This window comes from Bradyrhizobium sp. HKCCYLRH3059 (genome assembly GCF_051168035.1).
Classification (GTDB): Bacteria; Pseudomonadota; Alphaproteobacteria; order Rhizobiales; family Xanthobacteraceae; genus Bradyrhizobium.
Map to the genome: position 1 here is coordinate 340,135 of NZ_JBNPUF010000005.1, position 55,697 is coordinate 395,831.

Here is a 55,697-nt window from a genome sequence, read left to right on the forward strand (position 1 = left end):
CTTGCCACAAGGTCCCCGCCTGCGCAAGCGCGGCTCGCCCGGTTTTCCGGGAAAGACGTCAGCGTGATGTATCGAAACGGAGCGAAAGACCTCCGAATCGGAGCGAAATCGCCCGTTCGCGGCGGATTTTCGCGGTTGGTCGCCCTTGGCGTCCCCAATGCCCGGGGCGCGGCGGCAACTCCCCATCCGGGCAGGCGACGGCCGGCCGGGCGGAACCTAGCGTCTGCGTCGCCAACGCCTCTTGGCTTTCGCACCTGCGGCCCCAATTGTGCCTCTGGTATGGGGTGACCGGGGGAAGGGATGACGGATAAGACCGGGAAGGCGGCGCCGAAGGGTGCGCGCGAGGAGCGGCTGAAGCAGGCGCTGCGCGAGAACCTGAAGCGGCGCAAGGCGCAGAGCCGCGAGCGCAGCCAGGCGGTGACGGTCGAGAAGGACGGCTTGGACGAGGCCGCTGCCGACGGCCGGGACGATTCGAAGCATTGAGCAGATGGCAGGCGGGGTGGGCGTGATGGCAGCGGATGAAGGGATGACGGCGGATGCGGCGGCACAACGGGCGGAGCTCGCGAAGACGCTGCCGCGCTTCGACCAGACTTTTCCGGAGCTGACGCCCCAGGAGATCGCGCGCCTGCGCGGCTTCGGCGAGATCCAGACCTATCGTGACGGCGAGCTGCTGTTCGAGACCGGCAAGCCCGGCCCCGGCATGTTCGTCATCCTCAAAGGCCATGTCGCGATCACCCAGCGTGACGGCCTCGGTCACGTCACCCCGGTGATCGACCAGGGGCCAGGGCAGTTTCTGGCCGAGATCGCCCAGCTCTCCGGCCGCGTCGCGCTGGTCGATGGCCATGCCGAGGGCGACGTCGAGGTCATCCTGATTCGCCCCGAACGGTTGCGCGCGCTGTTGATCGCCGAGGCCGAGCTCGGTGAGCGCATCATGCGGGCGCTGATCCTGCGCCGTGTGAATCTCATTCAGGGCGGCGCCGGCGGCCCGGTCATGATCGGGCCGCCGCAATCGGCGGCGATCGCGCGGCTGCAGAGCTTCCTCACCCGCAACGGCTTTCCGCACCATCTGCTCGATCCCGCCGTCGATCACGACGCCGCCGACCTGATCGCGCGCTATTCGCCGACCCCGGCCGAGCTGCCGCTGGTGGTGGTGTCCGACGGCAGCGTGCTGCGCAATCCCAGCGAGACCGAGCTGGCGCGTGCCGTCGGGATGATCGGCGGGCCGCGCGGCGAGAAGATCTACGATGTCGCGGTCGTCGGCTGCGGGCCGGCGGGCCTTGCCACGGCGGTGTATGGCGCCTCCGAAGGTCTTTCCGTCGCGGTGCTGGACTCGCGTGCGTTCGGCGGCCAGGCCGGCGCCAGCGCGCGCATCGAGAACTATTTCGGCTTCCCGACCGGCATCACCGGCCTCGCGCTGACCGCGCGCGCCTTCAACCAGGCGCAGAAGTTCGGCGCCGAGATCATGATCCCGGTGTCGGTCAATGCGCTCGACTGCGAGCGCAAGGCCGGCGCCTTCGTGCTGGCGCTCGAGGGCGGCGACGAGGTGCGGGCGCGCTCGGTGGTGGTCGCCAGCGGCGCGCGCTATCGCCGGCCTGATCTTGCCCGGCTCAAGGAGTTCGAGGGGCGCGGCGTGTGGTACTGGGCCTCGCCGATCGAGGCGCGGCTGTGCGCGGGGCAGGAGGTCGCCCTCGTCGGCGGCGGCAATTCCGCGGGGCAGGCCGCGGTGTTTCTGTCGGGGCACGTCAAGAAGGTGCGGATGATCATCCGTGGCGGCGGGTTGGCCGCGTCGATGTCGCGCTATCTCATCGAGCGCATCGAGGCGACGCCGAACATCGAGCTGTTGTTCAACACCGAGGTCGTCGCGCTCGATGGCGGGGCCGACACCGGCCTCGAACGCATCACCTTGAAGAGCCGGCTGTCCGGCGAAGAGACGCCGGCCGACATCAGCAATCTGTTTCTGTTCGTCGGCGCCGATCCCGCCACCGGCTGGCTCGACGGCTGCGGCATCACGCTCGACCGTGCCGGCTTCGTCGTCACCGGCGCGCAGTCGGAGCAGAATGCCGGGCGGATGGTGTCGCCGCTCGAGACCTCGGTGCCCGGCGTCTATGCGGTCGGCGACGTCCGCTCCGGCTCGGTCAAGCGCGTCGGCGGTGCGATCGGCGAGGGGGCCCAGGTCGTCGCCGCGCTGCACGGGTTTCTGGCCGATGCGCTGGTCCCGCCGGTCTGATTCGCGCCTTTCCGCCGCGGGGGCCGTACCGTCAGGGGATGAATTCCCGGCGGCTGCGACCTGCCGTTGCGAACTCATCAAATCGCCGTAATGTCGGTCCTGTTGCGCCGACCTTAGCCCAATTTCCCGGCCAGCCCAGCAGGACCAGCATGGATCGCATTCGCATCGTCGGCGGCAACCCGCTTCACGGCATCATCCCGATTTCGGGCGCGAAGAACGCTGCGCTGCCGCTGATGATCGCGGGTCTTTTGACGCCGGAGACGCTGATCCTGGACAACGTCCCCCGCCTCGCCGACGTCGCGCAGCTGCAGCGCATCCTCGGCAATCACGGCGTGGACATCATGGCCGTCGGCAAGCGTCCCGGTGACGGCCAGTATCAGGGCCAGACGCTGCAGATCTCGGCGGCCAACATCATCGACACCACGGCGCCCTATGAACTGGTGTCGCGGATGCGCGCCAGCTTCTGGGTGATCGCGCCGCTGCTCGCGCGCATGCACGAGGCGCGGGTGTCGTTGCCGGGCGGCTGCGCCATCGGCACGCGGCCGGTCGACCTCCTGATCATGGCACTGGAAAAGCTCGGCGCCAGCATCGAGATCGATGCCGGCTATGTCGTCGCCAAGGCGCCGGGCGGCCTGCGCGGCGGCACGATCGATTTTCCCAAGGTCACCGTCGGCGGCACCCATGTCGCGGTCATGGCCGCGAGCCTCGCCAAGGGCGCGACCGTCATCACCAACGCCGCCTGCGAGCCGGAGATCACCGATCTCGCCGACTGCCTCAACAAGATGGGCGCGCGCATCACCGGCGCCGGCACGCCACGCATCGAGATCGAGGGCGTGGCGTCGCTGCACGGCGCGCGTCACACCGTGCTGCCCGACCGCATCGAGGCCGGCACCTATGCGATCGCCGCGGCGATGACCGGCGGCGATGTCCGGCTCGCCGGCGCGCGGCCGGAGCTGTTGCAGTCCGCGCTCGACGTGCTGACCGAGGCCGGCGCCGAGATCTCGAGCGACGCCGAGGGCATCCGTGTCGTCAGAAACGGCCACGGCATCCGCCCGGTGCAGGTGACGACCGCGCCGTTCCCCGGTTTTCCGACCGACCTGCAGGCCCAGCTGATGGCGCTGATGGTCTGCGCGCAGGGCGCCTCGGCAATCACCGAGACCATCTTCGAGAACCGATTCATGCATGTGCAGGAACTCGCACGGTTCGGCGCGCGTATCAGTCTCGACGGCGAGACCGCGCGGATCGAGGGCACCTCTCATTTGCGCGGCGCGCCCGTGATGGCGACCGATCTGCGCGCCTCGGTGTCGCTGGTCATTGCCGGGCTTGCTGCGGAAGGCGAAACCATGATCAATCGCGTCTACCATCTCGATCGCGGCTTCGAGCGGCTGGAGGACAAGCTGAAGGCCTGCGGCGCCACGATCGAGCGCATCCGCGAGTGAAGGCGCTGCCAAGAGGATGAGACCGTGACCGACCGGCTCAAACTGATCGCGCTCGATGCCGACGATCTCGCCGTCATCTCCGCCCATGTACAGGACGCGCGGGTGCAGGCGGCCGACATCATCTGGCGCCAGGCCGAGAAGCGGCTGGTGATCGGCATGAACCGGCTCGACTGGGATCAGGCCCTGCATGGTGAGAGCGAGCCGCGCCGGCTGCTCGCGGCGTTGCGGTTCGACCGGGTGCTGGCCTGCAAGTCGCGCCGCATCGACCTCGCCGCGCCTGACGCCGTGCTGGAGCTGATCGGCATCGAATTCCATGCCGGCGCCGAGCCGCCCGCCGGCAGCGCGCTGCTGCTGTTCTCCCATGGCGGCGCATTACGGCTCGATGTCGAATGTCTGGAATGCGAGCTGACCGATCTTGGCGAGGACGATCTCGGCACCAGCGATATCGATGGCGGTCCGCCGCTGACCGGGTAGGCGCCGGTTCAAAGGGTTGACGGCCCCGCGCTGCCGCGCCATTGAGCAGGGGGTCGGGGGCAGCCACCCCTTCGGAAAGTGCCAGAGATGCCCATTCGCCTGTCCCGCGCCAGCACCGATTTCGACACTCAGTTTCGGCAGTTTCTCGCCGCCAAGCGCGAGACCTCCGCCGACGTCGAAGCCGCCGCCCGCGCCATCGTCGACGACGTCGCCCGGCGCGGCGATGCGGCGCTGCTCGAGGCGACGCGCAAGTTCGACCGGCTGGAGCTCGATGCCTCCTCGCTGCGCGTGACGGCCGCCGAGATCGAGGCCGCCTTCAAGGCCTGTGACGCCGCGACCTTGGATGCGCTGAAATTCGCCCGCGGCCGCATCGAGGCCTTTCATCTCAAGCAGCTGCCGGCCGACCAGCGCTTCACCGACGAAGCCGGCGTCGAGCTCGGCTGGTGCTGGAGCGCGATCGAATCCGCCGGTCTCTACGTCCCCGGCGGCACCGCGGCCTATCCGTCCTCGGTGCTGATGAATGCCATTCCCGCCAAGGTCGCCGGCGTCGACCGGCTCGTGATGGTGGTGCCGACGCCGGACGGCAAGCTCAATCCGCTGGTGCTGGCCGCCGCCCATCTCGGCGGCGTCTCCGAGATCTACCGCGTCGGCGGCGCCCAGGCCGTGGCCGCGCTGGCGCATGGCACCGCGACGATCGCCCCGGTCGCCAAGATCGTCGGCCCGGGCAACGCCTATGTCGCCGCCGCCAAGCGGCTGGTGTTCGGCAAGGTCGGCATCGACATGATCGCCGGCCCCTCCGAGGTGCTGGTCATCGCCGACGACAGCGGCAATGCCGACTGGATCGCCGCCGATCTGCTCGCCCAGGCCGAGCATGACGCCAGCGCGCAATCGATCCTGATCACCGACAGCCGCCGCCTGGCCGATGATGTCGCCCGCGCCGTCGAGGGCCAGCTCAAGACCCTGCCGCGTGCCGCGATCGCCGGCGCGTCGTGGGCCGATTTCGGCGCCATCATCGAGGTGGATTATCTCGACCAGGCCGTGCCGCTGGCGGACGCCATCGCCGCCGAGCATCTGGAGATCATGACGGCCGATCCCGACGCGTTCGCGGCCCGTGTCCGCAATGCCGGCGCCATCTTCCTGGGCGCGCACACGCCGGAGGCGATCGGCGACTATGTCGGCGGCTCCAATCACGTGCTGCCGACCGCGCGCTCGGCGCGGTTCTCCTCAGGTCTCGGTGTGCTCGACTTCATGAAGCGCACGTCGCTGTTGAAATGCGGTCCCGAGCAGTTGCGCGCGCTGGGGCCAGCGGCAATGACTCTGGGCAAGGCCGAGGGTCTCGACGCCCATTCACGCTCCGTGGGAATACGCCTCAATCTGCCATGACCCAGCACCCGCCAGGCGACGACCGGACCAATCGCATCGTGGCGGTGACGCTCGACGAGGAGTCGATCGGCCGCTCCGGTCCGGACATCGAGCATGAGCGGGCGATCGCGATCTACGACCTGGTCGAGGAGAACCTGTTCGCGCCCGAAGGCGCCGACGGCGCCGGTCCCTTCACCCTGCATCTCGGTATCACCGCCAACCGGCTGATGTTCGACATCCGCAAGGAGGACGGCACGCCGGTGGTGACGCATCTGTTGTCGCTGTCGCCGTTCCGGCGGATCGTGAAGGACTACTTCATGATCTGCGACAGCTACTACCAGGCGATCCGCACCGCGACCCCCGACAAGATCGAGGCCATCGACATGGGCCGGCGCGGCATCCACGACGAGGGCTCGCGCACCTTGCAGGAGCGGCTGAAGGGCAAGGTGCGGGTCGATTTCGAGACCTCGCGCCGGCTGTTCACTTTGATCACGGTGCTGCACTGGAAGGGCGAGGGCCAGTGATGCCGCGGGCCGCCACGCGCGCGTCCCAGCTTTCGGCCAAGGGCGCCTAGGCGCATGGCCGAGGGGCCGCCGCGCGCGCGCCAGCCGCAGGCGGTGCTGTTCGCCTGCGGCCAGAACAGCGTGCGCTCGCCGATGGCCGAGAGCCTGCTGCGCCAGATGTATCCGCAGGCGCTCTATGTCCGCTCCGCCGGCGTCAAGAAGGGTGAGCTCGACCCGTTCGCGGTGTCTGTCATGGCCGAGCTCGGCCAGGACATCTCGCAGCACAAGCCGACCACCTTCGAGGAGCTCGAGGACTGGGAGGGGCTGAATTTCGACCTCATCATCACCCTCTCGCCCGAGGCCCATCACAAGGCCCTGGAGCTGACCCGCACCATCGCCGCCGACGTCGAATACTGGCCGACGCCCGACCCGACCGGCACCGACGGCAATCGCGAGCAGAAGCTCGCGGCCTATCGCGAGGTCTGCGACGGGCTGTTCACGCGGATCCGCAAGCGTTTCGGCAAGCCCGGTCCGGCGGGCCTGTAGGTTCCCGGTTCCACCGCAGGTGTCATCGAACCGAAATACCAACGTCGTCCCCCGCTCAAATTCGCGCCGTAGAGCAGGCCCGTCGCAGCCTTGTCGCAGCCTTCGGGTTGTGGAATGACAGCCCTTCCGATAGGTTCCGCGCGCACGCCCCGCCGCTTCCGAATCCCCCAGCGAAATCAGCATGCTCGGCCGTCCCAAAATCGTTCTTGCATCCGGCTCGCCGCGGCGTCTGGCGCTGCTCAACCAGGCCGGCATCGAGCCCGATGCGCTGCGCCCCGCCGACGTCGACGAGACGCCGAAGCGTGGCGAGCTGCCGCGCGCCTGCGCCAATCGGCTGGCCCGCGCCAAGGCCGATGCCGCGCTCAAATCCGTCCAGCTCGACGACGAGCTGCGCGGCGCCTTCATCATCTCCGCCGACACCGTGGTCGCGGTCGGTCGCCGCATCCTGCCGAAGGCCAATCTGGTCGACGAGGCCTCGCAGTGCCTGCGCCTCCTGTCCGGCCGCAACCACCGCGTCTACACCGCGATCACGCTGGTGACGCCGAAGGAGGCGTTCCGCCAGCGCCTGGTCGAGACCCGCGTCCGCTTCAAGCGGCTCAGCGAGGACGACATCCAGGCCTATATCGGCTCCGGCGAATGGCGGGGGAAGGCCGGCGGCTATGCCGTGCAGGGCATCGCCGGCTCGTTCGTGGTCAAGATGGTCGGCTCCTACACCAACGTCGTCGGCCTGCCGCTCTACGAGACCACGACGCTGCTCGCCGGCGAGGGTTTTCCGATCCGCTTCGGCTGGCTCAACACCGTCGGCGTCTGACGCCATCCTTGAGGAGGTGCATCGCGCGTCGCGGGCGCCTAGATAGCGGCCATGTCCCAAGAATCGACCCGTTCGACCAGCTCCCCATCCGCCGCCTCCGCCAAGCCCGCCGGCCGCTGTCCGATCTGCCGCCGGCCCGCAACCGCGGCCGTCCGCCCATTCTGCTCGCCGCGCTGCCGCGACGTCGACCTGCATCGCTGGCTCAGCGGCTCCTATGTCATCCCGGCCACCGAGGGCGACGAGGACGACGTCGAATAGGGCCGTGTTTTCATGGCTTTGCCCCAGCGCAGCCGGCCGTCCGGCGACGGTCCCGGGGCCTTCCGCGCAACTGCGAAAGGAATGTGAAAACTTCGCCTCAGGGCGGTAGACAGCGCCGCCCGCTCTGACTATAACCCGCCGGCTCGCCGGGCTTTTTTGCCCTTCACGAGACCTGCCCAGGTAGCTCAGTTGGTAGAGCATGCGACTGAAAATCGCAGTGTCGGTGGTTCGATTCCGCCCCTGGGCACCACGCTTCGCCGCTTTGCGGCTACGCGTGGCGCTTCCGAACTACGCTCCATGACCCGCAAAGCGGTGAAGCGTGCCCGGCGAAGCCACTTGGCGAAGCCGGGCGTTTGAGCCCCTTTGCTCGCGCCTGAGCCGCGCCCTCTGATCCCAATCAACCCTGTCAAACAGCCTGCCGCGCGTAGCAGCTCACGCCCATGCGCCCGCAACCTCGCGACCTTTCGGCCCGAGCTCTGTTGCAGTTGGCGTCCTCATCAGATGAGAGGGCGCAGGGAAGGCCGAGTGCCGACTGGCACCCATGGCCCCCGTGCGAAAGAAATGCACGGGGCAGGAACCACAGGCTCAGCCGGAAACAACCCGGCCTTCCCTGCGCGATGGGTTGAACGGCTGCTCCGTGCTCTCCCAGGGGACCGGGCTTGCTTGCCCCCGTCATCGGCATCGTCGCCGACCAAGACACCAGCGTCGGGGTGTCGGGACCACACGGCTTGACCGTCCGCGATACGACGTTCGTCCGCACCTCCATTGAGATGCTGCGTCGGCCCGCGGCCACCACTCCCCGCCGCAACGTCCCGTGACGATCGCGATACGCCCCTCTCAGTGCGGGCGGGATGGCGGGAAATGTGGAGGTGATTTGCCCGACGGCGCAAGGGGAATCAGCACGACGGGCAGTCTGTGCAGAGCTGGGATACGCTGGCCGACATACGAGTTGGCAGAAACAGCGCGAGCAGCTCGGAGACATCGCCATTGTTTGACGTATGTATCATTAAATGATACATACGTTGGCACATGATCAGAAGCTTCCGCGACAAGATCACCGAGGCTGTCTTCGACGGCGAGAACCCGAAGGGCTTTCCGTCGGATCTGTCAAAAGTGGCCCGCCGGAAGCTGCGTTACCTCAACGCTGCAGCCGATCTCCGCGACTTGCGATCGCCTCCGGGCAATCGGCTGGAGGCGCTGACGGGGGATCGTCAGGGGCAGCATTCGATTCGCATCAATGATCAATTTCGGGTGTGCTTCGTTTGGACGGCGGAAGGTCCGGCGGACGTCGAGGTCGTGGACTATCACTAAGAGGCACTGCAATGACCAAGAAGCTGAAACCCATGCATCCCGGTGAGGTTCTGCGGGAGGAGTTCCTCGATCCTCTCGGGATCTCCGCGGGCGCTCTCGCCAAGGTGTGTGGCCTGCCGCGGACACGAATCGAGCGGATCGCGAGCGAGCAGAACGGCATCACCGCCGACACCGCGCTTCGGCTCGCCAAGGCGCTCGACACGACGCCCGAGCTTTGGCTCAACCTGCAGACGGACTATGACGTCCAGATCGCGAAGCGCGACCTCGGCAAGACTCTCGACCGGATCGAGACGGTGAACAAGCCGCGAGCGGCGTGACCGGGCCACGGCCGCCGAGCGGTCGCGCACTGCGGCCCGGAGTTTCATGCAGCGTCACCGTAATGCGCAGCTTGAAACTCGCGAGAGCGCGGGTGCTATCAAAACGAAAATCAAAGACGCAATCTCACCCGAGCATCACGACACGCGAACTGACGAAGATGATTGAGGGAGTTTCGACCGTCACGATGTCAGCAATCAGGTCCAAGTTCAGGGCGGACCTCAAACGACCAAGAGAACGAGGCGTGCCGGTGTGCATGTAACGTCGAATTCGTTACCAAGTGTGCACTCCGGAATCACGGTGATTTCCTGAATGCCCTTCTTTTTTGTTGCATGCACGGCCACACTTTGGACACGGCTCTCCGCACCTTATCTCAGGAAACTCCTTCTTGGTTTGTTTCTTTGCAGTGGAGGCCTTCTTGGTAGCGGAGGTCTTCTTTGTAGCGAGGCCGCGTTTGACGTTCCTTTTGGTTGAATTCTTCATTTCAAATACTCTTCATTATTATCGTTGCAACTTTAAGTTCAATTTTGCATTCGCGTATTGATGTAGGTCAATATTTGTCGGGGCAGGGCTAGACGTCGATGTGATCTTTCTCACAGCCCGCCACGCGATGGCGCGTCAATGTCGTCCCATGTGGTCCTGGCACGCCGAACACGCGAGGTGATGACATGCGCTGGAGTGACTCAGCCAAGGGATTTGCGGTCGTTCTGGTGGTGACCGTCGCGGGGTACGTGTCCACGACCTATGTCGACCACCGGTTTGCCGCGCTTGACGCATCCGCGGATGCGACAACGAACCCGCCTCCGACATCCTCCGCTTGCGTCGGCGAAGATGGGCGCTGGCACAATTGGCCGTGGGCGAACGTGCCGATGCTCTCGCCGGCGTGTCGGCAGAATCGATAGCACGTGGCGGATGAGCGGAGCGTCATCCGCTATGCGGGATCATCGATGTCGGCCTGGACCGTCGGCCGCAAGCTCGATGAGCAACCCCTCGCCGATCAAGCTGGTTCACGGCAGGAACGAGCTTCCGCCAGGAATGAGCGCCGACGACTGTTGGCAAGCAGCGTAAGCTGGCGGATGACGCTTCGCTCATCCGCCCTACGAACTACGAACGGTCGGACTCTTTCTGACTCAAAGTCTCAGGCATCCCACGGCCGACCGCGAATCCGCCTTTGACTCCAGGTTGTCGAAGTGATCATCTTCTCCATTGACGGGAGAGGCGGGCTCCAGCCAATCACACGCACCCAGGGAGGCGATGATGAACGGCAACAACAACAAGCTCGTGGCGGAGGCGATCGGGACGTTCTGGCTGACATTCGGCGGTTGCGGCAGTGCGGTGATCGCGGCCGGCGTGCCGGATGTCGGGATCGGGATGCTCGGCGTGGCGCTGGCGTTCGGGCTCACCGTGGTGACCATGGCCTATGCGATCGGGCACATCTCGGGCTGCCATCTCAATCCGGCTGTCACCGTGGGACTGGCGTGTGGCGGGCGGTTCCCAACCGGGCTGATCGTGCCCTACATCATCGCGCAGGTGGTCGGCGCCATCGTTGGCGCGGCCGTGCTGTATGCGATCGCCAGCGGGGCGCCGGACTTCAGCACGGCGAGCGGCTTTGCCGCCAATGGCTATGCGGAGCATTCGCCCGGCAGATATGGGCTCGGGGCCTGCCTGCTCAGCGAGGTCGTGCTGACGATGATGTTCCTGTTCGTGATCATGGGCGCGACCCATGGCAAGGCGCCGGTGGGATTTGCGCCGCTGGCGATCGGGCTGGCGCTGACGCTCATTCACCTCATCAGCATCCACGTCACCAACACCTCGGTGAACCCGGCGCGCAGCACCGGGCCGGCGCTGTTCGTCGGCGGCTGGGCGCTGGCGCAGCTCTGGCTGTTCTGGGTGGCGCCGCTGCTCGGCGGCGCGGCCGGCGGCTTCATCTATCGCTGGCTGAGCCCGGAGCCGGCCGGCGAGGTGACCGGCGAGCGGACGGGGCAGGGCGCGGTCGCGAAAAGCGCCTAGGAGATCTCCTCACGCAGTTGGATCGGGCCGCGTCACGGCGTGGCCCGTTGCCGCGGTCGCGCCGCTCTTGATCGCCGCCGGCTCTGTTGGATAATGCGCGCCTTGTCAGCGTGCACGATTTTGCAGGTGTCGTGATGAGCCGGAGGAACAACGAGCCGCTGTCCGATCGGGTGGCGAGGGCGGCCGAGGCGCTGCTGGCCGAGGAGCATCATGTCAGCGTCGTCGACCTGTTCTGCGACCTCGGCTGGCTCGATGCGTCGCTGCTGGAGCAGTGGCGGCGCGGGCAGGTTGGGTCGCTGGAGGAGGTCACACGCTCCGGACTCCCGCGCATCAGGGAGGCGATGACGCATGTTCGTGCCTGGGCGCTCGCCAAGGGGCTGAGCCCGAGCGAGACCGCCTATGTCGCACAGACGCCAAGCCGGCAGCCGCTGCGGTTCAGCCGCAGCAATGATCCGGGACTCGAGGCGCTGTTTCGGACGCATTGGGTCTCCTCTCAGCTCTCCGAGAAGAAGTACGCGCGTGTTGCGGCGAAGGCTAGCCGGGCGCCGGAGCTGGTGGCGATCGCGCCGGCGCGGGACGGCTGGAGCTGTCATCGCTGCGGCGGGACCGGCGATGTCCTCATGATGGAGGATGGCGGTCCGGCGTGTCTCTCATGCGTCGGTCTCGGCGATCTCGTGTTTCTGCCCGCCGGCAACGCGCTGCTGTCGCGGAGGGCCAAGGCGAAGAGCAAACGCCATGCGGTCGTGGTGCGCTTCAGCCGGACGCGCGGGCGCTATGAGCGGCAGGGGCTGCTGGTGGAGCCAGGGGTGCTGGCCGAGCTGGGTCAGGACACCGCGTGAGCACGGCGCAGGACGCGCTGTCGGTCGTCTCCATGATCTCGCCGTGCTACGATGCTCGTCGTCCGCAGGGGCATCCGGTCCGCCCGCTCCGGCGTTCTGCAGCGACAGGTGAGGGCCGCAATGTTCGTCGACTTGCCCGGCCACTGGCCGCATGATCCGAAGCCGGAGCCGCCGAAGCGACGGCTGTCGCCGCGGCGTGAAAAGCTGCTGCTCGTGCTGATCGGCTTCAACATGATGCTGCTTATGGTCGCGCCTATTGGCGGTGCCACGCTGATCCACTGGCTAGTCGCCGTATTCTCGCGCTGACGCGGGAGACGCCGGGCTATCGAGGCCGGCCTACACCTTCATGTCGATCACGGTGCGGCTCATCTCGTCGCTCGCCTTCAGCACTTTCGCGTTCGCGGCGAAGCTGTATTTGGCGACGAGCTGGCTGATCATCTCCTGCGCGAGATCGACATTGGGCGCGGCGACGAGGCCATCCTTGTTGGCGAACGGCGCGGTGGGATCGTAGCTCGCGGACGTACCCGAGCTCGAACGCGCGATGGTCGTCTGCGTGCCGCCGCCGGCGACGTCGCTCTGCACCAGCTCGAGCGGGTCGTAGGCCTTCGGCGCGCCGGCCGGCAGCGTGCCGTCGGCATTGGGCAGCGCGCCCGTGCTCCTGGCATTGGCGACGTTCGAGGCGGACACCTCGAGCCGGCGCGAGGCGGCTTGCATGCCGGAGACTGCGATGGTGGCGGTGGGACTCATGGCGGCGCTTGCTGATGATGTGATGCGCCAGCTAAGCCCGCGGCGCACCAAGCAAGTGTCAAGACCGCCGATGAGACTCGAGCGTCCGGCTCAAGGTTTTGTTCACCATCACGAACTCAACGCGGCCGGCTCGGATCGTCGCGCAGCAGCGCCAAGGCGCTGGGCACATCCCCGGCTGCCGAGACGAGCACATATTCGCCGCGTGCCGCGTGGACGCCGCCGGTGACCACGACCGCCCGCTTCGGACAGAGGCCGAAGCAGCTCGTCGCGATGACGCGGGCGGGCTTCTCGCCTGCGCGGTTGCCGGGGCTGTCGTGGGATTCCAGCGCGTGCTTGAGGGCCTTCTTCAAGGCCTTGTTCAATGCTTTGGGGTCATCGCTGCGCTTCAGGCAATTGCGGCAGACGAACATCGGAGCGGCGCGGTGGGGGCGGACGAGAGAGGGGAGGGCCATGCTTCCGAGCTAAGCGGCCAGCCGAGCCGCCGCATCCCTCGGGGATGCGCAGCCGTCGTGCGCCGAGCGAGGATCCGCGACGCTGGGCGCAACCTGCCGAGATTGGGCTATTGCCCACGATCAGAGCATATGATCTGGTCTGGATGACCCTGCCGCGTTCCTCCTGGGGATGGTGGCGCGTCTCGGTTCCCGGCGCCGTGAGCGCCATGGCATAGTGCAGGCCGATCAGCGTCGGGTCGCGCTCGGCCGGGAAGACATGTTCTGAAAGGGAGGCCGGCTCGGCGTCATGGCGGGCGACAGCGACAAATCACGGCTCGACGATGCCGCTCGCGCCGGCTGGCTGTACTTCATCGCCGGCCATACCCAGGACGAGATCGCCCGGATGCTGCAGGTGTCGCGCGCCTCGGCGCAGCGGCTGGTGTCGCTGTGCCTCGCCGAGCGGCTGATCACGTTCCGGCTCGAGCATCCGATCGCCTCGTGCATGGCGCTGGCCGCGCAGCTCAAGGAGCGCTTCGCGCTGGTGCACTGCGAGGTGGTCCCGACCGATCCGGCCGCGCCGGCCGGCGCGGCGGGGATCGCCGAACGCTGCGCCAACCTGCTGGAGACGACGCTGCGCGCCGAGACGCCGGTCATCATCGCGCTCGGCACGGGCCGGGCGGTGCGCGCCGCGGTCGAGCGCGTCTCGCCGGTCGACCGGCCCGAGCACCAGATCGTCTCGCTGGTCGGCAACATCCTGGCCGACGGCTCCGCCAGCTTCTTCGACACCGTCGGCCGGCTCGCCGACCGCACCGGCGCGCGGCACTATCCGATGCCGCTGCCGTTCCTGATGGGCACCGAGGACGAGCGCGACCGCATGGTCCGGCTCGATGCCATCGCCAAGGTCAAGGCGGTCGCCGACAAGGCCGACCTCAAGCTGGTCGGCATCGGCCAGATGGACCAGAAGGCGCAGATGCATGTCGACGGCTTCGTCACCCGCGACGAGCTCACCGAGATGATGCGGCTCGGGGCCATCGGCGAGATCACCGGGTGGGCCTATGACGCCAACGGCAGGGTGATCGCCGGCGGCACCAACCGCAGGCTCACCAGCATTCCGCCCGAGGTGCCGGCCCGCGCGATGACGATCGCGGCGGCGCTGGGACCGGCGAAGATCCCGGCCATCCGCGCCGCGCTGACCGGGCGGCTCATCAACGGCCTGATCACCGACGAAGCCACGGCGCGCGCCATCCTGGCGTGAATGCCCGCGGCGCTGCTGCGCATTGTTCTATCAAAGGTCGGATCCCTGTCGCGTCGCACAACCTGTGGGCGCCGGCGCACGCTTGACAAAGCCCGATCAGTGTTGTGAACATCAGCCCAGCCCGTGAGCATATATTCAATAACCGCGGGAATGGGAGGAGACCGTGAAGACCATCTTCACTCGGACGAGCACGCTTGCAGCCCTGCTGGGCGCCGCCACGCTGCTGACACATGCGCCCGCTCTGGCGGAGACGAGCCTGACGATCGCCACCGTCAACAACGGTGACATGATCCGGATGCAGGGCCTCACCAGCGAGTTCACCAAGGCCAATCCCGACATCTCCGTGAAATGGGTGACGCTGGAAGAGAACGTGCTGCGCCAGCGCGTGACGACGGACATCGCCACCAAGGGCGGCCAGTTCGACATCCTCACCATCGGCACCTATGAGGTGCCGATCTGGGCCAAGAAGAACTGGCTGGTGCCGCTCGACAAGCTCGGCGCCGACTATGACGCGGGCGACATCCTGCCCAAGATCAAGGACGCGGTATCGGTCGACGGCAAGCTCTATGCAGCGCCGTTCTACGGCGAGAGCTCGTTCGTGATGTACCGCACCGACCTGTTCGACAAGGCCGGGCTGAAGATGCCGGAGAGCCCGACCTGGGACTTCGTCGTCGATGCCGCCAAGAAGCTCACCGACAAGCAGGCCGGCGTGTACGGCATCTGCCTGCGCGGCAAGGCCGGCTGGGGCGAGAACATGGCGTTCCTGACCGCGATGTCGAACTCGTTCGGCGCGCGCTGGTTCGACGAGAAATGGCAGCCGCAGTTCAACACGCCGGAATGGAAGAAGACGCTGACGACGTATGTCGAGCTGATGAAGGAGGCCGGCCCTCCCGGCGCCAGTTCGAACGGCTTCAACGAGAACCTCGCGCTGTTCAACTCCGGCAAATGCGCGATGTGGATCGACGCGACCGTGGCGGCCTCGTTCGTGACCAACCCGAAGGAGTCGAAGGTCGCCGACAAGGTCGGCTTCGCGCTGGCGCCGAACACCGGCCTCGGCAAGAACGCCAACTGGCTGTGGGCGTGGAGCCTCGCGGTGCCCGCCGGCTCGCAGAAGGTCGAGGCGGCGGAGAAGTTCATCGCCTGGGCGACCAGCAAGGACTATCTGAAGCTCGTCGCGTCGAAGGACGGCTGGGCCAACGTGCCGCCGGGCACGCGCACCTCGCTCTACAAGAACGAGGAGTACCTGAAGGTCGCGCCGTTCGCCAAGCTGACCCTGGCCTCGATCGATGCCGCCGATCCGAACAAGCCGACGGTCAAGCCGGTGCCTTACGTCGGCGTGCAATACGCCGCGATTCCTGAATTCCAGGGCATTGGCACCGCGGTGGGGCAGCAGTTCTCCGCCGCGCTGGCCGGCTCGATGACCGTCGATGCGGCGCTCGCGGCGGCACAGTCCTCCACCGAACGCGAGATGAAGCGCGCCGGCTACATCAAATAGGCGCGCAAAGTTATCAGCTCGACACGAAACTCCTCCCGAGCTGATCACTGGCGGCCATCCCTCCCCACAGGGATGGCCGCATTTTCTCTCCAACGTTGTTCGAGCTCTTGCCCGGACGACGGTGCGCTCCCTCTCCCCGCTTGCGGGGCGAGGTGCACCGAGCCCGAGGCTTTTATTCTCACGGCGGCGTGGTCATTGCGAGGAGCCGAAGGCGACGAAGCAATCCAGAGTCCCCCGTGATTGTGGATTGCTTCGCTTCGCTCGCAATGACGGCAGTGTTCATCGAGCAAATGGACAGCGGCAATGGCCACCAGGCAGACGCAACTCCTCGCCCGCGCGCTGATGTCGCCGGCGGTCATCCTGCTGTTCATCTGGATGATCGTGCCGCTGGCGCTGACGATCTACTTCTCGACCCTGCATTACAGCCTGCTCGATCCCGGCTCGGAGAGCTTCGTCGGCTTCGAGAACTTCACCTACTTCCTCACCGATCCCGCCTTCCTCGCCTCGCTGCAGAATACGCTGGTGCTGGTCGGCTCGGTGCTGCTGCTGACCATCGGTCTCGGCATTCCCCTCGCGATCCTGCTCGACCAGCCTGTGATTGGCCGCAACATCATCCGCCTGATGGTGATCGCGCCGTTCTTCGTGATGCCGACCGTCAGCGCGCTGGTCTGGAAGAACCTGCTGATGCACCCGGTGTCCGGCCTGTTCGCCTGGATCGCGACCTCGCTGGGGCTGACGCCGATCGACTGGTTCACCGACGCGCCGCTGCTCGCGGTCATCTTCATCGTCGCCTGGCAGTGGCTGCCGTTCGCGACCCTGATCCTCCTGACCGCGCTGCAGTCGCTCGACGAGGAGCAGAAGGAGGCCGCCGAGATGGATGGCGCCGGCGCGCTGTCGCGCTTCATCTATCTGACCGTGCCGCATCTGGCGCGCCCGATCACGGTGGTGATCCTGATCGAGACCATCTTCCTGCTCACGGTGTTCGCCGAGATCTTCGTCACCACCGGCGGCGGGCCGGGGTTGCAGACCACCAACATCGCCTTCCTGGTCTATTCCCAGGCGCTGATCCAGTTCGACGTCGGCACCGCCTCGGCCGGCGGCCTCGTCGCGGTGGTCATCGCCAACATCGTCGCCTTCTTCCTGGTCCGCATCGTCGGCCGCAATCTGGAGGCCTGACCATGGCGCGCAAGGTCACTGGACGTCATGTCGCGATCTCGACCGTGGCCGCTTGGCTGGCCGGCTTCGTGATCTTCTTCCCGATCCTGTGGATGGCGCTGGCGAGCTTCAAGACCGAGCTGGAGGCGTTCGCGACGCCGCCGTCGTTCCTGTTCTTCCACTGGACCACCGAGAACTACGTCACCGTGCAGGAGCGCAGCGACTATCTGCACCACGCGCTGAACTCGCTGATCATCGCCGGCGGTTCGACCCTGATCGCGATGCTGATCGCGATCCCTGCGGCGTGGTCGATGGCGTTTGCGCCGACCAAGCGCACCAAGGACATCCTGCTCTGGATGCTCTCGACCAAGATGATGCCTCCGGTCGGCGTGCTCGTGCCGATCTATCTCATCTACAAGAATTTCGGTCTGCTCGACACCCGCACCGGGCTGGTCTTCATCCTGTGCCTCGGCAATTTGCCGATCGTGATCTGGATGCTGTTCACCTACTTCAAGGAGATCCCGAAGGACATCCTCGAGGCAGCGCGGATGGACGGCGCCACGATCGGGCGCGAGCTGATCTACGTCCTGACGCCGATGGCGATCCCGGGGCTGGCCTCGACCCTTCTCCTGAACCTGATCCTGGCCTGGAACGAGGCGTTCTGGACCTTGAACCTGTCGACCTTGAATGCGGCGCCGCTGACGACCTTCATCGCGTCCTATTCGAGCCCGGAAGGCCTGTTCTGGGCGCGGCTGTCGGCGGCGTCCACGCTCGCGATCGCGCCGATCTTGATCATCGGCTGGTTCAGCCAGAAGCAGCTCGTGCGCGGACTGACCTTCGGCGCAGTGAAGTAACGAAAGGGCTGACCATGGGACGGATCACGCTGGAAGGTGTGCAGAAATCGTTCGGGCCGGTCCACATCATCAAGGGCGCCGATCTCGACATTCCCGACGGTGCCTTCGTGGTGTTCGTCGGCCCCTCCGGCTGCGGCAAGACTACGCTGCTGCGGCTGATCGCGGGACTTGAGGACGTCTCCGGCGGACGGATCCTGATCGACGGCAACAATGTCGTCGATGTGCCACCGGCCAAGCGCGGGCTGTCGATGGTGTTCCAGTCCTACGCGCTGTATCCGCATATGAGCGTGCGCGGCAACATCGCCTTCGGCCTGAAGATGGCCGGGCTGCCCAAGGCCGAGATCAACCAGAAGGTCGAGGCGGCCGCGGCCACCTTGAACCTCACGCCCTATCTCGATCGAAAGCCGCGCGAGCTGTCCGGCGGCCAGCGCCAGCGTGTCGCGATCGGCCGCGCCATCGTGCGCGAGCCCAAAGCGTTCCTGTTCGACGAACCGCTGTCCAATCTCGATGCCGCGCTGCGCGTGCAGATGCGGCTCGAGGTGACGCGGCTGCAGAAGCAGCTCGGCACCACCGCGATCTACGTGACGCACGACCAGGTCGAGGCCATGACCATGGCCGACAAGATCGTGGTGCTGAACGCCGGCCGCATCGAGCAATATGGCTCGCCGATCGAGCTCTATCAGCGCCCCGCCAATCTGTTCGTCGCCAGCTTCATCGGCTCGCCGAAGATGAACCTCATCACCGGCGCGGAAGCGGACAAACACCATGCGACCACGATCGGCGTGCGGCCCGAGCATGTCGCGGTCGTCGACGACGGCGGCGAGGGCTGGCCCGGCAAGGTGGTGATCGCCGAGCATCTCGGCAGCGACACCTTTCTCTACGTCGATGCCGGCGCGCTCGGGACGCTCACCGTGCGCGTCGTCGGCGAGAAACGACTCAGTGCCGGCGACACTGTGACGCTGCGGCCCGAGCCCAGCCGCATCTACCGCTTCGACGAGAGCGGCAATTCGATCTTCGCATGAGAGGTGACGTCCCCTTCGGGCGTCAACGACAACAACGGACCACGACGATGTACCTCGAAAAATTCAAACTGAACGACAAGACCGCGTTGGTCACCGGCGGCGGGCAGGGCATTGGCCTGGCTTGCGTCGAGGCGCTGGCGGAGGCGGGCGCGCATGTCGTGATCGCCGATCGCGACGCCAAGGCGGCGGCGGACGGGCAGGCGGCGATGAAGGCCAAGGGCTATGACACCGAGACCGCGCTGATGGACGTCACCAACTCGGCTCAGGTCAACGAGGTGGCCGACGATCTGGTCGCGCGCTACGGCGGCATCGACATCCTCGTCAACAATGCCGGCATCGCGCGCAGCGAGACGCCGGCCGAGACCGTCACCGACGAGCACTGGCTGAACGTGCTGGACGTCAATCTCAACGGCACCTTCTGGTGCTGCCGCGCCTTCGGCAAGCACATGCTGGCGGCCAACAGTGGCGCCATCGTCAACATCGGCTCGATGTCCGGCTTCATCGTCAACAGGCCGCAGGAGCAGTGCTTCTACAACGCGTCCAAGGCTGCGGTGCACCATCTGACCAAGTCGCTGGCGGCCGAATGGGGCGCGCGGGGCATCCGTGTCAACGCGGTCGCGCCGACCTATATCGAGACTCCGCTGAACGCCTTCGTGAAGAGCAATCCGCGGATGTACGACGCCTGGATCGGTGGAACCCCGATGGCACGGATGGGGCAGGTCGAGGAGATCGCCTCGGTGGTGCTGTTCCTGGCCTCGGAAGCCGCAAGTTTGATGACCGGCAGCGTCGTCGTTGTCGATGGCGGCTACACTTGCTGGTAAGCTCGCGTCAAAATTGACGGGAGCGAAACATGCGGCAGGCGTTCATCGGTGTCGATGTCGGCACAACCAGCACGCGCGCCGGGATTTTTGACGGCAACGGCCGGCTGCTTGCCGCGGCGCGGCATCCGATCCAGACTTGGCACGAGGCCGGCGATGTCGTCGAGCAGTCGTCCGACGACATCTGGCGTGCGTGCTGCGCGTCGGTCAAAGCCGCGCTAGCGGAAGCCGCGATCGCGCCGGAGCTGATCAAGGGGATCGGCTTCGATGCCACCTGCTCGCTGGTGGTGCTGGACCGCCAGGGCGCGCCGGTCACCGTCAGCGGCTCCGGCGACGCCGGCCGCAATGTCATCGTGTGGATGGATCATCGCGCTCTGGCCGAGGCCCGCGACATCAATGCGACCCAAGACGAGGTGCTGCGCTATGTCGGCGGCTCGATCTCGCCGGAGATGGAGATGCCGAAGCTGCTGTGGCTGAAGCGGCATCTGCGCAAGAGTTTCGATGCGGCCGGCCATTTCTTCGATCTCGCCGACTTCCTCACCTGGCGTGCGTCAGGCTCTCTGGCGCGCTCGATGTGCACCGTCACCTGCAAATGGAATTATCTGGCGCACGAGACGCGCTGGAGCGCGGCCTTCTTTCGCCGTATCGGGCTGGAGGATTTCGTCCGCGAGGATTACGCGCGGATCGGCACCGAGATCGTCGCGCCCGGTACGCCGCTCGGCCGTGGGCTGTCGCAGGACGCGGCCGAACAACTCGGGCTCGTCGCGGGTACGCCGGTCGGAGCCGCGCTGATCGATGCCCATGCCGGCGGCATCGGCGCCATCGGTGGCCGCGCGGCTGACGGCGGGGAGGTCGATGTCTGCGACCGGCTCGCCTACATCATGGGGACTTCGGCCTGCATCATGGCGACGACGCGGGTGCCGTCCTTCGTGTCCGGCGTGTGGGGACCGTATTATCAGGGCATGGTGCCTGGGTTCTGGCTCAACGAGGGTGGCCAGTCTGCCGCGGGGGCGGCGATCGATCATCTGCTGCGCTCGCACCCGGCCGCGGCCGAGGCGACCGCTGCGGCGCGCGCGGAAGGGCTCGACCTGATCACCCTGCTCGAAAAACGGATCATGGCGCGGGTGCCGAATGCCGGCAGCGCGGCGCTGCTGGCGCGTGATCTTCACATTCTCCCGGAATTTCTCGGCAACCGCTCGCCCTATGCCGATCCGGACTCGCGCGCCGTCATTGCCGGCCTCGATCTCGATGCCGACGTCTCCGCGATGGAGCGGCTGTTCATGGCCGGGTTGTGCGGGCTCGCCTACGGCCTTGCCGACGTCATCGATGCCTTCGCCGTCAACGGTGTTACCAGCCGGACGCTGGTCATGGCGGGTGGCGCCTCACGCAGCCCGCTGGTACGCCAGATCATGGCCGATACGACGGGATTGACGGTGGCGCTGCCGGGCACCCAGGAGCCGGTGCTGCTCGGTGCGGCCATGCTCGGCGCGGTCGCCAGCGGCGCTTTCCGCTCGATCGGCGATACGATGGCCTCGATGTCCTCGCTCGGACGTCTCAGCGACCCGACCGATCCGAACATCGCGGCCTTCCATCGCCGCAAGCGGCGCATCCACGGCTTGCTGCGAGCGCTTGATCGCGAGAGCCGTTCCGTGATGCATGGTGCCGATGAGGAGGCACGCTGATGATCCTGAGCTGCGGCGACGCGTTGATCGATTTCGTCCCGGCCAGATTGGCCGACGGGCGCGATGCCTTGCGGCCAGTGGTCGGCGGCTCCTGCCTGAACGTCGCCGTCGGCGTGGCGCGGCTCGGCGCGCCCACGGGCTTCGTCGGTGGCATCTCGACCGATCTGTTCGGCACCATGATCGCGGCGCATGCCCAAGGCTCGAACGTCGACCTCGGCTACGCCACGCGCAGCCCGGACCAGACCACGCTCGCTTTCGTGCGCCATGTCGGCAGCGAGGCGCAGTATGCCTTCTACGACGCCGAGACCGCCGCGCGGAAGTGGACGTTCCGGCCGGGCAGTATTGCCTTTGCAGACATCGACGCCATCCATGTCGGATCGACCACGCTGATCCACGATCTCGGTGCCGCGGAGACCCGTGCACTGATCGCCGCCACGCAGGGCGCGGTGACGATCTCCTTCGACCCGAACTGCCGTCCGAATCTGGTGACTGATAAGGCCGGCTATCGCGCTGACATGGATGGGTTCGCCGCGAGCGCCGACCTGATCAAGATGTCGGATGTCGATTTCGACTATCTGCATGGCCACGACGACTACGCTGCGTGGGCGGGCGCGCTGCTGGCGCGCGGCACCAGCCTGGTCGTCGTCACGCGGGGTCCCAAGGGGGCGCTCGGCTGGCATGCGCAGGCCGGCGCGGTCGAGGTTGCGGTCCCCGCGATCGAGGTGGTCGATACGATCGGCGCCGGCGACTCCTTCCAGGCGGGGCTGTTGTTCGCGCTGCGCAAGCTCGGCCGCATCGACCGGGAGGCCCTGAGAGGATTGAGCCAGACCGAAATGCGCAAGGCGCTCGCCTTTGCCGCAGCCTGTGCGGCCGTCACCTGCGCCCGCGAGGGCGCCGACCCGCCGCGCTGGGACGACGTGGCTGCAACCTGGGATCGCCTGGGCTGAAGCTCCCCATTGCACTCGTCATTGGGAACTGGTTGGCTGTTCCCCCGTCATATGTGAGTACCGGACGAGGAAGCGCGATCGCGAGACTCCTCTGCCCGGGCCGCGGAAATCTTGACGCGACAAAGAGTTGCAGGGAGGAGAACCATGGCACCCGCCGCACGGACCGAGCCGCTGTCCCGTCACGCGCTGGCCTTCGTGTTGGCTGGCGGACGCGGCAGCCGGCTGCTGGAGCTGACCGACCGGCGCGCCAAGCCCGCCGTCTATTTCGGCGGCAAGTCGCGCATCATCGATTTCGCGCTGTCGAACGCCGTCAATTCCGGCATCCGGCGCATCGCCGTGGCGACACAGTACAAGGCGCACAGCCTGATCCGGCATCTGCAGATGGGCTGGAACTTCTTCCGCCCCGAGCGCAACGAGAGCTTCGACATCCTGCCGGCGAGCCAGCGCGTCTCCGAGACGATGTGGTACGTCGGCACGGCCGACGCCGTGTACCAGAACATCGACATTCTCGAGACCTACAACACGAAATACATCGTCGTGCTGGCCGGCGACCACATCTACAAGATGGACTACGAGCTGATGCTGCAGCAGCATGTCGACCAGCGCGCCGACGTCACCGTCGGCTGCCTGGAGATGCCGCGCGAGGAATCCTCAGGCTTCGGCGTCATGCACATCAATGAGGACGACACGATCCGCGACTTCATCGAGAAGCCGGCCGATCCGCCGCCGATGCCGGGCAAGCCCGACAAGTCGCTCGCGAGCATGGGCATCTACGTGTTCGACGCCAAATTCCTGTTCGAGGAGCTGAAGCGCGACGCAGCGGACCCGAATTCCAACCATGATTTCGGCCGCGACATCATTCCCTACATCGTCAGGAACGGCCGCGCCGTGGCGCATCAGTTCTCGCGCTCCTGTGTCCGCGCCGCCCACGATCAGGGCAGCTACTGGCGCGATGTCGGAACGGTGGACGCCTATTGGGCGGCCAATCTGGATCTGACGGACGTCGTGCCCGAGCTCGATCTCTACGATCGCTCCTGGCCGCTCTGGACCTATTCTGAGATCACGCCGCCGGCCAAGTTCGTTCACGACACGGACGGCCGCCGCGGCGAGGCGACCTGCTCGCTGGTGTCCGGGGGCTGCATCGTCTCCGGCGCCCAGGTGCAGCGCTCGCTGCTGTTCACGGGAGCGCATCTGCATTCCTACGCCAAGCTGCAGAACGCGGTGCTGTTGCCCTACGTCAACGTCGCGCGCCATGCGCGCCTGACCAACGTGGTGGTCGACCGTGGCGTGCAGATTCCGGAGGGGCTGGTGGTCGGCGAAGATCCGGAGTTCGACGCCAAGCGGTTCAGGACCACGGAGAACGGCGTGACCTTGATTACCCAGCCGATGATCGACGGGCTCAATTCATGACGCCACTGCGCGTTCTGTCGGTTGCCTCCGAGGTCTATCCCATCGTCAAGACGGGCGGCCTCGCCGATGTCGTCGGCGCCCTGCCGTGGGCGCTGATGGCGGAGGACGTCGAGGTCCGCACGCTGATTCCCGGCTATCCCGCGGTCATGAAGGCGCTGGAGCAGGCCAGCGAGATCAGCTCGCTGCCGAACTTCTTCGGCGGCAACGCCCGGCTGCTCGGCGGCAGCCATGGCGCGCTCGATCTGTTCGTGCTCGACGCGCCGCATCTCTACGACCGCGAGGGCAACCCCTATCTGGGGCCCGACGGCAAGGACTGGCCGGACAATGCGTTCCGCTTCGCGGCACTGGCCCGCGCGGCGTCCTATATCGGGCTCGGCGCGGTGCCGGCTTTCGTGCCCGATGTCGTCCACGGCCACGACTGGCAGGCTGGGCTGGTGCCGGCCTATCTGCTGTACAGCCACCGGCCGCATCCCGGCACGGTCGTGACCGTGCACAATCTGGCGTTCCAGGGCCGCTTTCCGCGCCACTTCCTGCCGCCGCTCGGCCTGCCGCCGGAATCCTTCTCGATCTACGGCCTCGAATATTACGGCGACATCAGCTTCCTCAAGGCGGGTCTGCAGTTCGCCGACAAGATCACGACGGTGTCGCCGACCTATGCGCGGGAAATCCAGAGCGACGAGCAGGGCATGGGCCTCGGCGGCCTGCTGCGTCAGCGTGCGTCGGACCTCGTCGGCATCCTCAACGGCATCGACACGGCGGTGTGGGATCCCGGCAGCGATCCGGCGATCGCCTCGCATTTCGGCATCGACCGGATCGAGGCGCGGGCGCCCAACAAGGCCGCGCTGCAGACGCGCATGGGCCTGCAGGTGGCGCCGGAGACGTTCCTGCTCGGCGTCGTCAGCCGGTTGACCTCGCAGAAGGGGCTCGACCTGCTGCTGTCCTGCCTGCCGACCTTGACCAGTAGCGGCATCCAGCTGGCGCTGCTCGGCGACGGCGAGGCCGAGCTGCGCGACGCGTTCCGTGCCGCGGCCGCGAACGATCCCGGAAAGATCGGCGTCGTCATCGGCTACGACGAGGGCTTGGCGCATCTCATCCAGGCCGGCTGCGATGCGCTGGTCGTGCCGTCGCGGTTCGAGCCGTGCGGGCTGACGCAGCTCTGCGCCCTGCGCTACGGCGCGCTGCCGATCGTCACTGCGGTGGGCGGGCTCGCCGACACCGTCATTGACGAGACCGAGGCCGGCGTCGCCGCAACCGGGTTCAAGTGCGCGTCCGTGACAGCGGAGGCGCTCGATCAGACCCTGCGCCGCGCCGCTGCGGCCTTTTACGCCGCGCGCAGCAACGCCTCGAACTGGACCCGCATGCAGCTCAATGCGATGCTGACCGACGTCTCCTGGCGCCACCGCGCCGGCCGTTACGCCGAACTCTACCGGCAGATCGTCGCGCAGCGGCGTCCGGCAGGCTGAGCGCCGCGGCGTACGGGTCGGGAGGCCTATGCCTCGATGAGAACCTTCAACGCATGGGTCTTGGCCGCGGCGCCGAACGTCTCGTAGGCATCGAGGATCTGATCAAGCCTGAAGCGATGGGTGATCAGCCGCTTCGGTTCGAGCTTGCGCGACTGCACCGTCTTCAGCAGCATCGGCGTCGTCACCGTATCGACCAGCCGCGTCGTGATCGCGATGTTGCGGTCCCACAGCTTCTCCAGATGCAGGTCGGCCTTGACCCCATGCACGCCGACATTGGCAATGGTGCCGCCGGGGGCGATGATGTCCCCGCAGGTCACGAACGTGGCGGGCATGCCGACTGCCTCGATCGCCGTGTCGACGCCGCGGCCATTCGTCAGCGCCAGGACCTTCTCGACGGCCTTGCCGTCGGCGTTGTTGACGACGCTGGTGGCGCCGAAGCGGGTGGCGACCTCGAGCCGGTTGTCGTCGAGGTCGATCATGATGATCTCGGCCGGCGAATAGAACTGTGCCGTCAGCAGCGCCGCCAATCCGATCGGGCCGGCGCCGACGATCGCCACCGCCGATCCCGGCTCGACCTTGCCGTTGAACACGCCGCATTCGAAACCGGTCGGCAGGATGTCGCTCAACATCACCAGCGCATCCTCCTCAGTCCCAGGAGGCACGTGGTAGAGGCTGGTGTCGGCGTGAGGCGTGCGAACATACTCCGCCTGCGTGCCGTCGATCTTGTTGCCGAGGATCCAGCCGCCATGGCGGCAATGCGAATACATGCCGCGCCGGCAATAGTCGCAGGTTCCGCAGGCCGAGATGCAGGAGATGATGACGTGGTCGCCCGGCTTGAACGCGCGCACGGCGCTGCCAACCGCGTCGACCACGCCGACGCCCTCGTGGCCGAGAATGCGGCCCGGTGTACATGTCGGCACGTCACCCTTGAGAATGTGAAGGTCGGTGCCGCAGATCGTCGTCTTCAGGATTTTGACCACCGCATCGCCAGGCTCGATGATGGTCGGCTTCGGGCGCTCGTCGAGAGATTTCTGGCCGGGACCATGATAGACCAGGGCTTTCATGACGTACCTCCGCAGGTTGCTTCCCGGAGGATGGATGGCGCCAGAGAGGTCGCGCGCCGTTGAGGCGTATCAATCCTGGCCAGAGTCCCTATCACTATCGTGTGTCCCGGGTGGCCAGGACGAAAGGCGACGGCGGACGCGCGTCGCGCCTCCAATGCAGTCCAGCCCGGCTCGGATCACATGCGCATCGCTCTGGACGCATCGGTGCGGCTCGCGGATAGTCTCCCGGCTTCCTACAATTCCGCGTGAGATTTCATGACCGACAACCAGCCTTCGTCCGAGTCCTTCGACCTGATCATCCGCGGCGGCACCGTCATCGACGGCACGCGTGCGCCACGCTTCGAGGCGGATGTCGGCATCAAGGACGGCCGCATCGTCGCCATCGGCGGGCTTGACGGCCGGCGAGCCAGGCGGGAGATCGACGCCACCGGCCTCATCGTTGCGCCGGGCTTCATCGACTCCCACACCCATGACGACAGCGCCGTGCTGGTCGATCCCGACATGACCTGCAAGGTCTCGCAGGGGGTGACCTCCGTCGTGACCGGCAATTGCGGCGTCAGCATCGCGCCGCTGAAGCCGGGCTCGCCGCGGCCGATGCCGCTCGGCTTGCTATCGCCGAGCGAGGGACAGGTGGTCGAGTATGCCGCGTTCGCCGACTACGTCGCCGCGCTGCGCACGGCGCCCGCGGCGGTCAACGTGGCGCCCATGGTCGGCCACACCGCGCTGCGTGCGTCGGTCGTGAGCGACCTCGGCCGGGCCGCGACGGACGTGGAGATCGCCGAGATGCGCGCGCATGTGCAGGAGGCGCTCGACGCCGGCGCCATCGGCGTCTCGACCGGGACGTTCTATCCGCCGGCGGAGGCGGCGCCGACCGAGGAGATCATCGAGGTGTGCCGTCCGCTCACAGGCAGCGGCGGCGTCTATGCCACGCATATGCGCAACGAGGCGAACGAGGTGATCCAGTCGCTGGAGGAGAGCTTTGCCATCGGCAAGGCGCTCGACGTCCAGGTCGTGATCTCGCATCACAAGGTGGTGGGGCCAGCGAATTTCGGCCGCACCAGGGAGACGCTGCCGCTGATCACGAAGGCGATGAGCTGCCAATGCGTCGCACTCGACTGCTATCCCTACAACGCCTCGTCGACCATGCTGCACACCGACCCGGCCAAGCTGCAGGTCAAGGTCGTCGTCGCGGCCTCCGGACCCCATCCGGAAATGGCGGGTCGGGATCTCGCCGACATCGCCACTGGCTGGGGCGTCGACCGGCTCGAAGCCGCCAAGCGGCTGCAGCCGGCGTCGGCGATCTACTTCGCGATGGACGAGGCCGACGTGCAGACCATCCTCGCCTTCGAGCCCACCATGATCGGCTCCGACGGCCTGCCGTTCGGCGAGCGTCCGCATCCGCGGCTCTGGGGCACGTTCCCGCGCGTGCTCGGCTACTACTGCCGCGAGCTCGAGCTGTTCTCGCTGGAGACCGCGGTGTGGAAGATGAGCGGGCTGACCGCGCAGAATTTCGGCGTCGAGGGACGCGGCACGATCGCGGTCGGCAACCATGCCGACATCACGATCTTCGATGCCGCCAGCGTCCGGGACAGCGCGACCTATGATGCCCCCTGCGTGCCGGCCGCCGGCATCGAGGTCGTCATCGTCAATGGCGCGCTGACCTGGTGGCAGGGCACGCACCAGAAGGCGCGTGCGGGGCAGGTGATCACGCGCGGATCACGGCGGTGATCTAGCTAGATCGTGAACGGGCGCTGGCTGTCGTACTCACGATCTTCCTTGCCGGTCCTGTAATGGTTCGGCGATTGCGTCGGCAGCATCTTGCGCTGAATCTGAAGGTGGAAATCGTTGTAGTTGCCCTTGAATTGACCGTTCGCCCAGACCAGCAGCAGCGCCGCGGTGAAGACGCTGTTGATGGCGCCATCGAATGACACCTGATTGTCCTGGCAGCCCGAGATCAGACGGATGCTGGCCTTGGCGACATCGCTCGACTCCGCACCCGGCGCGCCCTTCGCGGCCCGGCCGATGGCTTCATAAAATGCGCGGTTTTGCTCATACGTACGAAGGGCGATATCCTGCGGCAAGAACTTGGGCGCATAGCTGATCCCTTTCGTCGCGGCCCTGCCGGCCACGGCGATATCCAAATTCCCGGCGAAGCCGGCGGCCTGCGCCATCTCGTAGTAGCTCACCTTGGCCACAGTGCCGCTATGGCAGGAATCGGAGAGAATCAGAACACGAACGCCATCGGCGATCGCGCCGTACACGCGATAGAGTTCATCATCGATCATCTGTCCGTCATAGAGGCACCAGGTCTCATCGAGTGCGTCGATCTCGTCACCATCGAGGTCCGGAACCTGGCTGCCGTGGCCCGAATAGGTCAGCAGCAGAATGTCTCCGCTGTTCAAGTCGCGGGCGGCCATCGTCAGCATGTCGGTCACGGCGCCGCGCGTGGCCTGCTCGCTGAGCAGAATGCCGGTCCGATAGCCCGCCGTCTTCGCAATCGCCTCCATTGCGCGCGCATCATTCTCACAGGCGTTCAGCTTGCCGTCCCACCCAGCATAGTGCTTCGGATCCAGCCGATTGAGACCGATATGCAGCGAAATGCCCTTGGCCATTTCCGTCCCCCTGATGTCTCGGCTCGCAAACATCAAGCCGGCGGTTCGAGCCGATTGCCGCTTTCCGTGACCACCCAGGCGCAGACCGCGCAGATCGCATCGCCGTAGTCGCCGTGCCAACGGCAGTTCGCGCGGATCGAACACCGCGGCAGCGCCACGGTCCGCTCATTCGGCAAGAGCTCCAGCCCGTGCTCGTTCAGGATCTTGGCGACGCCACAGCGCTTACCGTCCCACTTTCCGCAGCCGCGCGCGAGGCACGGCGACGAGAAGCGGAAGCGCTGTTCCGGCGGACGTCCCTGCCGGGCGATCGCGACGAAGGCGGCGTCGACCTCGAAGCGCTCGGGAATGAAATCGATCCGGCCCTCGGCATTGACGATGCCGAGCAGCGTGTTGCCGTCGGCGCAGCGCGAACTCGGGCACATCGGCACCGACTTCGGCTTCACGGATGCTGCATCGGACATCGCCTGAACGCCTCTCGATTAGCTCTCGCCTCGCCCGGCTTGCTTGGTCTGGACATCGCCGTGATCCGAACGTGTGCCGGGCATTCGACCGCACTCAGGGATTATCCAGCTTCGGTCGATAGACAGCTCCGTAAATGTGGGAGCCAGGTCCCGCTCCGAACGCCTTGATCTGCGACAGCGGCGTCGCAACCATGTCGCCGCGCGTATCGAGCTTTGCGATTTCAGCCGTCACCGCCTTCTGAATGGCTTGCTCGATCTCAGACTTCAACTGGCCGGAGAGCGGACCGCCATCGATCTGAGCGACGAAGCGCTCCATCTCCGGCGCCGGCGCCGCCTTGGCGCCTCCACGCTTCGCAATCTCAGCGTCCAAAGCGGCCAGCGCAGCGACAAGATCACCCTGGACGCCGACGATCTGGCGCGCATGGTCGCGCAACGACACCAGATCGTCGATGGATGCGGGCCCTTTGACGGCCGCCGCCAACGCGTTGCCAATGGCAACGCCATAGACCATGATTGCTCCACCGGCGAAGGATGCGATTCCGCCAGCTGTACTCTTCTCGGTCATGATGTCCTCCTCCAGACCTTCAAGGCGCTGACTGAAGATCGATCGTGGCGATCAGACCCGCAGTGGCGCCGCCGTGCGTTCCCCCGAACGATTGGATTTGAGACAACGCCGTGATCTTCAGGTCGCCGCCGCTATCGTGAGCGGCAATGGCAGCCTTCACCGCATTATTCACGGCCTGCTCGATGCTCTGTCTCGCCTGTGGCTCGATCGGAAGGCCGGTGATCTGCACGGTGAAGCGTTCGGATGGCACCACCTCGACAGGCGCCGCGCCCTTGGCGGCCGCCTGTCCGCCGCGCTTGACGATTTCCTTGTCGAGCGCGTTCACCGCAGAAACCAGATCGCCTTGAGCGTCGACGATCGCCTTCGCGTGCGAGCGCAATGTGACCAACTCGTCCAGAGTGATACCGCCACTTGCGAGCGCATTGCCGATCGCAAGGCCGTACAGAGGCACCACTCCGCCTGGAACGCCTTCCTTCGCCAAATTCGCCTCCCTCGTCCTCTATACAATCTAAGGTTAGTATTTTACGATACCAATCGTCAACGATGTCGCGGCAAATTTCATGTTCTCTCGTGTACCCCACGCCGATACCGAGATGCCGGTCCGATCAATCCCTTCCGGCGGCTTGCCTACCGCTCAACCGCGCTATGTGGTCTGGGAGATCACGCTCCTCTGCAACCTGAAGTGCAGCCATTGCGGGTCCCGGGCCGGCGCACCTCGCAATGACGAACTGACCACCGCGGAATGCATCGCTCTGATTGGCGAACTTGCGCGCGCTGGCACCAAGGAGATCGTTCTGATCGGCGGCGAAGCTTACCTCCGCCCCGATTGGCTGGTCCTCGTCGAGGAGATCACTCGCAACGGCATTGTCTGCGGCCTGCAGACCGGCGCCCGGGCACTCACGGAAGCGAAGATCGAAGCAGCCGCGCGCGCCGGACTCAAGACCGTCGGCGTTTCCATCGACGGCCCGGCCGCTACACATGATCGGCTCCGCGGTATCAAGGGCAGCCACGGCCAAGCGGTGGCCGCGATCCGGAACGCGCGAAAGCATGGGCTGATGGCGACCGCCAACTCGCAGGTCAATCGTCTTACCCTGGGCGGCCTGCGCGACATTTTCGATACGATCATCGACGCCGGGGCCTCCGCCTGGCAGATTCAGCTCACCGTGCCCATGGGCAATGCGGCCGATGCTCCATCCTTGCTGCTGCAGCCCTTCGATCTCGCTGCGCTGATGCCGGAGCTGTTTGCACTGTTCGAAGAGGGCCTCGATCGCGGCCTGCAGCTTATGCCCGGTAACAACATCGGGTATTTTGGCCCATACGAAGCGGCTTGGCGCAGTACCTCCGGACGATTCGAATACTACGGCGGCTGCCAGGCCGGACGGGCTGGCCTGGGAATCGAGGCTGACGGCGCCATCAAGGGCTGCCCGTCGCTCCCCACGGCCGCCTATGTCGGCGGCAATATCCGCGATCGATCATTTACCGACATCTGGAACGACAGCGCCGAACTGCGTTTCATGCGCGATCTCGACGAGAGCCGCGGGCGCCGCTGGGGGTTCTGCGCCAAATGCTACTACGGTCCGATGTGCCGCGCCGGGTGCAGTTGGACCACGCACGTGCTGTCGGGACGGCCTGGCAACAATCCGTTCTGCCACTACCGGGTATTGCGGCTGGCCGAACGCGGCTGGCGCGAGGTGATCGTGCAGCGGACGAGGCCATCGGGACGACAGCCGTTCGACCATGGCTGCTTCGACATCATGATCGAGGACGCCCACGGCCGCCGATACGGCCAGGAAGTGTACGCGAGCGACGAGTTCCAGGATCTCGCGCCTGACGCGGCGGCGAGGCTGGACCAGCTGCTGCTCTGCGAGTCCTGCAAGCACTTCTTCTATCAGGGAGAGCCGGAATGCCCGCATTGCCACGCAGGCGCGGACGCAACGAACAGTGCCGATGATCACGTGCGGGTCGTGCAACGCGTCATGCAGCACCACAACGAGATCGAACAAATCCTGCGCCGTATCGCGGCGCCCGCCTGACCGAAGGGCGCCTCCGCAGGTTGAGCGGAGTCGTTCGTCGGTACCTGCGGCCGCGGGAAGGCGCTGGCGAAAGTCGTCTGGTCCAATCAAACCCAACCGAGGAGAGTATCCCATGAATGCAAATGAAGACGTCAGAGCCGCGCTGGCGAACATTCCCGTGTCCTGGCTGCACATGCCGGCTCTGGCGTTCGCTGAAGCAGGAGCAGCGGGCGCGAAGGAATTCGGTCCGAAGATCGCGCCCGCCGTGCTGGCGCTCGGCGCTGCAGCCGCAGGAGCGATCATCGGCGGTGGCCTGCAACTCACGCATCAATACCTTCACGACAGCAAAGCCGGACCTGTATCGTATCAGGGCATCGACAAGGTGATCTGCACGGCGACCTTCGCCGAGATCGAAGCAGCCGCAACGCGCATCTACCAGGAGTCCGCCCAGGCCAAGGACGGCAATGCGCTGCAGCAGATCATCGATACTGCGGCAGGCGCGAAGTTCGTTCCGGCGCTGGCGCCCGTTGCCGGAGCGGCGGCGGCCTTCATTGCCGGTGTCTATGCCGGTGCTGCGGCGGCACGTCACTGATCAACAGTGAAACTGATCAACGCTGAAGGCGGCGCGCGGCTTGCCCGTGCGCCGGTTTCACCGGCGCGGCACCGCATGATGCCGACCGAGTCGACGGGCGGCTTTGGCCCCCCCCGGGCATCGTGGACGGCGCGTGCGCCAGACCCGCCGCTACCAGTGGCGGCAAACCGTTCCGGTCGCAGCATAGCTCAGCGGAATGGCGATGGGCCTGAGTTTTCTTACTCGTTCGTCCATTTGAGCCTTGGCGGATTTGCCGAGTTCAAAATGCCCGCCCCGCGGCGCGCGGTGGCCTATCCATCCAATTGGCGATCCAATTTTGGCGTCGGCACCAGCATGAACAGGCGTAGCCTGGATCGCTAGCTAAGCCGCTGCAGCCATCGCGCGCGCGAATTCCGGATAGCATTCGGCGAGCTCGTCGAGGATCCGGCCGCGGATCAGCTCGACCGTCGCCCGGTCCGGCGCGGGCGTGGGCGGCACGATCTCCGGCACCGTATAATCGAATCCGGTGCGATCGCGCACGTCGTCGGCGGAGTAGCCCGGGTGCACCGAGCGCAGCCGGAAGCTGCCGCGCTCGCGGTCGAAATCGAACAGCGCCAGATTGGTCAGCAGCGCCTGCGGGCCGCCGCGCCGCTTCACCTCCGGCGTGGTCGCGGCGGCGCTGACGAAATCCACCTTCGGCACCAACACGCGCGGCGAATGCTCTTCGCGAAACAGGATCACCCGCGGAATGAGATGGTAGAGATAGGCCGAGCCGAACGAGCCCGGCCAGCGCACATCCATCCGCGGATAGTCGCCGGTGCCGACCAGGTTGATGTTGCCGCTGCCGTCGATCTGACCGCCGCCGAGAAAGAACGCGTCGACGCGGCCCTGCGCGGCGCAGTCGAACAGCTCGACGCCGCCATTGGTGAAGAAATTGTGCCGGCTCGAGCCGAGGATCGAGATGCGGACCGGCGGCTTGCCCGCTTGCGCGTTCCGTGCGCGCAGCAGCATCGCGCCGGCCGCCGGGATCGGCGACGAGGCGCCGACAGCGACATGGCGGATGCCATCGAGCAGGTCGGCGATGGTGGTGATCAGCAGCTCCTTGCGCGCGCGTTCATCGTGCATGGTCATGCCACCTGCTTGCTGCGGGCCAGGAAGGCGGAGAGATAGCTGCGAAAGCCCTCGTTGGTGCGCGCCATCGCGGCGTAGCGCGCCAGCTCGGCGCCATCGGTCTCGTATTCGTCCCACAGCGGCAGCGGCCAGGCCCCGTTCGCGGCCACCGCGATGGCATCGACATACAGCGCCGGCAGCACGCCGGCCGCCGAGTCTTCGGTCGCCATCAAATCGCGATCGACGATGCGCTCGACGGTGACCAGCGTGCGCTTCGCCGCATAGGCCATCGTCGCCAGCTCGCGGTAGCGACCGATGCGGACATTGCCGAAGCGGTCGGCCTCGGGCGCATGAAACAGCGCCACGTCGGGCGTGATCGCCGGCACCACGACCACCTTGCCGGGCTCGCCGACCGGACTGTCGATCACCTTCCAATCGGGGCGGACCTGCAGCAGATCGCTGCCGATGATGCCGGCGATCGGCATGAACGGCACGCCCTTCTGCCCGGCCAGCAGGCCGGCATGGATCGCAGGGCAGGTGGCATCGCGCAGGCGGATGCTGCCGTCGCGCACGGCCGAGACGAAGCGCGGTGCGCCGCCGGCCTCGCCGAGCGAGACGGCGCTGGTTTCCACCACCGCGGCCACGCCGGCGCCGATCAGCAGATCGGCCTGGAGGCCTGATATCGGCACGCAGACGAGATGCAGTCCGGTGAGGCCGGCCTCGATCATGGCCGCCGTCGCCGCCATCGAGACGCCGGCACGGTCGACCGGGATCGCGATCGATTGCCCCGGTGCGATGGATGCGACGAGCGCCCCCAGACCGACCATCTCCGTCATCGGCGTATCCTCCCGTTGTTGCTTTGCCGCGCAGTGTAGCGATGACCCGCGGACCTGTCAGTGCTCGTATGCGATCGTCGAGCCGCGGATGATGAGCTCCGGCGCCAGGACGATGTGGTCGGTCGCTGCCTCGCGCCCGGCAAGGCGGTCGAGCAGCAGCCGCGCCGCGGCTTCCCCCATGTCGCGCTGGGCGATCCGCACCGTGGTCAGCGGCGGCGCGACCATGTCGACGAACGGCATGTCGTTGTGGCCGACCACGGAGATATCACCGGGGCAGGTCAGGCCGCGCGCGGCGATCGCGTCATAGACGCCGAGCGCCAGTAGATCATTGGCGGCGACGATTGCGGTCGGGCGCGTCCGCCGCGCGAGCAGGCGCAGCGCAGCCTCGCGACCCGCCGCCCGCGTATAGGCTTCGACGGCTTCGACCGGCGCATGGCGGGCGGACAGTCCCGCGACCCTGATGCTGGCCTCGAAGCCGGCGCGGCGGTGCGCGCCGGTCGAGACGTGCTGCGGGCCCGCGACGTGACCGATGCGGCGGTGGCCGAGCGCGACGAGATGCTGGACGGCGAGACGCATGCCGGCGGCATCGTCGCTGGCTGCCGAGGGCAGGAGTCCGGCGGCATCGACGCGATTGACCAGCACCACCGGCAGCGCCGCGTCCAGGCAGTGCTTCACGACATCGTCGCGCAAGCTCACCGTCGCCAGCACCAGACCGTCGACGCCGCGGGCAATCAGCCGGTCGACCAGATCCTGCTCCGAGCCCTTGCTGCCGACGTCGACGACGATCGTCGCATAGCCCTCGGCGTTGAGACGATCGGCGATGCCGGACAGCACGGGCGGGAAGCCGGGATCGGCGATATCGGGCGCGAGCACACCGATCAGGCCGCTGCGCCCGGTTCGCAGGCCCTTGGCGGCCATGTTCAGCCGATAGCCGAGCGCGTTGGCGGCGGCCTGGATCCGCTCCACGACATCGCCCGCCACCAGATGCTTCATGGCCGGGCTGAGCGCGCGCGACACCGTGGAGGGATGCACGTCGCAGCGCGCGGCGACGTCCTTGATCGTCGGGCGTGAGGACGCCGTTGCGCGCGGGCTCCTTGTCGATGGCGACGTCCGTTTCATCTCCGCTCCCCGATGCCGCAGCGCAACGACGTTTTGATCGCGCGGTACCTTGACACATTTTGCGTGCGTGCAATAAATCCGGCTCTGCAATCGATTGCAATAGCACAATGGGAAACGCCCACATGACAGCTAGCGCGCTGAAGCCGCATCTGGTCAGCCCGGAGCATCTCGATCCGCATTGGCGCTGGGGGCGGGCGATTCCGTCGCATGGCCATGTCTCGGTGGATTTCGAGCGCCGCGTCGATTTCGACAGGTTGCGGCGCTACCGACTGGCGCGGGCGCGCGTGGCGCTGAAGGCGTCGGGCTATGGTGCGCTGCTGCTGTTCGACGTCAACAACATTCGCTACGTGTCCGGCACCAAGATCGGCGAATGGGAGCGCGACAAGCTGTGCCGTTTCGCGCTGCTGGCCGGCGACGGCGAGCCGATCGTGTGGGATTTCGGTTCGGCAGCCGTCCACCATCGTCTGTTCTGCGACTGGCTGGCGCCGGAGAACTGCCGCGCCGGCATGCTCGGCATGCGCGGCACCGTGCCGCCGGCGGTCGGACTGATGAAGGCGCATGCCGAGGAGGTGATGAGCCTGTTGCGGTCGGCCGGCGTTGCCGACATGCCGGTCGGCGTCGACCTCGCCGAGACCGCGATGTTCTTCGAGCTGCAGAAGGCCGGCATGAAGGTGGTCGACGGCCAGCAGGTCATGCTGGACGCGCGCGAGATCAAGAACATCGACGAGATCATGCTGTTGAATCAGGCCGCGGCCATGGTCGACGGTGTCTATCATTCGATCTACGAACACCTGAAGCCGGGCGTGCGTGAGAACGACATCGTCGCGCTCGCCAACAAGATGCTCTACGAGATGGGGTCCGACGACGTCGAGGCGATCAACGCCATCTCCGGCGAGCGCTGCAATCCGCATCCGCACAATTTCACCGACCGCATCCTGCGCCCGGGCGACCAGGCGTTCTTCGACATCCTGCAGTCCTATCAGGGCTACCGGACCTGCTACTACCGCACCTTCAACGTCGGCCGCGCCACGCCGGCGCAGCACGACGCCTACAAGCAGTGCCGCGAATGGCTCGACAATGCGATCGCGCTGATCAAGCCGGGCGTCTCGACCGACACCGTCGCCAAGGTCTGGCCTAAGGCCGAGGAGTTCGGCTTTCCCTCGGAGATGGCCGCCTTCGGCCTGCAGTTCGGCCACGGCCTCGGGCTCGCGCTGCATGAGCGTCCGATCATCTCGCGGCTGGTCTCGCTGGACAATCCGATGGAGATCAAGACCGGCATGGTGTTCGCGCTCGAGACCTACTGTCCGGCGACCGACGGCTTCTCGGCCGCGCGGATCGAGGAGGAGGTGGTGGTCACCGACAAGGGCTGCCAGGTGATCACGCTGTTCCCGGCCGAGGAACTGCCGATCGCCAACCGCTATTGAGCGAACGGACGGTGCGACAAGGAGAGTGGTCTTCGTGTTTTCGTCATTGCGGGCGAAGCGACTTGTCCGCCGTAGCTCGAAGAGCGAAGGCGGAAGCAATCCAGGGCGGATCCGTGACTCTGGATTGCTTCGTCGCTTCGCTTCTCGCAATGACGGAGACTGTGATCAGTAGGACGAGGAGACGACAATGACCACGACGCATTCGCTCGGCTGGATCGGCATGGGGCGCATGGGCTATCCCATGGCCGAGCGCCTGCTCAAGGCCGGCCACAAGGTGTCGATCTACAATCGCACTCGCGCCAAGGCCGAGCCGCTGGCGGCGAAAGGGGGCGTCATCGTCGATCATCCCCGCGATCTCGCCGCGTGCGACATCGTGTTCACGATGGTGTCGACGGGCAAGGATCTCGAGCAGGTCTATTTCGGCGACAACGGCCTGGTGGCTGCCAGTTCTGGATCGCGTCCCCGGATCCTGGTGGACTGCTCCTCGATCGGCATCGAGCAGTCGGAGGCGATCGCCGCCAGGCTCGTTCGACTGGGCTGTGAGTTCGTGCGCGCGCCGGTGTCCGGCAACGGCAAATGCGTCAAGGCCGGCAAGCTGTCGTCGGTCGTCTCCGGCCCCCGGAGCGCATTCGAGGTGATCGAGCCGTATCTGGCGAAGATCGCCGTCTCCGGCGTGTCCTATGTCGGCGAGGGCGAGCTCGCGCGCATCTGCAAGATCGCGCACAACGTCTTCCTCGGCGTCGTGATCCAGAACCTCGCCGAGATCACCATCCTGGCGCAGAAGGCCGGCGTGCCGCGCCATGCCTTCCTGAACTTCATGAACGCCAGCGTCATGGGCTCGACCTTCACGAAGTACAAGAGCAACGCGCTGGTCAATCTCGACTGGACCACGACCTTCACGCCGCCGCTGTTGCGCAAGGATCTCGATCTCGGCCTGTCGGCGGCGCGCCAGCTCGACGTCGCGATGCCGGTGACGGCCGCGACGCGCGAGGCATTGCAGGCCCATGTCGGCGCGGCCTCGCTGCAGGCCGATCCTGCCGCCTATCTGGAGAAGGATTTTGCAGCGCTGCTGGAGACCGTGGCGCTGGCGGCGGGCGTCAAGCTGGCGCCGGAGAACGTGCCGATGCCGACCGGTCTGGAGACCGAGGGATAATCCGGCTCAGCTCGCGGTCAGCGCCCGCCAGCGGGTGTCGCGCGCGGAGGGGCGGCGGTGCAGGCGGGCATCGAGCAGGTCTCGCGCCTGAGCCAGCGCGCCGCTGCGGATCAGCGCCAGGATGTAGGTGTCCTCGATCACCTCGCGCTGGGCGTGGCTGCCACCGACGCGGGGGAGATCGCCGATGACGGGCGCAAGCTCGCGCGCGCATCCGCGCCAATTGTCATCGGCGAACGCACGCAGCGCCCGCAACATGTGCGGCACGATGCGCCCGGCCGGCAGCCTGCCCTCGGCCTGCCGCCGCTCGATCGCGGCAAGGCGTCCCTTGAGCGCGGCGCTGTCATGCGTCGCTGCCGCGATCATCACCAGATGCATCTCGGCGAAGGCGAGGGTCGAACCCGTGAAGCGCGTGCTCGCATAGGCCGCCGTGTCGGCCCATGCGTTGGGCGGCACCGGTTGCTCGTCAGCCATCAGCCGCCACAGCAGCGAGGCGCAGTCGGACAGGGTGTTGAGCGGCGGCGCCGAGTCCATCGTCGGCACCAGCACGTCGGTATAGACCGCCAGCGCCTTGTCGGCATCGCCCCGGTCCAGCGCGCCGAGCGCCTGGTGCCAGCAGATATGGCCATGCAGCATTCCCGTGCGGTCATAGTCGCCGATCCACCCCTCGACGAGCGCATCGGCCTCGTCCACCGCGCCGTCCTCGAACATCGCATGCAGCAGCGCATGCACGGCATATGCGTTGTGCCGGCGCAGCGCGAAGCTGCGCTCGGTGACGGCGCGGCCCTTCGCCAACTCGCCGGCCTCGGTCAGGGCCCAGCCATGGTTGGACATGAACCACCAGTCCTCGCCATAATCAGCGGCGAAGCGGTCGCAGAGGTCGCGGCGGGCGGCATCGTGATCGGCGCGGCCGGAGAAGGCGAGCAGGCCGAAAGCGCCGAGCGGGAGCGCCATGATCATGGCGTCCCGCGGCCAGTTCGCCAGATGCGCCAGGGTCGATGTCAGCGCGTCGGTGCCGCGTCCCTCGATGGCGAGCACCAGGGTCGCGACATGGCTCTGCTCGCGCGGGGTGCCGCGCTTGGCAGCGAGATCGCGGGCGCGTGCGATGGTCTGCAGCGCCGCCTCGCGCTGCATGTAGATCGCGTGGATGCGAGCACGCGCCGCATGCGCCAGCGCGAACTCCGGATCGAGCATGATCGCCCGCTCGAACGCGTCAATGGCCCCGGGCCAGAATGCGAGCAGCAGATCCATGCCCTCGCGATAGGCTGCGGCCGCGTCAGTGGAGGCGGTCGACAGTGGCAGGCCGTAGCGATCCTCCTCCATCTTTAGCCCACCCGCGGCCTGCGGCCCTCGATCGGATAGGCCGGATCGTTGTAGCCCGGCGTCGAGGCGTGACCGGTCACGACCAGCCGGTCGATCAGCGCCTCGTCGTCGGCGGCAAAGGGATAGTCGAGCGCGCGGATGTAGTCGTCCCATTGCGCCTCAGTGCGCGGACCCGCGATCACGGAGCTGATGAAGGCGGAGTTGAGCACCCAGGACACGGCGAACTGTCCCGGCGTGAAGCCCTTCGTCTCGGCGTGACGCTTGATCTCCTGCGCCAGCTTCAACGACTCGGGGCGCCACTCGGTCTGCATCATTCGCGTATCGTTGCGGCCGGCGCGGGTGTCCATGTCCGGCGGCGCATCGGGGCTGTACTTTCCGGTGAGCACGCCGCGCGCCAGCGGGCTGTAGGGCACGACGCCGAGGCCGTAATAGCCGCAGGCCGGCAGGTGCTCGACCTCGGGCATCCGGTTCATCGCATTGTAGTAGGGCTGGCTGACGACAGGGCGGTCGATGCCGATGGCGTCGCAGAGATTGCAGATCTCGGCGAGCCGCCAGGCGCGGTAGTTGGAGACGCCGAAATAGCGGATCTTGCCGCCACGCAGGAGATCGCCGATCGCGCGCACGGTTTCCTCGAGCGGCGTCGCGTGATCTTCCTTGTGCAGGTAGTAGATGTCGATGTGCCCGGTGCCGAGCCGCCGCAGGCTTTCGTCCGCGGCCTGCAGCACCCAGCGCCGCGACAGGCCGGCGCGGTTGGGATCGTCGCCCATCGGGTTGGCGAGCTTGGTGGCGACGATCCAGCGGTCGCGCTCGCGCGCGATGGCGCGGCCGACCACCTCTTCCGAGACGCCCTTATTGTAGGCATCCGCGGTGTCGATGAAGTTGATGCCGGCGTCGCGCGCCTTGGCGATGATGCGGGCGGATGCCGGCTCGTCGGTGGGACCGCCGAACATCATCGTGCCCAGGCAGATCGGCGACACTTTCAGGCCGGAACGGCCGAGCTGGCGATAGTCCATTGATGCCTCATTCTTGCCACACGCGCGCATGGGTTTGATAGGACGATAAACCCATCAACGCGTCATTGCGAGCGCAGCGACGTGTCCGCCGAAGCCCTTGGGGCGTAGGCGGAAGCAATCCAGAGTCCTTTCCGCCACCCTGGATTGCTTCGTCGCTGCGCTCCTCGCAATGACGGCGGAGCGAGTGACCCCTATTCGCTCTTCAAGATCTTGAACACGCCCGAGGCCATCGCGATCACGCGAGGTCCGGCCCTGACCTCGGTGGTGATGAACACCAGGCTGCGGGTGATCCGCACCACATGCGGCCGCGACACCAGGATCTCGCCGATCTTGCCGGACTCGACGAAATGCGTGTCGAACTGGATCGTCGCCATGTGCTCCTTGCCCGCGGCGTAGCGGGCCGTCATGCCGCAACTGCGGTCGGCCAGCGTCATGATCACGCCGCCCTGGACCAGGCCGCGGCGGTTGTGGTGCTTGTCCTCGGTGACGATGGCGTACTCGTGGACACCGCCGACGACCCGCTGCCACAGCGGGCCGATCAGATGCAGGAAACCGGAGGTGTCGACGATCTCCCAGCCGTCGGACATCATCCTGGCCGCGGCCGATCTCGTCATCGCTGAAGACCCTTCCCGTTGTGGCCCGAGCCGGCCTGGAGGTCGTTTCATCTGTCGCCGGCCTGGTGTAGTCAAGCTGCATGCCGATGCCGTTCGACGATGCCACCAGGCGGAAAATCGCAAGCTGCTGCGCGGGCTTCGTGCGGCTGGAGGCGACTGCGGCCGCGGCCTCGCTGAAGCGCGCGGCGGTGGTGATCGCGCTGGCCCCCCACCACGAGACCGGCAACACGGCGCTGCTGCTCACTCTGCGTGCCGCAGGGCTGCGTAGCCATGGCGGGCAATGGGCGCTGCCGGGCGGACGCTGCGACGCCGGTGAAACCCCGGTCGAGGCCGCCTTGCGCGAGCTCGCAGAGGAGCTCGGGCTGATCCTGGCGCCGGATGCGGTGTTGGGCCTGCTCGACGACTATCCGACACGGTCGGGCTATCTGATTACCCCGGTCGTGGTATGGGCGGCCGATGGCCGCACGCTGCGGCCGAATCCGGACGAGGTCTCCTCGGTGCATCGGATCGGCCTGGATGCGATCACGGCGGACGACGCGTTCGACTTCACCGTGATCCCCGAGAGCACGCGGCGCGTGGTCCGCTTTCACGCCCGCGAGGGCCTCATTCACGCGCCGACCGCAGCGCTGATCTATCAGTTCCGCGAGGTGCTGTCCGGCCGCGACACCCGGGTGCATGAGCTGGAACAACCGGTGTTTGCCTGGAAGTAGCCGCCGTTTCGGCTACAAGGGGCGGCATGCTTCATCAGCCGATTCGCACGCTTGTCCTGATTCTCGCCTGCGCCGTTCCGGGCGCGCCGCCGTTGCTGGCCGGGGAACCCGCGCCAGTCGCAGCTCCGCGCGATGCCTTGGCCCAGATCGCCTCGCCCGCCGCGATCGCGGAGTACCAGCGCAGGCTCGCCGAATATCAGCAGGCGCGTGCGGAGTTCGATCGGGAGGCGGGCGCCTATTGGAAGGCGATCGCCGACAAGCGCCGTGCGCGCAATGCCAAACGCCGCGACCGCCAGCCGATCGGGCTCGACGACTACGTGCTGGAGCAGCCGCCGGTCTACACGGGGCCGAAGCGGCCGGTGAACCCCGAGCCGGAACCTGAGGGCGAGCCGCGCGAGCGCAAGTACATCCCCGTGGTCGCCGACCTCGTGAAGGCGGCACAGGAGCATTTCCAATGGTCGCCGCAGCGCCCCGCCAACGACATCGATTTCAAGCGCGCCTATGCGCGCTTCGCCGCGGCGTCGGGACTGACGCGCGAGCAGGCGGTGCGCGTCTATGCCTTCGAGACCGGCGGCAACGGCAAGCACGACTCGCAATCGGGCTTCAAGGGTAACCGCGCGATCTCGACCGCGATCGGCTACAATCAGCTCTTGACCACCAACAGCGTCGAGCTGCTGGCCGAGCAGGGGCCGCTGTTCATCCGCCTGCTCGGCGAACGCGTGGCCCGGACGTCCGGCCCGGCACGCGGCCCGATGGAGCACAAGCTCGCGGTCCTGAAGAAGATGGTCGCGATTGCGCGCTCCGTGCCGGATGACTGGTCGGCGCATGAGAAGATCGGCAACACGCCGCAAGGCTGGGCCATGCATGCGATGGTGCTCGACATCGATGTCGGGCCGATGCTGCAGACCCACAAGCTCTTGACCTCGGTCCTGTTCGCACGCGCCAAGGGCTACACGCGGCCGCTCTCGGCTGCCGAGCTCGAGATGATGAATCTCACCGGCGACGGCACGGGCTTCGACATGGTGACGATGCCCCTCGAGATGCGCGAGCAGGTTCCGACCGCCAATTTCTTCCAGCGCGGCGGCTACGAGCGCAATCCGGTCGCCATTCGCCACAACACCGTGGCGAAGCTGCTGGCGGTGACGGATTCCAGGATGGACTCGCTCAGCAGCCTGCCCGGCGCCAAGGAACTGGCGGCCGCATTCTGAGGCTGCGCTCGCACGCCCTTACTCATCCGCGCCGAACGAGAAGCTGCCGTCGCCGTCGAGATAGGGCGCCGTCCGCATGTAGAGCTGACCGTTCTGGCCGACGAAGAACAGCGTGCCCTTCGGCACCTTCTTGGCGCCCTTGAGCAGCATGTCGGCGTTCTTGGTGCCCATCTTGTAGGCGAGCGTCTGGCCATCCTTGCCATAGGCGTAGCCCATGTCGGGCTTCAGCTCCCACGGCTCCGGCGGTGCCGCGCGCGCCGCGCTGGTCAGTGCACCCAGCGCACCGAGGGCGATCAGGGCTTTCAGAACCGAGCTCTTCATGTCCTCCTCCAATCGATGTCGTATCGAACAAATCACGAACGCTGAGGAGGCGTCAACGTCGCCTCGTCGCAGTGCAGTGATCGTTGGGCGGATTTTCCATTCGCCGATCTCGCGATTATCCTGCAGCGTGGTTTAGAAACATAGGCCAAGAAAACGATTTGGGGATGATTCGGATGAGCCTCGTCACGAAGATCGGTTGGGTTGCGGCGTTGTCGCTGGTGACATTGGCATCCGCCCGGGCCGACGACTTCAAGCTGTCCAACAACCAGCGCATCGCCTGCAGCCGCGGTCTTTCCGCCGGCAAGCTCAATACGGCCGTCTGCAAGTCCTACGCCTACCTCTTCAACGTGAAGACCTCGGAATATTTCCGCTGCCAGGTCTCACTGTCGCTGACCCGGGACAACAAGGAAGTCATCAACGTCCAGACCGACGGCGGCTGCACCAGGAAGCCGCGCGTGTTCGACACCGATTCCAAATATGAGTTCGACGCCACCGAGACCGAGCCGGCGAACACCAACTCCTTCTTCGGCAATGGCGGCTATTCGATCTGGGTGGCGGATACGACCCAGCAGAAGGTGCGTGGCTGCATGACGATCTCGTCCGGGCTCGGCTCGGACATCTCCAAGTGCCTCGACATGACGTTCCAATGACCGGCGGCCTTGCGAGCGAGGCGACCCGCCCCTCTGGGCTGCACCTGCGGTTCAAGCTGGTGCTACCGTCAATGTAAGATTGAACGCGGGGCGCATCGGTCCCGGCCTCGCGCCGTGGGAGCGGGGGAGGCTGGTGCGCCAGTCTTTCGGATGGGTTGACCCCGCGCCCACAGCCGTCCAATTTGCGGCAAAATCAATGGGAGGATCCATGCGTTTTTCGAAAATCTCTGGCACTGCAACCGGTTTCATTCTGGCAGCCGCCTGCCTGCTCGCGGCGCCAGCGGCGCAGGCGCAGAGCTTCATCAACGTGCTCACCGGCGGCACGTCGGGCGTCTACTATCCGCTCGGTGTCGCGATCGGGAAGATCTACGGCGACAAGATCCCCAATGTGAAAACCCAGGTGCAGGCGACCAAGGCCTCCGTCGAGAACCTGATCCTGCTGCAGCAGGGACGCGGCGAGCTCGCCTTCGCGCTCGGCGACTCCCTGAAGGCCGCCTGGAACGGCGAGGAGGAGGCCGGCTTCAAATCCAAGCTGGACAAGCTGCGCACGATCGGCGCGATCTATCCGAACTACATCCAGATCGTCGCGACGGCCGAGTCCGGCATCAAGACGTTGGCGGATCTCAAGGGCAAGAGCCTGTCGGTCGGCGCGCCGAAGTCCGGCACCGAGCTCAACTCGCGCGCGATCCTCGCGGCCGCCGGCATGAGCTACAAGGATCTCGGCAAGGTGGAGTATCTGCCGTTCGCCGAATCCGTCGACCTGATGAAGAACCGGCAGCTCGGCGCCACCTTGCAGTCGGCTGGCCTCGGCGTCGCATCGTTGAAGGATCTGTCGACCTCGTCGCCGATCACCGTGGTGTCGGTGCCGAAGGAGGTCGTCGACAAGATCGGCCCTCCGTTCGTCGCGGCGACCATCCCGGCCAACACCTATGCCGGCCAGGACAAGGACGTGCCGACCGCGGCCGTGATCAACTATCTCGTCACCAGCTCGGCGGTATCCGACGATCTCGCCTATCAGATGACCAAGCTGATCTTCGAGTCGCTGCCGGAACTCGCCAATGCGCACGCCGCCGGCAAGGAGATCAAGCTGGAGACGGCGGCGCAGGGCAGCCCGGTGCCGCTGCATCCGGGCGCGATCCGCTACTACAAGGAAAAGGGCATCCTGAAATAAGGGCGCTGCTCGCCCCGCCTGACTTGCAGGCCGGGTCGTTTGCAACCGGCTGCGCGGGAAACCTTCCGCGCAGTCTTGTCGTTCAGGTGATTGCGGCCATGGTCAGCAGCGCCTGATGGGCGCGTGGGGGGGGATCATGACGATCGAAGCCGTTAACATGGAAACGCCGGTCAAGGTCGAGTTCGACAATTTCGAGCACGGCTTTCCGGAGGGCTTCGGTCCCGGCCGCTGGGGCTACCTGGCCTACGGCATCGGCCTCGCCTTCGCGCTGTTCCAGCTTTATGTCGCCGCCTTCAACTATCTGCCGAGCCAGGTCGTGCGCGGCGTCCATGTCGGCTTCCTGCTGCTCTTGACCTTTGGCCTGATCGGCAACTTCACGGCCAGGACCGATGCGGGGCGCATCGCCGGCTGGACCGTCGGCGCCATCGGCTTTCTCTGCGGCCTCTATCAATGGATTTTCTATGCCGACCTGATCGCACGCGACGGCGATCCGACGCGCACCGATCTCGTGGTCGGAACCCTGCTGGCGGTACTGATCTTCGAGGGCACGCGCCGGCTGATGGGACTCGCGCTGCCGCTGATGTGCGGCGCCTGCCTGTTGTACTGGTTCTTCGGCCAGTATCTGCCGGCGCCGCTCAACCATCGCGGCTATGATTTCGATCAGATCGTCACGCATCTGTCGTTCGGTACCGAGGGCTTCTATGGCGTGCCGATCTACGTCTCGGCGACCTACATCTTCCTGTTCATCCTGTTCGGCTCGTTCCTCGAGCATGCCGGCATGATCCAGCTGTTCACCGACGTCTCGCTCGGCCTGTTCGGCCGCACCCGCGGCGGTCCTGCCAAGGTCGCGGTGTTCGCCTCCGGCATGATGGGCACGATCTCCGGCTCGGGCGTCGCCAATGTCGTCACTGTCGGCCAGTTCACGATTCCGCTGATGATCCGGTTCGGCTATCGCCGCGCCTTCGCGGCCGGCGTCGAAGCCACCGCGTCGATGGGCGGACAGATCATGCCGCCCGTGATGGGCGCGGTCGCCTTCATCATGGCCGAAACTCTGGGCGTGGACTACTCGGTCGTCGTCAAGGCCGCCGTGATCCCGGCGATCCTGTATTTCGCCTCGGCGTTCTGGATGGTGCACCTGGAGGCCGGCAAGCACGGCCTGACCGGCATGAAGCCGTCGGAGATCCCGAGCGCCTGGAAGGCGCTGGTGGCGCGCTGGTATCTCGTGCTGCCGCTCGCCGCGCTGGTCTACATGCTGTTCGAGGGGTTCACGCCGCTGTATGCGGGCTCGATGGGACTCGCGCTAACAGTGGCGCTGATCCTGGGCACCTCGATCACCATGGGCTTCTCCAACCAGGTGCTGCGCTACATCTTCTGGATCGGGCTGGCGCTCGTCGTCGGCGCGCTGTCGCGCAACGGCCTGCAGATCATTCCCGTCGCCTCCGTCGTCGTCGCGCTCATCGTCATCACCGGCTTCGTGCGCGGCGGCATGGGCACCTTGCACGCCTGCCGCGATTCCCTGGCCGAAAGCGCGAAGTCGGCGCTGACCGTCGGCATGGCCTGCGCCATCGTCGGCGTCATCATCGGCATGATGACACAGACCGGTGTCGGCTCGATCTTCGGAAGCTGGGTGATCGGCCTCGGCAAGACCAGCCTGTTCGCGGCGCTGATCATGACCATGCTGCTGTCGATCCTGCTCGGCACCGGCATCCCGACCATCCCGACCTACATCATCACCGCGGCACTGGCGGCCCCCGCGCTTGCCAAGCTGGGCGTGCCCCTGATCGCGAGCCACATGTTCGCGTTCTACTACGGCATCATGGCCGACCTTTCGCCACCGGTCGCGCTCGCCGCGCTGGCGGCCGCTCCGATCGCCAAGGAGAATCCCGACAAGATCGGCTGGGAGGCGATGCGGATCGCGCTCGCCGGCTACGTCATTCCGTTCCTGTTCGTCTACTCGCCCGCGCTGATGCTGCAGCCGGGTGACCCGATGGAGGTGCAACTCGGCTTCATCGGCGCGGTGGCGTATGCCTCCGTCAAGGCGCTGATCTCGATCGGCCTGTTCGGCATGGTCGCGATCGGCTTCCTGTACGTGCGCATGACCCTGGTCGAGCGCCTGCTGGCGTTTATCGCGTCGGTCTGCCTGCTCGGCGAATTTCCCTACAGTGACGTGCTGGGCTTCGCGCTGGCGGTGGTGATCGTGGCGTGGCAGTGGCGGCAGCGGCCGCCGGCTGCCGTGGCGGCCTCCGCTTGAGCCTCTGCCTCGCCTCATCAGGTGTGGTGAAGGCGCTGACCCTCGCCAGCTTCACTTTGGCCTGGACCCATTCGGTCGAGAAGACCGCGTGGCAGGAGGACTGGCGCGTCACGCCTGACGGTCTCGAACTGGTGCAGGCGCGCGTCAAGGGCTCCGGCGCGGGCATGGAGCCGCCGCCGGAGGCGCGGCTGGTCGACGGCTGGTTCCAGTGGCAGACCCAGCGGGGGCCGCTGTCGCGGATCGTGCTCGCCAATTCCGGCGCGGCCGGCGAGTGGCGCATCTGCGCGGACGGGCAATGCCGGACGCTGTCGGACATCTTCGGCCATGACATCGGCGCAGCGACCATCACGATGAGCGCCTGTACCGAATAACGAATAAGCGACGGGAGAACGCGATGGATCGTCTCAGGGGCAAGGTGGCGCTGGTGGTCGGTGCGGGCTCGATCGGGCCGGGCTGGGGCAACGGCAAGGCCACGGCCGTGACCTTTGCGCGGCAGGGCGCCAAGGTGTTCTGCGTCGACCGCAACAAGGACGCCGCCGCGGAGACCGCCTCGATCATTTCAGGCGAAGGCGGGCAGGCCGAGGCGTTCACCGCCGACGTCTCGAAGGCCGTCGAGGTCGAGGCGATGGTGAAGGCCTGTGTGGCGGCCTATGGCCGCATCGACGTGCTCGACAACAATGTCGGCATCGCCGAGATGGGCAGCGTCGTCGATGTCGAGGAGGCCGAGTGGGATCGCGTGTTCGCGGTCAACCTCAAGAGCGCCTATCTCGCCATGAAGCACGTCATTCCGGTGATGATCGGGCAGGGCGGCGGCTCCATCATCAACATCTCCTCTGTCGCCTCGATCCGCCAGGTCGGCATCTCCTATGTCAGCTATGGCGCCAGCAAGGCGGCGATGAACCAGATGACGCGCACGACCGCGGTCGAGTTCGCGCCGAAGCACGTCCGCGTCAATGCGATCCTGCCCGGGCTGATGAAGACGCCGATGGTCGAGCACTCCGCGGGGCTGGCCGCGAGCTACGCCAAGGGCGATGTCGAGGAGATGTGGCGCAAGCGTGATGCGCAGGTGCCGATGGGGCATATGGGCGACGCCTTCGACGTCGCCAATGCCGCCTTGTTCCTCGCCTCCGACGAGTCGCGCTATGTCACCGGCACCATGCTGGTGGTGGATGGCGGGCTGACCTGCAGGAGCTAACTCTCTCTGCGTCATTGCGAGCGAAGCGAAGCAATCCAGCGCCGAGCAAGGACTCTGGATTGCTTCGTCGCCTGCGGCTCCTCGCAATGACGAGCGATACACTGCGCGATTATTGCGCCATTGCCAGCATGCTGCCGCCGATCGCGTGCCACGCCGACGTCACGCTGATCGGCCAGTTCAAAAGCTTCACGGCGATCAGCGCGAGTCCGCCATAGACGTAGACCGGGTGGACGCGTCCGAACGTGCGGCGGTCGTGGATGATCGCGACGACGAGCAGCAGGTAGGCGACGAAGGCCGGCGGGATCGTCACGAACACCGGTGGCGGGCCGAGCGGGCCGGGGGGCGCCAGAAATGTCAGGAACCAGCGCGCCACGGCGGCGTCCAGCAGCGAGACGCCGGCGAGCAGCATCAGCCGCTTGTGCGTTTCCGGCCGCCGCAGATGGACAATCGCGAGCGCGAAGACCACGGCAAAGAAGGCGATGCCGCTGAGCGGCACGATCGCAAAGGCGATGCCCTCGTTTGACTGCCCGATCGCGGCCGAACGCTTCATCGCCTCGATGGCAACGAGGAAGCCGAAGATCGTCATCGCCGTGGCGAGCGATACGCCGAAGATGCCGAGCGAGCGGTGCCACGCCGTGCGTCCGGATGCGGCAAGCCAGCTCTGCAGCACGAAATACAGGGTCCAGGTGAAGAACAGGAAGCCGTGGAAATGAATCACGGGCGCGCCGGAGAATGAGCCGCGGGCCAGTGGCAGCCAGTAGGTCGGTGCGAAGCCGATGATCGCAATGGCCATACAGGCCAGCGCCATGTTGAAATAGAAATAGCGCGCAGGGGACGCAACGACGCCGCGTGCGCGCGAATTGTCGGTCAGAATAGTCATGCGGTTGTGTCTGCGGAGATCGCAACAGGTTCAAATGGCGACGAAGGCTTCGCCGGTGCGCATCCACAACATCTCGAGGGGAATGCGCGGAACGATCACGCGCATTTTGGTCGGGGCCGCAATCCGCTCGCGGGCGGCGGTTCGCAAGGGTCGCCTTCTCCAGGAAAGGGACTGTCGCACCGCTGCTGCCGCTGTATAGTTGCAGTGCCGGCGGCGATTGCGCCCCCCGCGCGCCGTGCCGGATCGTCCACGACCTGACAGAGCCATCTGCCTTGACCGCATTCGTCTCCTCATGGGCTGCCACCGATCGCCGGGATGGGGTGCTGCGCCTGGCTGCGCTGGTCACGCTCGGATGGCTGGTCTCGACCCAGGCCCATGCGGTCGGCGCGGCCGACCCCGGCAAGGAGCCGGCGGTGGATGCCGGTGCCTGCATGACGGCCTCGGAGGCGCACGATGGCGACAAGGTGCTCACCGAATGCGGCGCCGTGATCGACAATCCCAAGGCCGCGAGGACCGATCGCATCAACGCACTGATCGCGCGCGCCTCGATCTTCATCACCAGGGGTGAGATCGATCGCGCCATCGCCGATTACGGCGTGGCCTTGCAGCTCAACCCGACGCTCGCCAGCATCTTCAACGCGCGCGGCGAACTGCATCGCAAGAAGGGCGACCGCCCGAAGGCGCTGGCCGATTTCGCCGCGGCGCTGCGGCTCAATCCGGATCACGCCAGCGCCCGCAGCAACTACCACGCACTCGCCGTGGAGCTCGAGCGCATGGGAGCGCAGATGGCCGTCGCGGGCCGGCCGAGCTTCAATTGCGCCACGGCGCGGCGCGCCGTGGAGAAGGCGATCTGCGCCGATCCGGAGCTCGCCAATCTCGATCGCGAGATCGACGGCGCGCAGGCCCGCGTCGTTCGCGAGGCGGCCGGCCCCGCCGCAGCCCGCGCCCTGCAGCGCGAGCAGGACGCGTTCATCGCGCGGCGCAACGCCGGCTTTGGCAAGCCCGGCTACGATCTCAAGAAGGCGATGCAGGACCGCCTGCGGCGGCTGAACGGCGTCGACGGCTATTGACCATCGGCGTGGCCGCTTGAACCGGGGTCCGGCCGGAGACGACAACGGGGGAGATCAGCGTCTCACCCGCAACAGTCGAAATTCGAGCCGAGTCCATGCCGATGCACGCTTTCATTCGTTCGATTTCATCCCGCTCATCTTACCTCGCGCTGGGTCTTGCAGCCGGTCTTGTCCTTGGCCTCGGGGCCCAGCCTGCATTCGCCGCAGACTCCGAATGCGCATTGGGCAGCAAGGCGCCCCCGTCCGAGCTCATCACCGCCTGCTCGACCGTAATCGAGCAGGCATCGGGTTATCCGAAGGATCAATCCATCGCCCTGGTCGCCCGCGCCGACGCCCGTGCGCGGACCTCGGGCGGCCTGACCCAGGCCCTGAAGGACCTCGACCGTGCCATCGCGCTCGACGGCAAGAATGCGCGCGCCTATCGGCTGCGTGGCGACCTGATGCGCGAAGCCGGTGGCGATGCCGGCAAGGCGGCGGCCGATCTGAGCATGGCGATCTCGCTCGATTCGAATGACGCCGAAGCCTATGAGCTGCGTGGCGTTGTCTATACCGAGCAGCGCCGTCTTGATCGCGCTCTGGCCGACTACGACCAGGCGATCCGGCTGAAGCCCGACTACGCGCAGGCCTTTGCCGACCGCGGCGTCGCCTTCTACCTGCGCGGCGACAACGAGAAGGCCGTGCGCGACTATGACGAGGCGATCCGGCTCGACCCGAAACGGCCGCGCACATTCACCAACCGTGCCGCGGCCTACAAGAAGCTCGGCCAGATGGACAAGGCGCTGGCCGATGACGATGAGGCGATCCGGCGCGATCCGAAGGTGTCGGAATATTACGACAATCGTGGCCTCACCTACGCCGCCATGAAGGAGTACGACAAGGCGATCGCCGATTATGATCAGGCGATCAGGATGGAGCAGCGGGCAAATTTCTTCACCAACCGCGGCGATTCCCATCAGTTCAAGGGCGAGCTCGGCGCGGCGCTCAGCGACTACGACGCCGCGCTGCGGCTCGATCCGAATTTCGCGCTCGCCTACAACAACCGGGCGGTGCTGTACAAGAAGATGGGCGAGCGCGCCAAGGCGCTGGCCGACTACGAGGCCGCGCTGCGGCTGGATCCCGGCAACGACAATGCCATCGCCGGCCGGCGCGTCATGCTGGCCGAGATCAAGAAGTTCGGCGCCGAGCCGCCGCGTCCGTTGAACGCGCCGTCAGAGCGAAGCGGTCCGTCGTTCGATTGCGCCACGGCCGCGCGCGAGGTCGAGAAGGTCATCTGCGCCGACCCGCAGCTCTCGGTGCTCGATCTCGGCATTTCCGAAAGCTATGCCCGGCGCTTGAAGTCCTCCCGCGGCCGCGCCGCTGCCGAGCTGCGCGGAACGCAGCGTGACTTCATCGCGGAGCGCAATGCCCGGTTCGGCAAGCCCGGCTACGACCTTCGTCTAGCCCTGCAGCGTCGCCTGGATACCCTCCGCGATGGAGCGCATTGATCCGGCCCGGAAAATGGGCGAACGTCCGGGCCTGCCTGATCTGGATCAATTCATGACGGCTTGAACTGTCGCTTTGTCCCGTGACAATACTCGGGAATAAACACAGATCTTGGGGAAACGTCATGAGCGCTGCGAGCCGCTATCACGAGGTCCATGCACGGTCGCTGCAGGACCCGGAAGGGTTCTGGGCCGAGGCCGCCCGCGCGATCGACTGGATCGAGCCGGCCAAGACCATCTTCGATCCCGCGATGGGCGCCTACGGCCGCTGGTTTGCGGGGGCCGTCGTCAATACCTGCTACAACGCGCTCGACCGCCACGTCGCCGCCGGCCGCGGCGATCAACTGGCGCTGATCCACGATTCGCCGCTCACCAGCTCGGTCACGAAGCTCACCTATGCCGAGATGCTGAAGGAGGTGCAGACGCTCGCCGCGATCATGCAGGATTTCGGCGTTGGCAAGGGCGACCGCGTCATCCTGTATATGCCCATGGTGCCCGAGGCGATGGTCGCGATGCTGGCCTGCGCGCGCATCGGCGCGGTGCATTCGGTGGTGTTCGGCGGCTTCGCGGCCAAGGAGCTCGCGACCCGCATCGACGACGCCACGCCGAAGCTCGTGCTGTCGGCGAGCTGCGGCATCGAGCCCGGCCGCATCGTGCAATACAAGCCGCTGCTCGATCAGGCGATCGAGCTCGCCGACAACAGGCCCAAGGCCTGCATCGTCCTGCAGCGTCCCGAGCATGTCTGCGAGCTGAAGCCCGGCCGCGATTACGACTGGGCGGCGCTGCGCAAGTCTGCGCTCGCCAATGGCAAGCTGGCGCCGTGCGTGCCGGTGCTGGCGACCGATCCGCTCTACATCCTCTATACCTCCGGCACGACCGGCAAGCCGAAGGGCGTGGTGCGCGACAATGGCGGGCACCTCGTCGCGCTGAAATGGTCGATGGAGAATCTCTACGGCATCAAGCCGGGTGAGGTCTGGTGGTGCGCCTCCGACATCGGCTGGGTGGTTGGCCACAGCTACATCATCTACGGCCCGCTGATCCATGGCGCGACCTCGGTGATGTACGAGGGCAAGCCGGTCGGAACGCCCGATGCCGGCGCGTTCTGGCGCGTCATCAGCGATCATAAGGCGGTCGCTCTGTTTACCGCGCCCACGGCATTCCGCGCCATCCGCAAGGAGGATCCGGAAGGTACTTTCTTGCGCAAATACGATCTATCGCATTTCCGCACCCTGTTCCTGGCCGGCGAGCGCGCCGATCCGCCGACGGTGGAATGGGCCGAGCAGCAATTGAAGGTGCCGGTGATCGATCATTGGTGGCAGACCGAAACCGGCTGGTGCATCGCCGGCAATCCGGTCGGCCTTGGCCTGTTGCCCGTGAAGCACGGCTCGCCGACGGTGCCGATGCCGGGCTACCAGGTCGACATCGTCGACGAGGCCGCCAAGCCGGTGCCCGCCAACACCATGGGCTCGATCGTGATCAAGCTGCCAATGCCGCCCGGCTGCCTGCCGACCCTGTGGCAGCAGGAGGACCGCTTCAAGGAATCCTATCTCAGCGAATTCCCCGGCTACTACAAGACCTCAGACGCCGGCTACAAGGATGAGGACGGCTATGTCTTCGTGATGGGCCGCACCGACGACATCATCAATGTCGCCGGCCACAGGCTGTCGACCGGCGGCATGGAAGAGATATTGGCCTCGCATCCCGACGTCGCGGAATGCGCCGTGCTCGGCATCAAGGATGCGATCAAGGGCGAGGTGCCGTGCGGCTTCATCGTGCTCAAGGCCGGTGTCTCGCGCAGCCCGTCGCAGATCGAAAAGGAGATCGTGGCGCTGGTACGCGACAAGCTCGGACCGGTCGCTGCGTTCAAGCTCGCCATCACCGTCGGCCGGTTGCCGAAGACGCGCTCCGGCAAGATCCTGCGCGGCACGATCAAGAAGATCGCCGACGGCGAGCAATGGAGCATGCCGGCCACGATCGAGGATCCCAAGGTGCTCGAAGAAATCGGCGAGGCGCTGAAGAGCCGCGTCTGACACGCCGCCGCTGAAAGGTGACCCGGGCTTGACCCGGGCGCCCATTCTCGTCAAGCAACGGCGTCAGACCAGCCCGATTGACGAGAATGGAACGTTCGATGCGACAGACCTCCGCCTGCCTGGCCCTGGTGCTGATGGCCGTATTTTCGCTCTCGGCCTGCGCCTCCCGCAACCAGGGTCCGGCGGTGGCGCTCGGCAATGACGACGATGATGCGGTCTGTCAGGCCGGTGGCAAGGTCGCGCCGGGCTCCGCCGAATATGTCGCCTGCCGCAAGGACCGCGACGTGCAGCGGCAGCGCGCCGAGGCACGTGCCGACCGCCGGCAGCGCGATCTCGGCGAATACATGATGAACCACCCCGACCGGCCCTGAGCGCCACTGCAAGCGCCTCTCATGGCGCGTGACTTCGATGCAACAGTTGCGTGACATCGGCGCTGCAACAATGCCGATTGATTGAGATCAAATCCAACTCCATGGCGTCCCTGCCACATCTGTGACCGCAAGGCGCGGCCGTGCCCGCGCAGATGTTGCTCAAGGGTGGCTATGGGGATCTCGATGAACAGGATGTTGAAACTCTCGTCGTCGCTGCTGGTGCTGGCGGCGATCTGCGGAGCCATGGGCTCGGCGCAAGCGGCCGACCTGCAGGCGGCGCCGGTCTACACCAAGGCGCCGGTGGTCGAGGCGTGGAATCCGTGGATGCTTCGTGTGCGCGCGCTCGGCGTGCTGCCGGATGCTGGCGGCTCCACCGTGAACGTGACCGGCGTGCCGGCGCTGTCGTCGCCGAACTCCGGCCTGTCGATCTCCAACTCGGTCGTGCCCGAGCTCGACATCAGCTACTTCTTCACCAAGAACATCGCGGCCGAGCTGATCCTCGGCGTCACCCGGCATTCCATCGGCGGCACCGGCTCGCTCGACGGCCTCAACATGGGCAAGGCCTGGCTGCTGCCGCCGACGCTGACCCTGCAATATCACTTCACCGATTTCGGCGCGTTCAAGCCGTATGTCGGCGCGGGTGTGAACTACACGGTCTTCTTCAACCAGAGCGCCGCGAACCAGGTGTGGAACGGTCTTGCCGTCACCAACCTGCACATCTCCAACCAGTGGGGCGCCGCGGTCCAGTTCGGCTTCGACTACATGCTCGACAGGCACTGGGGCCTGAACGTCGACGTCAAGAAGCTGTGGCTGCAGCCGAACTACTCGGCGACCGTCAACGGCGCAATTCCGGTCACCGGCCGCGCCAACATCGATCCGTGGCTGGTCGGCGTCGGCGTCACCTACAAGTTCTGATTTTTTCAGTTCCTCCCAAGACTGTCATGGCGCCGGCATTCCCGGCGCCATTTTTTTTGGACTGTTTGCGGGTCGCGAAGCTCGGGCTCGGGCCTGTAAAACAGGCGTCGTCCCGGCCTTGAGCCGGGGCCCATACGCCGCAGCGGGAGTGAGGAAAGACGCGCTGAGTTACAGCCAGCTTGGGCCGTCACGCAAT

The 55,697-nt window shown here is 66.3% G+C and carries 56 protein-coding genes and 1 tRNA gene; 42 read left to right on the forward strand and 15 right to left on the reverse strand.

Annotated features, from left to right (window positions below):
* The first annotated feature begins 300 nt into the window (after window positions 1-300).
* The 15 genes from ACQR13_RS18055 to ACQR13_RS18125 all read left to right on the forward strand — a co-directional run bounded on the left by ACQR13_RS18055 (window position 301) and on the right by ACQR13_RS18125 (window position 12,401).
* The gene (locus ACQR13_RS18055) at window positions 301-483 is read left to right on the forward strand and encodes a hypothetical protein (protein ID WP_316165560.1); all 183 of its coding nucleotides are present in this window, start codon (window positions 301-303) and stop codon (window positions 481-483) included.
* Window positions 484-526: 43 nt separating this feature from the next.
* Window positions 527-2,227, forward strand: coding sequence for an FAD-dependent oxidoreductase (locus tag ACQR13_RS18060; RefSeq protein WP_410052261.1), 1,701 nt, complete (start codon window positions 527-529; stop codon window positions 2,225-2,227).
* 149 nt (window positions 2,228-2,376) lie between these two features.
* The gene (murA, locus tag ACQR13_RS18065) at window positions 2,377-3,666 is read left to right on the forward strand and encodes a UDP-N-acetylglucosamine 1-carboxyvinyltransferase (protein ID WP_316226730.1); all 1,290 of its coding nucleotides are present in this window, start codon (window positions 2,377-2,379) and stop codon (window positions 3,664-3,666) included.
* A 24-nt stretch (window positions 3,667-3,690) separates the two neighbouring features.
* On the forward strand, window positions 3,691-4,140 hold the full coding sequence (locus ACQR13_RS18070; protein ID WP_315717871.1) for a DUF2948 family protein: 450 nt from the start codon (window positions 3,691-3,693) through the stop codon (window positions 4,138-4,140).
* An 87-nt stretch (window positions 4,141-4,227) separates the two neighbouring features.
* Complete coding sequence (gene hisD, locus ACQR13_RS18075; protein WP_434863048.1) at window positions 4,228-5,523, forward strand: histidinol dehydrogenase; 1,296 nt, start codon at window positions 4,228-4,230, stop codon at window positions 5,521-5,523.
* On the forward strand, window positions 5,520-6,026 hold the full coding sequence (locus tag ACQR13_RS18080) for a UPF0262 family protein (protein ID WP_315717869.1): 507 nt from the start codon (window positions 5,520-5,522) through the stop codon (window positions 6,024-6,026). The genes hisD and ACQR13_RS18080 overlap by 4 nt, the downstream gene beginning before the upstream one ends.
* 54 nt (window positions 6,027-6,080) lie before the next feature.
* Window positions 6,081-6,551 (forward strand): low molecular weight phosphatase family protein, encoded by a 471-nt coding sequence (locus tag ACQR13_RS18085; RefSeq protein WP_315717868.1) that lies wholly within the window; start codon window positions 6,081-6,083, stop codon window positions 6,549-6,551.
* Between the two features lie 181 nt (window positions 6,552-6,732).
* On the forward strand, window positions 6,733-7,362 hold the full coding sequence (locus ACQR13_RS18090; RefSeq protein WP_006613056.1) for a Maf-like protein: 630 nt from the start codon (window positions 6,733-6,735) through the stop codon (window positions 7,360-7,362).
* Window positions 7,363-7,413: 51 nt separating this feature from the next.
* Complete coding sequence (gene yacG / locus ACQR13_RS18095) at window positions 7,414-7,620, forward strand: DNA gyrase inhibitor YacG (RefSeq protein ID WP_434863049.1); 207 nt, start codon at window positions 7,414-7,416, stop codon at window positions 7,618-7,620.
* A gap of 174 nt (window positions 7,621-7,794) precedes the next feature.
* Window positions 7,795-7,870: transfer RNA gene (locus ACQR13_RS18100), tRNA-Phe, on the forward strand.
* A gap of 779 nt (window positions 7,871-8,649) precedes the next feature.
* A complete protein-coding gene (locus ACQR13_RS18105; protein ID WP_315751358.1) occupies window positions 8,650-8,931 on the forward strand; it encodes a type II toxin-antitoxin system RelE/ParE family toxin in 282 nt (93 codons plus the stop codon).
* An 11-nt stretch (window positions 8,932-8,942) separates the two neighbouring features.
* Window positions 8,943-9,248: a HigA family addiction module antitoxin gene (locus ACQR13_RS18110; protein ID WP_315751360.1), complete on the forward strand. Its 306-nt coding sequence runs from the start codon at window positions 8,943-8,945 to the stop codon at window positions 9,246-9,248.
* Between the two features lie 1,255 nt (window positions 9,249-10,503).
* Window positions 10,504-11,256: an aquaporin Z gene (gene aqpZ, locus ACQR13_RS18115; RefSeq protein ID WP_315716346.1), complete on the forward strand. Its 753-nt coding sequence runs from the start codon at window positions 10,504-10,506 to the stop codon at window positions 11,254-11,256.
* A 134-nt stretch (window positions 11,257-11,390) separates the two neighbouring features.
* On the forward strand, window positions 11,391-12,095 hold the full coding sequence (locus ACQR13_RS18120; RefSeq protein WP_315751362.1) for a hypothetical protein: 705 nt from the start codon (window positions 11,391-11,393) through the stop codon (window positions 12,093-12,095).
* Window positions 12,096-12,215: 120 nt separating this feature from the next.
* A complete protein-coding gene (locus tag ACQR13_RS18125; RefSeq protein ID WP_315751364.1) occupies window positions 12,216-12,401 on the forward strand; it encodes a hypothetical protein in 186 nt (61 codons plus the stop codon).
* A gap of 30 nt (window positions 12,402-12,431) precedes the next feature.
* Here the strand turns inward: ACQR13_RS18125 and ACQR13_RS18130 are convergent, their stop codons facing one another.
* Window positions 12,432-12,842, reverse strand: coding sequence for a flagellar basal body rod protein FlgC (locus ACQR13_RS18130; protein ID WP_316170753.1), 411 nt, complete (start codon window positions 12,840-12,842; stop codon window positions 12,432-12,434).
* 116 nt (window positions 12,843-12,958) lie between these two features.
* Window positions 12,959-13,294 carry a hypothetical protein gene (locus ACQR13_RS18135; RefSeq protein ID WP_316170754.1) on the reverse strand — a complete coding sequence of 112 codons (336 nt, stop codon included), beginning with the start codon at window positions 13,292-13,294 and terminating at the stop codon, window positions 12,959-12,961.
* A 286-nt stretch (window positions 13,295-13,580) separates the two neighbouring features.
* Here ACQR13_RS18135 and ACQR13_RS18140 point away from each other — a divergent pair, with 286 nt between their 5' ends.
* The 10 genes from ACQR13_RS18140 (at window position 13,581) to glgA (ending at window position 25,374) form a co-directional block, all read left to right on the forward strand.
* Window positions 13,581-14,528 (forward strand): sugar-binding transcriptional regulator, encoded by a 948-nt coding sequence (locus tag ACQR13_RS18140; protein WP_315716342.1) that lies wholly within the window; start codon window positions 13,581-13,583, stop codon window positions 14,526-14,528.
* 163 nt (window positions 14,529-14,691) lie between these two features.
* A complete protein-coding gene (locus tag ACQR13_RS18145; RefSeq protein WP_316202930.1) occupies window positions 14,692-16,023 on the forward strand; it encodes an ABC transporter substrate-binding protein in 1,332 nt (443 codons plus the stop codon).
* Window positions 16,024-16,326: 303 nt separating this feature from the next.
* Window positions 16,327-17,199, forward strand: coding sequence for a carbohydrate ABC transporter permease (locus ACQR13_RS18150; RefSeq protein WP_315751372.1), 873 nt, complete (start codon window positions 16,327-16,329; stop codon window positions 17,197-17,199).
* Window positions 17,200-17,201: 2 nt separating this feature from the next.
* Entirely contained in the window at window positions 17,202-18,032 is an 831-nt protein-coding gene (locus ACQR13_RS18155) for a carbohydrate ABC transporter permease (protein WP_315826534.1), read from the forward strand.
* Window positions 18,033-18,046: 14 nt separating this feature from the next.
* Complete coding sequence (locus tag ACQR13_RS18160; RefSeq protein WP_316185486.1) at window positions 18,047-19,054, forward strand: ABC transporter ATP-binding protein; 1,008 nt, start codon at window positions 18,047-18,049, stop codon at window positions 19,052-19,054.
* A 47-nt stretch (window positions 19,055-19,101) separates the two neighbouring features.
* Window positions 19,102-19,875, forward strand: coding sequence for an SDR family NAD(P)-dependent oxidoreductase (locus ACQR13_RS18165; RefSeq protein ID WP_434863050.1), 774 nt, complete (start codon window positions 19,102-19,104; stop codon window positions 19,873-19,875).
* A gap of 29 nt (window positions 19,876-19,904) precedes the next feature.
* On the forward strand, window positions 19,905-21,554 hold the full coding sequence (locus ACQR13_RS18170; protein WP_434863051.1) for an FGGY-family carbohydrate kinase: 1,650 nt from the start codon (window positions 19,905-19,907) through the stop codon (window positions 21,552-21,554).
* Window positions 21,554-22,501: a carbohydrate kinase family protein gene (locus tag ACQR13_RS18175; RefSeq protein ID WP_434863052.1), complete on the forward strand. Its 948-nt coding sequence runs from the start codon at window positions 21,554-21,556 to the stop codon at window positions 22,499-22,501. Before ACQR13_RS18170 ends, ACQR13_RS18175 begins: the two co-directional genes overlap by 1 nt.
* 144 nt (window positions 22,502-22,645) lie before the next feature.
* Window positions 22,646-23,911, forward strand: a complete 1,266-nt coding sequence (gene glgC / locus ACQR13_RS18180; protein ID WP_316175700.1) for a glucose-1-phosphate adenylyltransferase — start codon at window positions 22,646-22,648, stop codon at window positions 23,909-23,911.
* A complete protein-coding gene (glgA, locus tag ACQR13_RS18185) occupies window positions 23,908-25,374 on the forward strand; it encodes a glycogen synthase GlgA (protein ID WP_316165549.1) in 1,467 nt (488 codons plus the stop codon). The genes glgC and glgA overlap by 4 nt, the downstream gene beginning before the upstream one ends.
* 26 nt (window positions 25,375-25,400) lie before the next feature.
* Here glgA and ACQR13_RS18190 read toward each other — a convergent pair whose 3' ends face one another.
* On the reverse strand, window positions 25,401-26,438 hold the full coding sequence (locus ACQR13_RS18190) for a zinc-dependent alcohol dehydrogenase family protein (RefSeq protein WP_315716332.1): 1,038 nt from the start codon (window positions 26,436-26,438) through the stop codon (window positions 25,401-25,403).
* Window positions 26,439-26,693: 255 nt separating this feature from the next.
* On the opposite strand from ACQR13_RS18190, the gene ACQR13_RS18195 reads away from it, so the two are divergent.
* Complete coding sequence (locus ACQR13_RS18195) at window positions 26,694-28,166, forward strand: N-acyl-D-amino-acid deacylase family protein (protein WP_434863053.1); 1,473 nt, start codon at window positions 26,694-26,696, stop codon at window positions 28,164-28,166.
* 5 nt (window positions 28,167-28,171) lie between these two features.
* On the opposite strand, the gene ACQR13_RS18200 is transcribed toward ACQR13_RS18195, so the two are convergent.
* From ACQR13_RS18200 to ACQR13_RS18215, 4 genes are all read right to left on the reverse strand, one after another.
* Window positions 28,172-29,050 (reverse strand): caspase family protein, encoded by an 879-nt coding sequence (locus ACQR13_RS18200; protein ID WP_315751388.1) that lies wholly within the window; start codon window positions 29,048-29,050, stop codon window positions 28,172-28,174.
* 32 nt (window positions 29,051-29,082) lie between these two features.
* Window positions 29,083-29,511, reverse strand: coding sequence for a hypothetical protein (locus ACQR13_RS18205; RefSeq protein ID WP_315826541.1), 429 nt, complete (start codon window positions 29,509-29,511; stop codon window positions 29,083-29,085).
* A 94-nt stretch (window positions 29,512-29,605) separates the two neighbouring features.
* Window positions 29,606-30,076 (reverse strand): hypothetical protein, encoded by a 471-nt coding sequence (locus tag ACQR13_RS18210; RefSeq protein WP_315751390.1) that lies wholly within the window; start codon window positions 30,074-30,076, stop codon window positions 29,606-29,608.
* 19 nt (window positions 30,077-30,095) lie between these two features.
* Window positions 30,096-30,557, reverse strand: coding sequence for a DUF1843 domain-containing protein (locus ACQR13_RS18215; protein WP_434841899.1), 462 nt, complete (start codon window positions 30,555-30,557; stop codon window positions 30,096-30,098).
* A gap of 112 nt (window positions 30,558-30,669) precedes the next feature.
* On the opposite strand from ACQR13_RS18215, the gene ACQR13_RS18220 reads away from it, so the two are divergent.
* Complete coding sequence (locus ACQR13_RS18220; protein ID WP_316175703.1) at window positions 30,670-32,109, forward strand: radical SAM/SPASM domain-containing protein; 1,440 nt, start codon at window positions 30,670-30,672, stop codon at window positions 32,107-32,109.
* Window positions 32,110-32,221: 112 nt separating this feature from the next.
* Window positions 32,222-32,680: a hypothetical protein gene (locus ACQR13_RS18225; protein WP_315716325.1), complete on the forward strand. Its 459-nt coding sequence runs from the start codon at window positions 32,222-32,224 to the stop codon at window positions 32,678-32,680.
* 360 nt (window positions 32,681-33,040) lie between these two features.
* Here the strand turns inward: ACQR13_RS18225 and ACQR13_RS18230 are convergent, their stop codons facing one another.
* Genes ACQR13_RS18230 through ACQR13_RS18240 form a run of 3 tightly spaced genes read right to left on the reverse strand, consistent with a single transcriptional unit; the run spans window position 33,041 to window position 35,724 of the window.
* Entirely contained in the window at window positions 33,041-33,790 is a 750-nt protein-coding gene (locus tag ACQR13_RS18230; protein WP_316175704.1) for a CoA-transferase, read from the reverse strand.
* Window positions 33,787-34,605, reverse strand: coding sequence for a CoA transferase subunit A (locus ACQR13_RS18235; protein WP_434841901.1), 819 nt, complete (start codon window positions 34,603-34,605; stop codon window positions 33,787-33,789). The genes ACQR13_RS18230 and ACQR13_RS18235 overlap by 4 nt, the downstream gene beginning before the upstream one ends.
* Window positions 34,606-34,662: 57 nt before the next feature.
* On the reverse strand, window positions 34,663-35,724 hold the full coding sequence (locus tag ACQR13_RS18240; RefSeq protein WP_315751400.1) for a LacI family DNA-binding transcriptional regulator: 1,062 nt from the start codon (window positions 35,722-35,724) through the stop codon (window positions 34,663-34,665).
* Between the two features lie 122 nt (window positions 35,725-35,846).
* Here ACQR13_RS18240 and ACQR13_RS18245 point away from each other — a divergent pair, with 122 nt between their 5' ends.
* Both ACQR13_RS18245 and ACQR13_RS18250 read left to right on the forward strand, forming a co-directional pair.
* Entirely contained in the window at window positions 35,847-37,148 is a 1,302-nt protein-coding gene (locus tag ACQR13_RS18245; protein ID WP_434863054.1) for a M24 family metallopeptidase, read from the forward strand.
* Between the two features lie 187 nt (window positions 37,149-37,335).
* The gene (locus ACQR13_RS18250; protein ID WP_434863055.1) at window positions 37,336-38,301 is read left to right on the forward strand and encodes an NAD(P)-dependent oxidoreductase; all 966 of its coding nucleotides are present in this window, start codon (window positions 37,336-37,338) and stop codon (window positions 38,299-38,301) included.
* Window positions 38,302-38,307: 6 nt separating this feature from the next.
* Here ACQR13_RS18250 and ACQR13_RS18255 read toward each other — a convergent pair whose 3' ends face one another.
* The 3 genes from ACQR13_RS18255 to ACQR13_RS18265 form a co-directional block, all read right to left on the reverse strand.
* Window positions 38,308-39,621, reverse strand: coding sequence for a tetratricopeptide repeat protein (locus tag ACQR13_RS18255; RefSeq protein ID WP_434863056.1), 1,314 nt, complete (start codon window positions 39,619-39,621; stop codon window positions 38,308-38,310).
* 2 nt (window positions 39,622-39,623) lie between these two features.
* A complete protein-coding gene (locus tag ACQR13_RS18260; RefSeq protein ID WP_434863057.1) occupies window positions 39,624-40,634 on the reverse strand; it encodes an aldo/keto reductase in 1,011 nt (336 codons plus the stop codon).
* Between the two features lie 191 nt (window positions 40,635-40,825).
* Window positions 40,826-41,248 (reverse strand): PaaI family thioesterase, encoded by a 423-nt coding sequence (locus ACQR13_RS18265; RefSeq protein WP_434863058.1) that lies wholly within the window; start codon window positions 41,246-41,248, stop codon window positions 40,826-40,828.
* A gap of 80 nt (window positions 41,249-41,328) precedes the next feature.
* On the opposite strand from ACQR13_RS18265, the gene ACQR13_RS18270 reads away from it, so the two are divergent.
* Together ACQR13_RS18270 and ACQR13_RS18275 are read left to right on the forward strand one after the other, a co-directional pair.
* Window positions 41,329-41,958: an NUDIX hydrolase gene (locus ACQR13_RS18270; protein WP_434863059.1), complete on the forward strand. Its 630-nt coding sequence runs from the start codon at window positions 41,329-41,331 to the stop codon at window positions 41,956-41,958.
* Between the two features lie 26 nt (window positions 41,959-41,984).
* Window positions 41,985-43,166 (forward strand): hypothetical protein, encoded by a 1,182-nt coding sequence (locus ACQR13_RS18275; protein ID WP_434863060.1) that lies wholly within the window; start codon window positions 41,985-41,987, stop codon window positions 43,164-43,166.
* Window positions 43,167-43,184: 18 nt separating this feature from the next.
* On the opposite strand, the gene ACQR13_RS18280 is transcribed toward ACQR13_RS18275, so the two are convergent.
* On the reverse strand, window positions 43,185-43,487 hold the full coding sequence (locus ACQR13_RS18280; RefSeq protein WP_434863061.1) for a hypothetical protein: 303 nt from the start codon (window positions 43,485-43,487) through the stop codon (window positions 43,185-43,187).
* Between the two features lie 173 nt (window positions 43,488-43,660).
* Here ACQR13_RS18280 and ACQR13_RS18285 point away from each other — a divergent pair, with 173 nt between their 5' ends.
* The 5 genes from ACQR13_RS18285 (at window position 43,661) to ACQR13_RS18305 (ending at window position 48,754) form a co-directional block, all read left to right on the forward strand.
* Window positions 43,661-44,137 (forward strand): hypothetical protein, encoded by a 477-nt coding sequence (locus ACQR13_RS18285; protein ID WP_315716312.1) that lies wholly within the window; start codon window positions 43,661-43,663, stop codon window positions 44,135-44,137.
* Window positions 44,138-44,345: 208 nt separating this feature from the next.
* Window positions 44,346-45,308 (forward strand): TAXI family TRAP transporter solute-binding subunit, encoded by a 963-nt coding sequence (locus ACQR13_RS18290; RefSeq protein ID WP_434863062.1) that lies wholly within the window; start codon window positions 44,346-44,348, stop codon window positions 45,306-45,308.
* A gap of 157 nt (window positions 45,309-45,465) precedes the next feature.
* Window positions 45,466-47,559: a TRAP transporter permease gene (locus ACQR13_RS18295; RefSeq protein WP_434863108.1), complete on the forward strand. Its 2,094-nt coding sequence runs from the start codon at window positions 45,466-45,468 to the stop codon at window positions 47,557-47,559.
* The gene (locus ACQR13_RS18300) at window positions 47,556-47,930 is read left to right on the forward strand and encodes a DUF1850 domain-containing protein (RefSeq protein WP_434863063.1); all 375 of its coding nucleotides are present in this window, start codon (window positions 47,556-47,558) and stop codon (window positions 47,928-47,930) included. The genes ACQR13_RS18295 and ACQR13_RS18300 overlap by 4 nt, the downstream gene beginning before the upstream one ends.
* 23 nt (window positions 47,931-47,953) lie before the next feature.
* Entirely contained in the window at window positions 47,954-48,754 is an 801-nt protein-coding gene (locus tag ACQR13_RS18305; protein WP_315716309.1) for an SDR family NAD(P)-dependent oxidoreductase, read from the forward strand.
* Between the two features lie 109 nt (window positions 48,755-48,863).
* On the opposite strand, the gene ACQR13_RS18310 is transcribed toward ACQR13_RS18305, so the two are convergent.
* On the reverse strand, window positions 48,864-49,634 hold the full coding sequence (locus ACQR13_RS18310; protein ID WP_434863064.1) for a hypothetical protein: 771 nt from the start codon (window positions 49,632-49,634) through the stop codon (window positions 48,864-48,866).
* A gap of 320 nt (window positions 49,635-49,954) precedes the next feature.
* Between ACQR13_RS18310 and ACQR13_RS18315 the strand changes: the two genes are divergently transcribed.
* The 5 genes from ACQR13_RS18315 (at window position 49,955) to ACQR13_RS18335 (ending at window position 55,501) form a co-directional block, all read left to right on the forward strand.
* A complete protein-coding gene (locus ACQR13_RS18315; protein WP_434863109.1) occupies window positions 49,955-50,704 on the forward strand; it encodes a tetratricopeptide repeat protein in 750 nt (249 codons plus the stop codon).
* 101 nt (window positions 50,705-50,805) lie between these two features.
* Window positions 50,806-52,188 carry a tetratricopeptide repeat protein gene (locus tag ACQR13_RS18320; RefSeq protein WP_434863110.1) on the forward strand — a complete coding sequence of 461 codons (1,383 nt, stop codon included), beginning with the start codon at window positions 50,806-50,808 and terminating at the stop codon, window positions 52,186-52,188.
* A 122-nt stretch (window positions 52,189-52,310) separates the two neighbouring features.
* On the forward strand, window positions 52,311-54,215 hold the full coding sequence (locus tag ACQR13_RS18325) for a propionyl-CoA synthetase (RefSeq protein WP_315751418.1): 1,905 nt from the start codon (window positions 52,311-52,313) through the stop codon (window positions 54,213-54,215).
* A 98-nt stretch (window positions 54,216-54,313) separates the two neighbouring features.
* Window positions 54,314-54,586 (forward strand): hypothetical protein, encoded by a 273-nt coding sequence (locus ACQR13_RS18330; protein ID WP_315751419.1) that lies wholly within the window; start codon window positions 54,314-54,316, stop codon window positions 54,584-54,586.
* A 183-nt stretch (window positions 54,587-54,769) separates the two neighbouring features.
* On the forward strand, window positions 54,770-55,501 hold the full coding sequence (locus ACQR13_RS18335; protein WP_315751420.1) for an OmpW/AlkL family protein: 732 nt from the start codon (window positions 54,770-54,772) through the stop codon (window positions 55,499-55,501).
* Window positions 55,502-55,697 lie beyond the last annotated feature (196 nt).

Coding starts and splice junctions, on each gene's coding strand:
- ACQR13_RS18055 (WP_316165560.1), top strand. CDS start 301: ATGACGGATAAGACCGGGAAGGCGGCGCCGAAGGGTGCGCGCGAGGAG.
- ACQR13_RS18060 (WP_410052261.1), top strand. CDS start 527: ATGACGGCGGATGCGGCGGCACAACGGGCGGAGCTCGCGAAGACGCTG.
- murA (WP_316226730.1), top strand. CDS start 2,377: ATGGATCGCATTCGCATCGTCGGCGGCAACCCGCTTCACGGCATCATC.
- hisD (WP_434863048.1), top strand. CDS start 4,228: ATGCCCATTCGCCTGTCCCGCGCCAGCACCGATTTCGACACTCAGTTT.
- ACQR13_RS18080 (WP_315717869.1), top strand. CDS start 5,520: ATGACCCAGCACCCGCCAGGCGACGACCGGACCAATCGCATCGTGGCG.
- ACQR13_RS18085 (WP_315717868.1), top strand. CDS start 6,081: ATGGCCGAGGGGCCGCCGCGCGCGCGCCAGCCGCAGGCGGTGCTGTTC.
- ACQR13_RS18090 (WP_006613056.1), top strand. CDS start 6,733: ATGCTCGGCCGTCCCAAAATCGTTCTTGCATCCGGCTCGCCGCGGCGT.
- yacG (WP_434863049.1), top strand. CDS start 7,414: ATGTCCCAAGAATCGACCCGTTCGACCAGCTCCCCATCCGCCGCCTCC.
- ACQR13_RS18105 (WP_315751358.1), top strand. CDS start 8,650: ATGATCAGAAGCTTCCGCGACAAGATCACCGAGGCTGTCTTCGACGGC.
- ACQR13_RS18110 (WP_315751360.1), top strand. CDS start 8,943: ATGACCAAGAAGCTGAAACCCATGCATCCCGGTGAGGTTCTGCGGGAG.
- aqpZ (WP_315716346.1), top strand. CDS start 10,504: ATGAACGGCAACAACAACAAGCTCGTGGCGGAGGCGATCGGGACGTTC.
- ACQR13_RS18120 (WP_315751362.1), top strand. CDS start 11,391: ATGAGCCGGAGGAACAACGAGCCGCTGTCCGATCGGGTGGCGAGGGCG.
- ACQR13_RS18125 (WP_315751364.1), top strand. CDS start 12,216: ATGTTCGTCGACTTGCCCGGCCACTGGCCGCATGATCCGAAGCCGGAG.
- ACQR13_RS18130 (WP_316170753.1), bottom strand. CDS start 12,842: ATGAGTCCCACCGCCACCATCGCAGTCTCCGGCATGCAAGCCGCCTCG.
- ACQR13_RS18135 (WP_316170754.1), bottom strand. CDS start 13,294: ATGGCCCTCCCCTCTCTCGTCCGCCCCCACCGCGCCGCTCCGATGTTC.
- ACQR13_RS18140 (WP_315716342.1), top strand. CDS start 13,581: ATGGCGGGCGACAGCGACAAATCACGGCTCGACGATGCCGCTCGCGCC.
- ACQR13_RS18150 (WP_315751372.1), top strand. CDS start 16,327: ATGGCCACCAGGCAGACGCAACTCCTCGCCCGCGCGCTGATGTCGCCG.
- ACQR13_RS18155 (WP_315826534.1), top strand. CDS start 17,202: ATGGCGCGCAAGGTCACTGGACGTCATGTCGCGATCTCGACCGTGGCC.
- ACQR13_RS18160 (WP_316185486.1), top strand. CDS start 18,047: ATGGGACGGATCACGCTGGAAGGTGTGCAGAAATCGTTCGGGCCGGTC.
- ACQR13_RS18165 (WP_434863050.1), top strand. CDS start 19,102: ATGTACCTCGAAAAATTCAAACTGAACGACAAGACCGCGTTGGTCACC.
- ACQR13_RS18170 (WP_434863051.1), top strand. CDS start 19,905: ATGCGGCAGGCGTTCATCGGTGTCGATGTCGGCACAACCAGCACGCGC.
- ACQR13_RS18175 (WP_434863052.1), top strand. CDS start 21,554: ATGATCCTGAGCTGCGGCGACGCGTTGATCGATTTCGTCCCGGCCAGA.
- glgC (WP_316175700.1), top strand. CDS start 22,646: ATGGCACCCGCCGCACGGACCGAGCCGCTGTCCCGTCACGCGCTGGCC.
- glgA (WP_316165549.1), top strand. CDS start 23,908: ATGACGCCACTGCGCGTTCTGTCGGTTGCCTCCGAGGTCTATCCCATC.
- ACQR13_RS18190 (WP_315716332.1), bottom strand. CDS start 26,438: ATGAAAGCCCTGGTCTATCATGGTCCCGGCCAGAAATCTCTCGACGAG.
- ACQR13_RS18195 (WP_434863053.1), top strand. CDS start 26,694: ATGACCGACAACCAGCCTTCGTCCGAGTCCTTCGACCTGATCATCCGC.
- ACQR13_RS18200 (WP_315751388.1), bottom strand. CDS start 29,050: ATGGCCAAGGGCATTTCGCTGCATATCGGTCTCAATCGGCTGGATCCG.
- ACQR13_RS18205 (WP_315826541.1), bottom strand. CDS start 29,511: ATGTCCGATGCAGCATCCGTGAAGCCGAAGTCGGTGCCGATGTGCCCG.
- ACQR13_RS18210 (WP_315751390.1), bottom strand. CDS start 30,076: ATGACCGAGAAGAGTACAGCTGGCGGAATCGCATCCTTCGCCGGTGGA.
- ACQR13_RS18220 (WP_316175703.1), top strand. CDS start 30,670: ATGCCGGTCCGATCAATCCCTTCCGGCGGCTTGCCTACCGCTCAACCG.
- ACQR13_RS18225 (WP_315716325.1), top strand. CDS start 32,222: ATGAATGCAAATGAAGACGTCAGAGCCGCGCTGGCGAACATTCCCGTG.
- ACQR13_RS18230 (WP_316175704.1), bottom strand. CDS start 33,790: ATGACCATGCACGATGAACGCGCGCGCAAGGAGCTGCTGATCACCACC.
- ACQR13_RS18235 (WP_434841901.1), bottom strand. CDS start 34,605: ATGACGGAGATGGTCGGTCTGGGGGCGCTCGTCGCATCCATCGCACCG.
- ACQR13_RS18240 (WP_315751400.1), bottom strand. CDS start 35,724: ATGAAACGGACGTCGCCATCGACAAGGAGCCCGCGCGCAACGGCGTCC.
- ACQR13_RS18245 (WP_434863054.1), top strand. CDS start 35,847: ATGACAGCTAGCGCGCTGAAGCCGCATCTGGTCAGCCCGGAGCATCTC.
- ACQR13_RS18250 (WP_434863055.1), top strand. CDS start 37,336: ATGACCACGACGCATTCGCTCGGCTGGATCGGCATGGGGCGCATGGGC.
- ACQR13_RS18255 (WP_434863056.1), bottom strand. CDS start 39,621: ATGGAGGAGGATCGCTACGGCCTGCCACTGTCGACCGCCTCCACTGAC.
- ACQR13_RS18260 (WP_434863057.1), bottom strand. CDS start 40,634: ATGGACTATCGCCAGCTCGGCCGTTCCGGCCTGAAAGTGTCGCCGATC.
- ACQR13_RS18265 (WP_434863058.1), bottom strand. CDS start 41,248: ATGACGAGATCGGCCGCGGCCAGGATGATGTCCGACGGCTGGGAGATC.
- ACQR13_RS18270 (WP_434863059.1), top strand. CDS start 41,329: ATGCCGATGCCGTTCGACGATGCCACCAGGCGGAAAATCGCAAGCTGC.
- ACQR13_RS18275 (WP_434863060.1), top strand. CDS start 41,985: ATGCTTCATCAGCCGATTCGCACGCTTGTCCTGATTCTCGCCTGCGCC.
- ACQR13_RS18280 (WP_434863061.1), bottom strand. CDS start 43,487: ATGAAGAGCTCGGTTCTGAAAGCCCTGATCGCCCTCGGTGCGCTGGGT.
- ACQR13_RS18285 (WP_315716312.1), top strand. CDS start 43,661: ATGAGCCTCGTCACGAAGATCGGTTGGGTTGCGGCGTTGTCGCTGGTG.
- ACQR13_RS18290 (WP_434863062.1), top strand. CDS start 44,346: ATGCGTTTTTCGAAAATCTCTGGCACTGCAACCGGTTTCATTCTGGCA.
- ACQR13_RS18295 (WP_434863108.1), top strand. CDS start 45,466: ATGGAAACGCCGGTCAAGGTCGAGTTCGACAATTTCGAGCACGGCTTT.
- ACQR13_RS18305 (WP_315716309.1), top strand. CDS start 47,954: ATGGATCGTCTCAGGGGCAAGGTGGCGCTGGTGGTCGGTGCGGGCTCG.
- ACQR13_RS18310 (WP_434863064.1), bottom strand. CDS start 49,634: ATGACTATTCTGACCGACAATTCGCGCGCACGCGGCGTCGTTGCGTCC.
- ACQR13_RS18320 (WP_434863110.1), top strand. CDS start 50,806: ATGCACGCTTTCATTCGTTCGATTTCATCCCGCTCATCTTACCTCGCG.
- ACQR13_RS18325 (WP_315751418.1), top strand. CDS start 52,311: ATGAGCGCTGCGAGCCGCTATCACGAGGTCCATGCACGGTCGCTGCAG.
- ACQR13_RS18330 (WP_315751419.1), top strand. CDS start 54,314: ATGCGACAGACCTCCGCCTGCCTGGCCCTGGTGCTGATGGCCGTATTT.
- ACQR13_RS18335 (WP_315751420.1), top strand. CDS start 54,770: ATGAACAGGATGTTGAAACTCTCGTCGTCGCTGCTGGTGCTGGCGGCG.